The following is a 57,671-nucleotide window of genomic DNA, read 5'->3' on the forward strand; positions in this document are numbered from 1 at the left end:
TGGGATCAAGTGCTGACGCTTGCACCAATCACATTCGGCATCGTTATAGTCCTGCTGTTGTTTACAAAAACGCTGGACTCCTTGAAGCTCGGCGGACAAATCGCGATGGGCCTTGGCGTGTCCGTGGAAAAAATGAAGATGCTCCTGCTCGGATTGAGCACCCTGCTGACGGGTGTCAGCGTGTCAGCTGTTGGGATGATCGGCTTCGTCGGTCTCATCAGCCCCCATATTACGAGGCAGCTTGTCGGCCTGCAGCACCGCTATGTTCTGCCTGGAGCGGCCCTCGTCGGAAGTTTTCTTCTCCTGTTGGCGGATACGATCGGCCGCAGTGTGCTGCAGCCGCTGGAAATCCCAGCCGGCATCGTCATTTCCCTGATTGGAGCCCCATACTTTTTGTTTCTGCTTTATCAGGAATCTAGACAAGGGAAAAGAGGAGCCTGAAGGACTGGTCATACACAGTCCTTTTTTCTTGGGTTTTAATTCCTATTTTTCCAAATCCGCTGCCTTCTCGTTTGTGAAATTCATCCAAGAGGCGTAATGTGTCTCGATGATAGAATGTTCAGAAAGGGTGGATAGCGATGTGGAAAGAAGATTACGTCACCATCAATGACGTGGACCTGCACTATGTTACAGCCGGAGAGGGGGAGCTCATGCTGTTTCTGCACGGCTTTCCTTACTTCTGGTACAACTGGCACCATCAGATCGAAGAATTCTCCAAGGATTATAAAGTGGTAGCTGTCGATATGCGTGGCTACAACCTGTCGGACAAACCGGAGGATATGGCTTCCTATGACATGTCGATCCTCGTGGATGATGTGAAAAAGCTGATTGAAGCGTTTGGGGAAAAGGAATGCATTCTCGTCGGCCATGACTGGGGCGGAGCGGTCGCATGGACACTTGCCTACACAAGTCCGGGATACATCAGCAGACTGATCATGTTTGATGCGCCGCACCCGTACACATTCCGCCGTGAGCTGGCTGAAAACCCGGCGCAGCGAGAGGCCTCAAGCTATATGGGTTATTTCCAGCGCCCGGATTCCCACGAGCGTCTGTTAGCCAACGATGGAGAGAAACTGCGCAAGATGCTGTTTGATCCACTCGTGGCAAAAGGGGCGATGACCGAGGCGGAGGTCGAGAAGTACATAGAGGCTTGGAAGCAGCCCGGCGCTATGAAGGCGATGCTTCATTATTACCGCGCCATCTCGTTCTATCCGTTTGAAGATCATGTGAAGCAGCCGGTACAGCTGCCTTATGAACAGTTTGATCAACCGGTGCTCCAGTTCTGGGGTGATGCAGACGCCGCTTTTGAAAACAGCAACCTCGACGGGATGGAAAACTACCTGTCTGATCTCACCATCCACCGCTTCCCAGGTGTCGGCCATGCGCCGCATCTTGAAAAACCGGAGGAAGTGAACCGGTTGATGCGTGAATTTTTAGCGGAGAAATAACAGAAAGGCCGTTCCTGCATGGGACGGCCTTTTGGCTTTAGAGGTTTCTCTACAAGCTTTTTTCTTTCTTGCCGCCAGGAGCGTTCGGTGGTGATGCCTGCGGGAACAGCACGGGCCGAAGATCCACTTGGGCAGGCGGCCTTCCTGATCAAGTTAGCTGAGGGAGTGCCCGCGGCAAGCATCCACCGATAAGCGGAACGTGACCCTCCACACGACAAATGGCCAACTCTAACTGGTTAACACAGGCTTTTTCTACAGCCAAAGGAGCTGCCCACGATAGACAGCTCCTTACACTTATACACCACTATGCTGTGTAACTATCGATTTTCTTTGATGATCTGGTAGATGCCTAATGCGATCAACACCATTGCAATTCCAATTTCTACTTTGAAAATCAAGGAGAATCCAGGGAAAACTTCTGCTTCCAGCGGGCCTGCAGATCCTGCTATGTCTAATCTTTGTAACATGATCCATTGGGTATACATCATCACCAAGGTGTAATGAGCAAAAGCACCTATCAAAAGAAATAAGCCATACTTTATAAAAACCACGTTCAAACCACTCCTCTGCTAAATGATCCCCCCTGCTCATTATTTATGGTTGATCCCGCACATTCAACCTTACGTTTCAATCGATTAAAATCCAGCTCTTTCCATAACGGTTTTGCTTCGATCAATGGATTTCAATTTCGCCCGTTCACAGTCCATTTTATCGTCAACGATGAAAATAGATAGGCGGCCATAATCAGTATAGGAACCACCAGAAGGGCAATCAGGTTCGTTTTCCAAGTTAAAGGCACCACTCGTTCCCAGATCTCCCCTGTGATTTTCCATAAAACAGAGAAGTAGAAGAAAAAAACAATGATAGAAGCGATTGTCTTCATGGGAGCTTCCGCCTCCTTTATGTATCCGTGCTCTCTCTAGTAGAGCATACGTGTGTGGTTTTTTCCAAATAAGGGAAACCGTTAGTAACACGTGTGAGGGAGGGATGGAGTTTGAATAAAACGCAGCAGATCATTTTCGGACTTGCGATAGGAACAGCGCTGTTTATTGGGGTGCTCGCCGGGATGTCTTTCTCGGAAAACATTTTTGTCGTGATGGGTACCGGACTGGCAGCAGGATTCATCGTCCGGTTCGTTGTCCAGCGTGCGTTTACGGAGATGAATAAAAACAAGTCCTGAGGTCTTTCTTCCATGGTTGGCCGCCTGTTTTTCCTGAAATAGTGTTATCATGATGAAAGATTCTAACCATGGGAAAGAAGGATGTACGTTGAATAGAGTTTTTATTGTCATGTTGCAGGTTGCCGGTCTTTACGGGATCTATCTTGCCGGGTCATGGATCCAGCAGGCGCTCGGCTTGTTCATTCCGGGCAGTGTGATCGGCATGCTGCTGCTGTTTGTGCTTCTATCTTTAAAAATAATTCCGGAGTGGCTGCTTCAGCAGGGCGTCGCCTTTATGATCCGCCATCTGCCGTTCTTTTTCATACCAGCGACCGTCGGAATTATCAGCTATGCCCACGTCTTTAAAGGGAAAGGGATGCTGCTCATCGTCATAGGCCTCTTCAGTACAGCGCTTGTCATGGCCGTCTCCGGACGGGTGACACAGATGCTTGTCAAAAGGAGGGAGGAGGCATGAGTACCGCTCTTTTGATGATGGTGTTGACGATTGCCATTTACCTGGCGACCCTGTTCGTCTACCGCAGACACAGGCGGCTGTACACAACACCCGTCATCGTTTCCACTGCTTTGATTGTCATCATTCTATTAGTCTTTCATCTGCCGTATGAAACGTATATGACCGGCGGAAAATGGATTGACCGGCTGCTCGGGCCTGCGGTCGTTGCACTCGCCTACCCGCTTTATCAGTTCCGGGATATTTTGAAAAAGATGTTCGTTCCGATTATGACAGGAACGGTAATTGGTGCAGTTGTTGGAATCGTTTCCGGACTGCTGCTCAGCAAATGGGCAGGATTCAGTGACCTGATCATCCATTCGATTGTGCCAAAATCGGTAACGACGCCTGTTGCGATGTCGATTTCAGAATCGACGGGCGGGGTCATGCCGCTCACAGCCGTATTCGTTATGATTGCCGGCATTGGCGGCCTTTTGATTCACCCGTTCGTGTTGAAAGTGAGCGGTCTGACCCACCGGATCGGCCGTGGTGTGGGCATGGGCAGCGCCTCCCACGCCATCGGCACATCCGCTTCGATGGAGCGCGATACGCTGGAAGGATCGATCAGCACGGTGGCGATGGTGCTGAGTGCTGTGATCGTCTCCATCATCGCTCCCGGTCTTACGCTTCTATTTATGTAACAAAGAACCAGTTATAAAAGCCCTCCCATGTTAATGGGAGGGCTTTTTTTACAGGAAGATGGCTATAAGCTACATAGTGTCCTGAATCCATCTATAAAGCCTTAAACTTCCTCTACTTTTATGGTCATCAAAAAGGGGAGCTGCCCATTTTCAAATTTAACAAAGTCTGCAGCGACGTCTTGTAAAAAGAACGGACCACACAACTGATGCCCATGGTTATGAAGCATTGACATGGCTTTGACGGCATTTGAAAGAATATTATGATCTTGCGCAGTAAAATAAACTCCGGCATACGTCCCTTTCTCTTTTCGATCATTTCCTTTCGTACAATGATCCACTTTTTGATATTTCCTCATCTCAATTTCTTCACTTGAGCTTGATACATTCAGGATCATCCCGAAGTGATAACCATCCAATAAAAAGTTCGTCATTGATCCTTCCGTTGATGTGGTTTGATCAAGATAGAGGTACTCTTCATCATAGTCCTGCAAAAATACACGATGGTTCCCTGTAGTATCGTAATGTTCTAACTCCATAATTTTTTGATATAGGTGATTTTCTGTTCTTACTAATTCATTGATTTTTTCCCTGATCTTACCCTTTTGTTGGTGAAGCGTGGCGATCCCGCTCGAAATATCATGGGCAGAGAGCTGCTTTTTGATCTCTAACAATGTAAATCCTACGCTTTGCAGTGCTTTGATTTTACTCAATAGATCGATTTGGTCAGCTGTATAGTATCGGTATCCATTACTTTCTATGACGGCAGGCTTGAGTAAATCAATCTGATCGTAATAAAACAGTGTTTTTTTGTTTATCTGGCACAGCTTTGCGATTTCTCCAGTTGATAATCTTTGTTTATTCATTATTTTCTCCTTGAGTGTGCAGTAGGTGGATACTTTAATTTTATAGGAGCAGCTCAAAAAAGCAATTCAGAATGGAATCTGCTGAGCTTTCTTGTCGCTTTTTTGAGCTGCTGTCCATCTTCACTCACACTAAAGGAGAATGTTTATGAAAAAACAACGAAGCAGCACGGATTCCTCATCAACTAATAAAAAGATGGTGGTTTTGACTTGTACTCTCCTCGCTTTTGCTGTGATGAACGGTACCATGTTTAATGTTGCGCTGCCGGATATAGCCGCAGATTTTCACATTTCTACAGCGGAAGTGAGCTGGGTGGTGACGAGTTTTATCATCGTATTTGCTTTAGGTACTTTAGTTTATGGGAAATTGGCGGATCTTTATTCAATACGCTCCCTCTATACGGCGGGGATTACCTTTTTTTCTCTTGGAGCTTTGCTGGGTGTGTTTTCTACAAATATGGTGACACTTATTTTTGCACGAATTCTTCAAGCCATAGGCGCTTCATCAATCCCCTCCTTATCTTTTATTATTCCCGCTCGTTTTTTTCCTGAGGAGCGAGGGAGAATGTTTGGTTATCTTGCTTCCACTATAGCTTTTGCATCGGGAATCGGGCCTTTGGTAGGAGGCGTTATCGGGGGTGTCTTTCATTGGAGGTATATTTTTCTGGTCTCGGTCATTCCTATTCTTTTCATTCCTCTCTTTAGAAAATGGCTTCCTTATGAACTGAAAAAAGAAGGCAGAGTAGACATTGTGGGAGCTGTCCTTGTAGGGATAGTGGTGACGGGCCTTTTATTTTTCATCACAAATTCCAACTGGATATTACTGGTGACCGCATTTGCCTGTTTCCCTATACTGGTCAGCAGAATGAAGAGGATAGACCAACCCTTTATTGATCCTGCGATTTTAACGATCAGACCTTATGCATTAATCATGCTGGTCAGCTTCACTACGACAACCATTATTATGGGGATAACGTTCCTTATTCCACTCATGTTGAGGGATCTTTACGGGTTATCCACCTTATCTATTGGACTGGTCCTTTTCCCCGGTGCCTTTATCTCAGGCATTCTGGGAAAATGGACAGGGGAAATGATCAGTCATAGAGGTGGGGCGCCGGTGTTTAAGCTTGGCATTCTGATCATGGTCCTTGGTACCTTTTTACTGTGTATAACATCAGGGAACGGAATAGTCCTCTTATCATTTGGGTTGTTTACAGCTTATCTAAGTTTTCCTCTTCTTCAAAGTTCAACAGCAGACTTGATCAGCACTTATCTCTCCGAAGAGCAGAATGGAACAGGGTTTGGTTTGTTTCATTTATCAAATTTTTTAGCTGGAGCCTTCAGCAGTGCGTTATTCGGGAGGCTGCTTCAGGCTGAATATGTAAGTTTTCAACGCAATCCCTTCTCCGCAACAGGGGAAGGTTTAATTTATAGTCAATTGTTTTTGGGTTGTATGATTCTTGCGTTATGTTCTTATTATACTTTCAAAACAAAGCTGCAAAAAGAAAAGACCATACCTGGACGATCATCTCACAGTTTATGAATGGAAAAGGCATCCATTCGTTTTGGAATAAACCGGACAGGTTATAAGAAGAATAAGGAAGGAATGAAAAATTTTCCGGGTATGCTCGTCCGAATCGTCACGGATTGAGGCGGTTTTTCTTACATTATTCGTGTGGGGAATTTTTAGATTATCGTGACTTTTCCATCTATAAAGCGTTATCATAGAGATAACGAGTATATCTTAACAGAAAAGCGGCTGCATCCGGCGGTGGTTTTTCTGCAAAATCATAGTTATAAGGATGGTAAACATGAGCAACAGAGCAATCGAAACAGACGTGATCTTGATTGGCGCTGGAATCATGAGCGCGACACTTGGGTCGCTGCTCCACGAGCTTGCCCCGGACTGGAAGGTGACCGTGTTTGAAAAGCTCGGCCGCACAGGTGAGGAAAGCTCAAACGAATGGAATAACGCAGGCACTGGACACGCCGCCCTTTGTGAATTGAATTACACAAGCGAAAAGCCGGACGGCTCGATTGATATGACGAAAGCCGTAAAAATCAATGAACAGTTTCAAGTTTCCAAGCAGTTCTGGTCCTATCTCGTGAACAACCGCCGTATAGAAAAGCCGGAGGACTTCATCCGGCCGCTTCCGCACATGAGTCTCGTATACGGAATCGAGAACATCAAGTTTTTGAAAAAACGCCATGAAACGATGGAGCAGAACCCACTTTTCAAAGATATGAAGTTTTCTGATGATCCGGAAACCTTGAAAAAATGGATGCCGTTGATTATGCAGGAGCGCACGTCGGAAGAGCCTGCAGCCGCAACGAAAGTTGATGCCGGTACGGATGTGAATTTCGGCGCCCTCACACGCAAAATGTTCGACCACCTGGAGCATCAGAACGTAACGATGAACTACAACCACAGCGTCGAAAACCTCGAGCAGACGAGCGGGGGGACGTGGAGTGTGAAGGTAAAAAATGCCAACGGGGAGACAACCCGCTATTTAACGAAGTTCGTCTTCATCGGAGGAGGAGGAGGCAGTCTCCATCTGCTTCAGAAATCCGGCATTCCAGAAGGCAAAGGTATCGGAGGTTTTCCTGTCAGTGGACAGTTCCTCGTCTGCAACAAACCGGAGGTCGCAGAAAAGCACCACGCCAAAGTGTACGGCAAAGCACCGGTCGGGGCACCGCCGATGAGTGTGCCGCACCTTGATACCCGCTACATCGGTGATAAGAAGACCCTTCTTTTCGGACCGTTCGCCGGTTTTTCACCGAAATTCCTGAAAACGGGCTCCAATATGGACCTGCTGACATCGGTCAATGCCAATAACGTCATGACGATGCTGGCTGCCGGTATGAAGGAAATGGCCTTGACGAAGTATTTGATCCAGCAGGTGCTCCAGTCCAAGGAGCAGCGGATGGAAGCATTGAGGGAATTCGTTCCCGATGCGAAAAGTGAAGACTGGGAGCTTGTCGTTGCCGGTCAGCGCGTGCAGGTGATCAAGGATACCGAGGATGGCGGCAAAGGAACGCTTCAGTTCGGTACAGAAGTCGTCAGTTCCGCCGATGGAACCGTCGCCTGCCTGCTTGGTGCATCCCCGGGGGCATCCACCGCTGTCCATGTCATGATTGACGTGCTGCAGCGCTGCTTCCCGGACCAGTTCGCCCAGTGGGAGCCGAAGCTGAAGGAAATGATTCCGAGCTACGGCACATCCCTTCAAAACGACCCGTCTCTCGTTGAGAAAATCCATGCCGAGACAGGCGAAGCGCTCGGACTGACGGAAAAAAAGCTCGTACTGAATTGAGAAGAGGTGACCGCCTCAGCAGTTGAATAAAAACGAAAGCCCTTCATCTTTTTCGGATGAAGGGCTTTTTTGTATGTAGAAAAGTCACTTTTATTGTAAAAATATCAGAATACTTTTACAATTTTAGAAAAGGAGGAGATCATGTGGAAGCGAAACAGACGGTGTATGTGAATACCTTTACAGACGGAGTGCTGGATCCCGGTAAAGCTATGGAATATAAAGTGAAGGACGGCGGACATATTATCGCCAATACAACACCGGGGTGCTGGGGGCCGATGATTACGCCCGCCCTAAAGGGCGGGCATGAAGTGACGAAGCCTGTGTATGTCGAAGGGGCTGAGGTGGGGGACGCCGTTGTCATTCATATCCAATCGATAGAAGTGACGTCAATCGCCACAGCCTCCGGCAATGATCAGCCGGTGGAAGGAAGGTTCACAGGCGACCCCTTCGTCGATGGCCGATGCCCGAGCTGCGGAACGAAAAATCCGGATACGTATATCGAAGGAATCGGCCAGCAGGCGGTCCGCTGTCAAGTTTGTGGAGAAGACGTCACCCCCTTTGTATTTACGAATGCGTACACGATTGCTTTTGATGAACAGAAAGGACTCGGACTCACGCTCCACCGGGAAGCCGCTGAAAAAGTGGCCCGCGATGCCAAGGGTTACATGCGGACACCAGAGGAATCCATCCAAAACCCGGTCGTGACGTTCGCTCCCCATGATCTCATCGGGGCCGTGGCCCGTCTGCGTCCATTTTTAGGACAGCTTGGAACTACACCTTCCCGGCCGATTCCGGATTCTCACAATGCCGGTGACTTTGGACAATTTTTGATTGATGCCCCGCACGATTTCGGCTTAACGGCTGAAGAACTCGAGGAGAGGACAGACGGACATATGGACATCAATCGTGTCCGTGAAGGGGCTGTCATCATCTGCCCCGTAAAGGTCGAAGGTGGAGGTGTGTATGTGGGGGATATGCATGCGATGCAGGGCAACGGCGAAATTGCCGGCCACACGACAGATGTTTCCGGTATCGTCAGCTTGAAGGTCGATGTGTTGAAAGGTGTAAATCTGGAGGGTCCGGTGCTGCTTCCGGTGGAGGAAGACCTGCCTTACCTCGCGAAGCCTTTCACAGAAAAAGAAAAACAGCAGGCTATGAAGTTAGCTGAAAAATGGCAGGTGGAACAGCTGGAGGACTCCTACCCAGTTTCCTTCATCGGGACAGGGGCGGATTTGAATGAAGCGACGACGAATGGCATGGAGCGGGCAGCCAGGGCTTTTGGGATCGATGTTCCTGAAGTGATGAACCGCTCCACGATTACCGGCTCGGTCGATATCGGCCGGCACCCTGGTGTGGTCACGGTGACGTTTCTTGCACCGGCCCATTACCTGGAAAAAATAAAACTGGAGAGGCTTGTAAGGGATTATTACAAGCTTTAAAGCAGATCAACAGGTCATTTGTTACAAAATCTTCCGTTTAACTTTCCTGGAGCAGGGGAAGAGGTGTAATAATTTGTGGTATAGGGGAGGTGTATGTCCTATTTCCGGAAGTCACTGGCGCTCGAACCGATCTATGAAGAGAGGATGAGTCGATGACGAAACAGATCTTTCAAGTCGATTTGAACAAGCGTATGGATGAACAGGACGTTGTAGGACATAATCGCTGGCACCCGGATATTCCCGCTGTCTTTTCCGTCAATCCCGGAGAATCGTTCCGTATGGAATGCCTCGACTGGACGGACGGACAGATTAAGAACAATGATGACCCTTCAGATATCAGGGACGTCCATCTCGACCGGGTGCATGTACTTAGTGGGCCGGTCCACGTCAATAGCGTGGAGCCGGGAGATTTATTAGTCGTCGATATTCTCGATATCGGCACGTTTTCCTCCCATGAGTGGGGCTTTAACGGGATTTTTGCCAAGGAAAACGGCGGCAGCTTTTTGACGGATCACTATCCGGAAGCCGCTAAGTCAATCTGGGATTTTGAAGGGATTTACGCCACCTCCCGCCACGTACCGAACGTCAAATTTGCCGGCATCATCCACCCGGGGCTGATCGGTGTAGCCCCGTCTCAGGAGATGCTGGATGAATGGAACAGAAGAGAAGAGGAGCTTGTCAGCCAGGATCCGGACCGCGTTCCTCCGCTCGCCAACCTGCCGACTAAGGAGAATGCCGTTGCAGGCAGTCTGAAGGGAGCCGATTTTGACCGTGTGGCCAGGGAAGGGGCACGGACAGTTCCCCCGCGTGAAAACGGAGGAAACTGCGACATTAAAAACCTCTCTAAGGGTTCGAAAATCTATTTTCCTGTCTTTGTGGACGGGGCAAAGCTGTCTGTTGGTGATCTGCACTTCTCTCAGGGAGACGGAGAAATCACCTTCTGCGGCGGAATAGAGATGCCTGGATGGATCGATTTGAAGGTCGAAGTTATTAAGGACGGCATGAACAAATACCAGATTAAGAGAAATCCGGCGTTCCGCCCCGGTCCCGTGATGCCACACTATAACGAATTCCTCGTCTTTGAGGGCGTGTCCGTCAACGAGTTTTCCGGGAAGCAGACGTATTTGGACGCCAATACGGCTTATCGCAATGCCTGCTTGAACGCTATCGAGTTTTTGAAAACATTCGGATTCACGGGTGAACAGGCTTACATGCTGCTTGGAACGGCACCTGTGCAGGGGCATCTGGCCGGCGTCGTCGATATACCGAACTCCTGCTGTACACTTGCCCTGCCGAAGGAAATTTTCACAAAAGATATTCTGCCGAAGTAGAGGAGCGGATGCATGTTGGCCCATTTTTCTTTTTTATGTGAAGCGTGCGGAGAATTCACAATCTGGATGACCGGCATGAAGGAAAGCAGGAGGGAGGCCTCCTGTCCGGATTGTCAGGGCGTTTCGAAGCGGGTCTTCAAGCCGCCGATGACGTCCAGGATGGACAGCCGCGTCAAGCAGCGGATCGAAAACGGCATGGAGCCGCGGACCGTAAGGCGTGAGGATCTTCCAGCTTCGCGCCCGCAGCGCCAAACAACAGCCCGGCCGTGGCAGGCTGGTCATTAAGTCAAAAAAGCAGCTGGACGCTTTCCGTCGGCTGCTTTTTCAGGCTTTCCTTCTTCGGAATCCTTCCCATGGGGAGGGTTCTTTCCATGCCCTTGCTTAAGTCAGAAACGGAGTCAATAGAGAGAGGGAGATGAATCCCGCGGCGGCTCCGAATCCGTAAAACGATCCGGGCAGCCCGAATGTGATTTTCAAGATTACGAGGACGATAGGAAGAAAAATGAAGAGCAGAAAAACGGAATCGTCCAGTCTCACGTATTGTTCAAAAGCGCAGTGGGGACAGGCAGCCTTTCTCTCCTGCAGCAGGAGTGGCTGCTGTCTGAACGCTGCACGAAAGCTCCATCGCTGCTTACACTGGATGCAGGTCGTCACGGTGTTCTCCTCCATTTCACCATCCTTTTTTTATCTATACCTCTTCCGCCTCAAGTGGAAACCTTTGCTCTTGAAGGTTTGTTTGAAATAAGATAGGAACGGATATAGAAATATAGTCTTCTAAAGGAGGAATCTTCATTATGAAAACGTTGGAAAACGCATTAAAACATAGAGTAGGTCTTGGAACCGCGCCACTTGGGAACATGTTCCGCAATGTCCCGGAGGAAGAAGCACGGGAAACGATTCAGACTGCCTGGAATCAGGGTGTGCGCTATTTTGATACAGCACCTTTTTACGGCGCGGGTCTGGCGGAAAGCCGTCTTGGGGATGTCTTGTCCCAATATGACCGTGATGAGTACGTGATAAGTACGAAGGTCGGCCGCTACATGACGCAGGAGGAAGAAGACAAAGATGGGTTGTTTGCGCATGGGCGTAACAACAAAGTCATCACGGACTATTCCGCAGAGGCAACGAGAAAATCGATTGAACAGAGCCTGGAACGTCTGAAGACGGACCGCCTCGATATCGTCTATGTGCACGATTTATCACCGGACTTTCACGGGGACGAATGGATTTCCAAGTTCGAAGAAGCGCGCACAGGAGCTTTCCGTGTGCTGTCCGAGATGCGTGAAAAAGGTATCATTAAAGGCTGGGGCCTTGGCGTGAATACGACCGAGCCGATCGAGATTGCGATGGAGCTTGAGGAAAACCGTCCGGACATCAACCTGTCAGCCATCCAGTATACCCTTCTTCAGCACGATCGTGCGCTTGAGCGTATGATGAAGACGGCGGAGGAAAAAGGCATTGATATCGTCGTCGGCGGCCCTTACAACTCCGGTGCCTTGTTCGGCGGGGACCACTTTAACTATGAAAAAGCGGGCGCTGACATCATCGGTCGTGTGAATCAGTTGAAGGAAATCGGTGATAAGCATGGCGTTCATCTGAAAGCGGCGGCCCTGCAGTTTTCTACCGCCCATCCGGCTGTGAAATCCGTCATTCCCGGGTCCACACGTCCGGAACGTATTAAAGAGGATCTTGATATGATCCAGCGCGACATTCCAGAAGCATTCTGGCAGGAACTCGTGGAGCGCGGCTTCATTTCTCCACAGGCACCACTGCCTAATTAAACGAAAAGGGACCATGATGTTCTTTTCGGAACTAAAAAAAGCTGTCGCTATTTTTATCGACAGCCTTGGGAAACCGCATCGGCGGTTTCCTTTTTTTATTGGAAGAAAGAAAATAATTACATTTTTTCAACCTCAGTAATCTTCGACATAACAGTGTTCAAAAAGGCTTCGACGGCTGGAGACAGCCATTTCTTGTTTCGAATCAGCATATGGGAATACAGAGGTGAAAAGGATTCCTCATGGGCGACTTTTTTCACCCGGCCGTTTTTGATTTCCTGCTGAACCGTCCGACTGGGAAGAGCTGCAAAGCCGAGGCCGCTCATCACCATCTGTTTGATGGCTTCAATGCTCCATAATTCCATCGTGGGAAACTCCAGACCCTGTTTCATCAGATGCTTCTCATACATCATCCGGTAACTGCATCCCTTCTCATTGGTTAGATAAACAGGCTTCATCTGCTTTATTTCACTAAAGTGATCCGGGCCGTCGGGATGGGTGACAAGCACAATGTCCTCCAGCCCTAAAGAATAATGGAGGCATTTCTCCTGCTGGAAATCCGGGTAAATCATGAAAGCAATATCTACGCGGCCGCTGAGAACATCACTCTGGTTTTCGCCGCATGTGCCGTTGGTGACGACAAGCTTCACCTCCGGATACTGGAGCGAGTAGTCCTGAAGGATGGGACCGAGCATGGAAATGGTCAGCGATTCCGGGGCCGCTATGGTCAAGGTGCCGCTCATCTTTTTGCTGTGCTTCATATTCCGGATTTGATCACGGGTGGAGAGCAGGTCTTCGGCAAGTGGGATCAGCTCCCGGCCCAGCGGAGTCAGCTGAAGCTTTCGTTCAACGTACGTGAACAACGGACCACCGATTTCGCTTTCAAGTGCCTGGATGTGTGCGGTAAGAGTGGATTGTGTATAGCCGAGGTTCACGGCGGCTCCGGTATAACTGCCTGTTTCCAATATCGCTTGAAAAGTGACGAGATGCCTGATTTCCATGACAGACTCCTTCCTGTTATCGAAAAAAATGATCGTGGATTCTTTTATTTCAATTTTATTTATAACTATTCTCACTCTACAATAGAATCATCTGCACGTAAATCAAGGAGTGAGTTTATGAATATAGCTGCCTTTTTATCTTATATCATCATTACATCGGTGACGCCCGGACCGAGTAATTTATTGATGATGAATGAGGCACGTCGATACGGGTTTAAAGGAGCCTGGAAGTTTAATAGTGGGATCTTAACAGGTTTTGCGCTGCTTGGGATCGTCAGCGGGTTGTTTACCGCTGGTCTCTATCAGTGGATTCCAGTCATTGAGCCGTACTTCAAAGCGGCCGGCGCTCTCTATCTTTTCTATTTAGCCTGGAAGATCGGATTTCCTAAAGCCGGCAGCAGTCAAGCGTCAGAGCTGGAGTCCTCCTTCTATACAGGACTTCTTTTTCAATTGATTAATGTGAAAAGCATTCTGTTCTTCCTGACGGTGATGAGTGTATTCATTATGCCGGCTGCACAGTCTGTATCCATAATGATCTTCTATATTGCCGTCACGATTGTCCTGGGGTGGACAGCACTGCTGCTTTGGTCGATGTTTGGCTCCTTGTTAAAAAATGTCTGGCACCGCTATGACCGGATTTTCCGGGTCGTGATGGCGACTTTACTCATCTACGCGGCTTCAGCTATTCTTTTTTAGTGAATCGTGTAAAATTGATAATCACCTGTTTTGAAACGAATCATTAAAAAAATCCCGCATCCAATAAAGGATGCGGGATTTTTTATAGAAAGATCAGTTGCGGATCAGATAATCGAAGGCGCCAAGCGCTGCGTTGGCCCCGTCTCCCATGGAGATGATGATCTGGTTATGCGGGCTGTCGGTAACGTCACCGGCAGCAAACAAACCAGGAATGCTTGTAGATCCGTGTTTATCTGTAATGATTTCACCAATCTTATTCGTTTCAACATCTGTGCTGAGCCATTCGGTGTTCGGCACGAGACCGATCTGGACGAAGACGCCCTCAAGGTCCACGTGCTGCTCTTCGCCGGAAGCACGGTCGATGTACGTGATGCCGTTCACATTCTCATCGCCGGTAATTTCCGTCGTCTGGGCACCTGTCTTCACTTCGACGTTCGGCAGGCTGTGCAGACGTTCCTGCAGGACATCGTCCGCTTTCAATGTGTCTGCGAATTCAAGGACTGTGACGTTCTGGACGATACCAGCAAGATCGATCGCTGCTTCCACGCCGGAGTTTCCGCCGCCGATGACCGCTACGTCTTTGCCTTCAAATAGAGGACCGTCACAGTGCGGACAGAATGCGACACCTTTGTTTTTAAACTCGTCTTCTCCCGGAACACCGGTTTCGCGCCAGCGGGCACCCGTGGAAAGGATGACGGTTTTACTTTTCAGTACGCCGCCGTTATCGAGTTTAAGTTCAAACATGCCTTCTTCATTTTTGCGCAGGTCCTTGGCACGCTGCAGATTCATGATATCGATATCATAGTCTTTGACGTGTTCTTCAAGGCTTGCGGCAAACTTCGGTCCTTCCGTGCTTTTTACACTGATGAAGTTTTCAATCGTCATCGTATCCAGCACCTGGCCGCCGAATCGTTCGGCTACGATGCCGGTACGGATTCCCTTACGGGCGGAGTAGATGGCAGAACTCGCGCCAGCTGGTCCACCACCGACGACAAGAACGTCATAAGGCTCACGCTCTGTAAACTCTTCAGCAGATGGGCCTTCACTGATTTTGGCAACGATCTCTTCAAGGCTGATGCGACCGCCATTGAAGAATTCACCGTTCAGGAAGGCGGATGGAACAGCCATGATGTTGCGGCTCTCTGCTTCTTCTTTAAAGGCAGAACCGTCCACCATTGTATGGGTGATGCCCGGGTTCAGCACGCTCATGATATTCAAGGCCTGCACCACGTCCGGACAGTTGTGGCAGCTCAGGCTGACAAATGTTTCAAAATGAAACTCGCCCTTGATGTTCTGGATTTTCTCAATCATCGTGTCATCCACTTTCGGAGCACGGCCGCTCACTTGAAGGAGGGCGAGGACGAGAGAGGTGAATTCATGACCGAGAGGAATGCCGGCAAACGTGATGCCCGTTTCTTCCTGAGGGCGGTTTACGCTGAAGCTTGGTGTACGTTTAAGTGTTGTGTTCTGGACAGTAATCTTAGGTGACATGGCAGAAAGCTCATCGGTGAGAGCCAGCATGTCACGGGAGACCTTATCGTCTCCCGCGCTGACTTTCAGTTCGATGTCACCTTCTAAAAGCTGCAGGTACTGTTCCAGTTGTGCTTTTATTTGTGCATCGAGAACCATGGATTAAGACACTCCTTAGATTTTACCTACGAGATCAAGGCTTGGTGTAAGGGTTTCTTCGCCTTCTTCCCATTTTGCAGGGCATACCTCGCCTGGGTTGTTGCGAACGTATTGAGCGGCTTTGATTTTGCCGATCAGGTTATCTGCATCGCGGCCGATTCCGCCTGCGTTAACTTCTACCGTCTGGATAACGCCGTCTGGATCGATGATGAATGTTCCGCGGTCAGCAAGGCCGTCTTCTTCGTTAAGAACGTCGAACTGACGGGATAGCTGCTGGGAAGGATCCCCGATCATAGCGTATTCGATTTTACCGATTTTTTCAGAGCTGTCGTGCCAGCCTTTGTGTACGAAGTGTGTATCTGTAGAAACAGAGTATACTTCTGCACCTAGTTCTTTAAGAGCTGCATAGTTGTTCTGCAGGTCTTCAAGCTCTGTCGGGCATACGAAAGAGAAGTCTGCCGGGTAGAAACAAACAACGCTCCACTGACCTTTGAAGTTTTCGTTGGAAACGTCGATGAATTCACCTTGTTTGAATGCTTTCGCCTGGAATGATTGTACTTCTTTTCCGATTAGGGACATAGTAAAATTCCTCCTGATATAGGTAGAGATTTAACTGCAGAAAAATGGGCGCAGTTATTTATAATAATTATTATCCAGTAACTATTATTATATACATTGTTTTATTTGTCAACATTTATAAGGTTTTGTCGGAATTTCTTCTGAACAGCTGTGTAGAGCGGTTCACCAGAGGGTTTGCTTTGTGGGAATGGATCTTATAAAACCGGGGAACATGGAGATTTTGTGACAAACGATGAGAAACTTTGACTTTGAATGATTCTATCACATAAACTTAGCTTGGTTACGGAAGTCTGTCTTCATGGGATGGGTGATCCGTAAAGGGGTGATACCCGTTATCTCTATAGTAAAATACTCCGGCTTCAATAGCCAATCATAAGGCTTTCATTTACTTAGTCTTAATATGGAGAAAGGATGGAAAAATTATGCACAAAATTTCAACGGCCTTACTGGCACTGATCGTCGCTCTTGGCTTGTTCACTCCGGCGGTCCATGCTCATACATCATTGGAAAACTCGACGCCCGCTGAAGGGGAGACGGTGGAAGAACCACTGGATACGATCGAACTAAACTTCAATACAGTCATTGAAGAGGGAAGCACGCTTGAATTATCGAAAGCGGAAGGAGAGGCTCCTGCGCCGTCCCAGGTGACGATCTCTGATCAGACGATGACCGCCGTGTTTGATGACGCCCTTGAAAATGGAGCGTACACGGTCAATTGGGAAATCATCGGTGCGGATGGTCATGTAATAGAGAAACAATTCAGCTTTACTGTAGACGGACCAGCTTCTGAAGAAAACACGGAAACGACCGGAGAAGCGGCTCCTGAAGAGGAGAACGATACAGAAACAGACACCGATGCAGATCAAACGGAAACAGACGTGGACAGCGAACAGGAGCCGGAAGAGGAAAACAGCCTGCCTGTGTTCATGATTGTTGTTGCGCTCCTGCTTCTTGTCGTTGTTATCGTACTCGCTGTGAAGCTGTTCAGCAGCAAGAAGTGAGTCAGTACCAATGGGGATTCTGATTGGACTGACTGAACTGCTTTTGTACCTTTCGTTTTCCTTATTAATGGGATCTCTGATCCTGCTGCTTGTACCGGACCATCTGAAACCTCCGGTACGCATAGATCAAAGGCTGATTCAGGCATGTGCTTTGCTGGTGACATTCGGATCTTTCCTGCCGGTGCTTCCCATCGTCGATCTGCTTGCATCATCAAGAGGGTGGGGGAGCGCCTTCATTCAGGTCATTTTTGAGTTTGCCGTCGGACGTGCCTTTCTTTTGACAGCCCTTTTCTCTATGCTCCTTCTTCTTATCTGGACAACAAAGGGTGTAAAGGAAAAAACGGGTCTGCTCTATGTATCTTTAGGGCTTGTCGCTGCAATGACGGCTTCCTATTCAATGGCCGCACATGCAGCGTCCATCGGAGGAGCGTCGGGCCATGTGTTTCATACCCTGCATTTTCTCGGGGCATCCGTATGGATCGGCCTCCTCCTGATGGTCAGCTGGTTTGCTGTGTCTAAAAAGAACTGGGGATCCTTTCTACGGTGGTACACACCGACGGCTGTCTCCAGTCTGATTGTCGTGTTTGCCGCCGGGTACTTCACGATGTCCGTGGATTTGTACAGTTTTGGCTCTCCGGATATGAATGCGTTGGAAGGCTACGCTCAATCCCTGCCATCGAACTACGGTCAGGCCCTTCTCGTCAAGCACCTGTTTGTCATCGGCATCCTTTTGTTCGCCTTGGTCAACGGGGTGTTGTTCCGTAAAAAGGCCGGTGACCAGCGTTTTAATCCGCTTCCGTGGACGAAGGCGGAAAGCGGGTTTGCTCTCGGCGCTTTTGCTTTGACGTCTGCCATGGGCCGGGCTGGTACGCCAAATCAGGAGGGGACAAAAGGAGAAGAAGCTTCCTTTTTGTACCGGGCGTTTACAGGGGAAAGCGGCTCGGAACTCATCGAAGTGACGATGTCGTTCGGACCGGTGAGCTGGATGCTCGGTCTGATCGGCTCTTTGTTCCTCCTGCTCACTATCGCTTCCGCAGTGAAGAGGCCTTCGCTTAGTATAGTGACGGCTGCCGGGAGTTTAATGATTGTATCGTTTTATTTGGCTGTCATGACGGCTGTGTAAAATAAAAAACCCGTACGAGGATAGGACTTTCTATCTTCGTGCGGGTTTTGTTTTGATTAAACAAAAAGGCTGAACAGAAGGACGAATCCAAGACCGGCAACGGAAATGATCGTTTCCAGGAGCGTCCATGTGGCGAACGTTTCCTTCATCGTTAAGCCGAAGTATTCCTTGAACATCCAGAAACCGGCGTCGTTGACGTGGGAAGCAATCAAGCTTCCGGCACCTGTGGAAAGCACCATCAGTGCCAGGTTCACATCTGTCTGCCCGAGAAGCGGTGTGACAAGGCCGACCGTCGTCAAAGCAGCCACTGTAGCAGAACCGAGGGAGATTCTAAGGATCGCAGCAATAATCCAGGCAAGCAGCAGTGGAGACATGGAAGAGCCCTCGAACATCTGCGCCACATAATCACCGACACCGCCGTCAATCAGGACCTGCTTGAAGGCACCGCCGCCCCCGATAATCAACAGCATCATACCGATCTGGGCAATGGCTGTGGAGCAGGAGTCCATCACGTCTTTCATCGGAATGTTACGAGCGATCCCCATTGTGTAAACCGCCACAAGCAGGGAGATGATCATCGCTGTGGATGCGTTTCCAATTAAGTTTATAACAGAGAGGAAGCCGCCGGATTCTACACCCATGGTTTCCTGAATCAATGTAATAATTGTAGAAATAGCAATGAGAATGACGGGCAGCATAGCTGTGAAAACACTGATACCGAAGCCTGGTGTCTCTTCAAGCTTAAAGGACTTCTGTTCGCCTAAAGAAGCGATGTTCCCCTGCTTTTTGAAAGAGTCCGGGACAATTTTCTTCGCCATTTTTGTGAAAATCGGACCAGCAAGAATGACCGTCGGGACAGCAATGATAATTCCATACAGCAGCACTTCACCAAGGTCTGCCCCGTACTCACCAGCGATAACTGTCGGGCCCGGGTGAGGCGGCAGGAAGCCGTGAGTGACGGACAGGGCGGCTGCCATCGGGATTCCCAGATACAAAATCGATACGCGCAGCTCTCTTGAAATCGCAAAAACGATCGGGATTAACAGGACAAGTCCGACTTCAAAGAACAACGCGATCCCGATAATGAAGGATGCGGCAACAACGGCCCACTGAATGTTCTTTTCTCCGAACTTATTCACGAAGGTCATGGCAATGCGCTGGGCACCACCGGCGTCTGTAATCAGTTTACCGAGCATAGCTCCAAGACCGAAAATCAAGGCGAGGTGGCCGAGCGTTCCGCCGAGACCGGCCTCGATGGTTGGTACAATATCCGTAAGCGGCATGCCGAGTAGGACGGCAACACCGAAGGAGACGATAATCAGGGAAACAAATGTGTTCAGCTTGAGTCCCATAATCAAGATAAGTAAAGCGACGATTCCAATAGCGACCATTAATAATGGCATCGTAAACCCTCCGTTTGTTTAGTTGGTTAAGTTTCGTTGGTAATTGGCAATGCTGGCGTAGTTTTCTTCCAGAGATCTGGACAGCTGGATGAACATCGGAAGCAGCTGGCGGTATTCATGGACCGCTTCTTCCTCCGGTGTATGCTTGAAGGTGCTGCCGATCATCCCGGATACAATATCGAGTGAATCTGTCCGGCCTGTAGCGTAGAGTCCTAGAATACAGGCTCCAAGACAGGAACTTTCATAGCTTTCCGGCACGACAACCTCGGATTCGAAGATATCGGCCATCATCTGGCGCCACACTTCCGAACGGGCAAACCCTCCGGTCGCCTGAATTCTTGTCACCGGTCCGTCCATGCATTCCGTCAGCGCAAGGAAAACCGTGTACAGGTTGTAGATGACCCCTTCCAGAGCAGCTCGGATCATGTGCTCTTTTTTATGGGATAACGTCAGTCCGAAGAAGGAGCCGCGTACATCCGGGTTCCAAAGCGGGGCCCGCTCACCAGCCAGGTAAGGGTGGAAGAGCAGTCCGTCTGATCCCGGTCGGACGCCTTCTGCGATTTTCGTCAGCACTTCATAAGGATCGATGCCGAGGCGTTTCGCCGTTTCTGTTTCCGAGGAAGCAAATTCATCGCGGATCCAGCGGAGAATCATGCCGCCGTTGTTGACCGGTCCTCCGATGACCCATTGATCTTCGGTCAGCGCGTAGCAGAAGATCCGGCCTTTTTCGTCGGTCTGCGGCTTGTCGATCACTGTGCGGATTGCTCCACTTGTGCCGATCGTAACGGCGATTTCCCCTTTTTTGATGGCGTTGACTCCAAGGTTGGAAAGGACCCCATCACTGGCTCCGATTACAAAGGAAGTGTTGTGATCAAGACCGGTAACCTTGGCGTATTCTTCTTTCAGTCCGGTGAACAGAGAAGTCGTGGAAACGAGCTCAGACAGTTTTTCACGGCCGATGCCGGCGACCTCAAGGGCTTCTTCATCCCAGTCGAGCTTCTCCAAATTCATCATCCCTGTCGCTGAAGCGATGGAATGATCGATCACATAGGTACCGAACAGTTTATAAAATACATATTCTTTGATTCCGATATATTTATAGGTTTTGGAATCGATTTCAGGTTGTTCCTGGACGAGCCATGTTATTTTGCTGAGCGGACTCATCGGATGAATCGGTGTACCCGTTCTCCGGTAGATGCTGTGCCCGTTCCACTCGGTTTTGATTTTTTCCGACCATTTCTCACTGCGGTTGTCCGCCCATGTGATGCAGGGGGTGATCGGGCTGCCGTCCTTATCGACAGCAATCAGGCTGTGCATCGCACTGCTGAAGGATACGAAGGATACGGCTTTGTCCGCATGGGCCCCTTTAACAAGTGTGACCGCTTCCAAAACAGCCTGGAAAATTTCCTCCGGGTCCTGTTCCGCTGTTGAGATGTCCGGCGTATGTAGGGGATAGCCGACATTCGCTTTCTCCACGACTTCTCCTTGTTCGGTGAACAAGACAGCTTTTGTACTTGTGGTGCCGATATCGACACCCATCATATAGTTAGTCATCGCTTTCGACTCCTTTTGAATAGATCTGCTGTGACCTCCATAAATCCTCGACACTTCCTTGGACGTCATCGAAATTTTTGTGCAGCGATTCGACCATAAGATCGCGGTCTTTCTGACGGATGGCTTCGATATACAATTCATGGTTGTTGATGATCCGTTCGAAATCGTCGTACTTTTCCTTGAAGCGCATGCGCATGGAAATAAGGATCAGGCTTTCCAGTGTCGGCTTCAGGTTCTTCCAGATCATGAAAATGTGGGAATGATCAATAGAGCGGATGATCGTTTCGTGAAACAGGACATCTTCATATGAGAAATCGTCAGCATCTTTGTACTTGATGGCGATCTTCATCATTTCCATTGTCTTGCTCAGTTCCTTCACAAGTTGCGCTGTGTCCTTTTTGACGAGTCGTTCGAAAACGAATGTTTCGATCAAAAGACGGACATCATAGATTTCCTGGATTTCCTTTTCGGACAGTTCAAGAACGACCGCTCCCATCCGTTCCAGACGGATCAGGTTTTCCGATGCGAGCAGCTTGAGGGCTTCGCGGACCGGGGAGCGGCTGACGGAAAATTCGGTGGCCATCTGGTTTTCGGAAAGCTTTGAACCGCTTTCAATCAAACCGGCAATAATCCGGATCCGAAGCTCAGAGGCGACACGTTCGCCGGCCGATGCTTTATTCAGCCATTTTTCAGGATATAAATAAGGGATGGAATCTGTCATCGATTCACCTTCTTTAATGGTTTTCGTATACTTGTCTAACTTGTATACAAGTATTGTGGCATAGATTATGGAAATTGAAAACGCTTTTAACGGATTTTTTTAAAACGCTTTCTTCTGGCCCTGGGCTGACGGGGCCTGAGTGTGTCATAAGGGGAAGCATTCGTGGTAAACTGTTAGGAGATATTATGGACCGGAGGGGCTTTATGCGCATTTTTAAAATTTTGAACAACAACGCCGTGGTCGTTTATGACGGAGGACAGGAAAAAATCGTGATGGGAAAGGGACTGGCTTTTCAAAAGAAGCGGAACGATATCGTCCCCAAAAACAAAATCGAAAAGATCTTCCTGCTTCGGGAACAGTCATCAGAAAAGTTCCAGCAGCTGCTTGCGACACTCCCGGAAGCGCATATCGATCTGGCTGAACGGATTATCAGTTATGCGGAAGGCCACCTGGAAGCGCCTTTGAATGACCATATCCATATAGCGCTTACGGATCACCTTTCCTTTGCGCTCGAACGTCTCGAGCAGGGATTTCCGATTCACAATAAGCTGACGCATGAAATCAAATTCCTCTATAAGAAGGAATATGAAGCGGGGCTGTGGGCGAAGGAGGAAATCAAGAAGGTGCTGGGCGTGGATATTCCGACCGATGAGGTCGCGCATATCGCCCTGCACATCCATACAGCCAAGATGGACTCCCCGTCGATGCAGGAGTCGCTGCAGACAGCGACGGTTCTCCGGGACATCGTAGAAAAAGTGGAGGAGACCGCCGGGCTGACGATCGAAGAGACAAGCATCAATTATCAGCGTCTTGTGACCCACCTTCGTTATGCCTTGAGCCGTGTGGAGGAAGGCAGCCAGTTCGAACCGATTGACGAAGATATGCTCGAGCTGATAAAAATGAAGTACAGCGATGCATTCCAGGCGTCGGAAAAGGTCGCGGCTTTTTTGAAAGCAGAATACAGCATCGATTTTCCTGAGTCTGAAATCGCCTATATCGCCCTTCATATTCAACGATTGATGAAGTGATCGTTTTTGATTGAAAATGGTTGACGATAGCGTTTTCATCGTTTAGAATAGGAGTCAATCCAAAGTTGAATAATGTAGGATTGTTACTGCAGTAGCAGGCAAGACCTAAAATGTGTAAAGAAGCATAGGTGTATCCTTTTTCAGGGACCTATCCGCATTCTTTATGCGTTTTAGGTCTTTTTTATTGGAAAAATAAAGGAGGAATCATCATGAATCACAAAGAAGTTGCTGAACAGCTTGTCCCTCTGCTTGGTGGAAAAGAGAACATTGTCAGCGCCACTCACTGTGCCACTCGTCTCCGCCTCGTTATGGATGATGAGAGCAAAATAGATAAATCGGCTGTGGAAGAACTTGATGGCGTCAAAGGGGCGTTCTCAAGCTCCGGCCAGTATCAAGTCATCTTCGGAACGGGAACCGTGAACAAAGTATTCGCCCACTTCGGCCCGCTTGTCGGCGCGTCCATGGGGGAGGAAGAGGAAAAGAAAGACGCCTCCGTTTCCCATAAAGATGCAGCAAAAAGCAAAATGAACCCGTTCGCCCGTTTTGCGCGGACGCTTTCCAACATCTTCGTTCCGATTATCCCGGCTATCGTAGCTGCCGGTATGTTGATGGGGCTGCTCGGTTTGATGCGTACGTACGAATGGATGGACCCGGCCAGCGGACTATTTGTCATGCTGGATATGTTCTCCTCTGCGTCCTTTATCATTCTGCCGATTCTGATCGGTTTCAGTGCAGCAAGAGAATTCGGAGGGAATACGTATTTAGGCGCTGTTATCGGGGGGATTATGACCCACCCGGCCCTCTTGAATCCGTGGGGGCTTTCTGATGCCCAGCCGGAAACCCTTGACTTCTTCGGCTTCGGCGTTGAAATGCTTGGGTATCAGGGGACTGTTATCCCTGTTCTGTTGACGGTCTACGTCATGTCCTGGCTTGAAAAGAACTTCCGTAAGATCGTTCCGAACGCTGTCGATCTTCTGCTTACCCCGTTCCTTACCGTTATTTTCACCGGTTTCGTAGCGCTCCTTGTTGTAGGACCGCTCGGCCGTGCACTTGGGAATGGATTGACAACGGCTCTTGATGTGGTCTATGAAACGGCCGGTCCGATTGCCGGACTGATCTTCGGGGGCTTGTACTCTACGATCGTATTGACAGGGGTACACCACAGCTTCCACGCCATTGAGGCGGAGCTGTTGAATAACGTCGGCGGAAACTACCTGCTTCCAATCTGGGCGATGGCCAACATTGCTCAAGGGGGAGCGACACTTGCCGTCTTCTTTAAAACACGCAACAAGAAAACGAAAGAAATCGCTCTTCCAGCTGCCATTTCCGCATTCCTCGGAATTACAGAGCCGGCGATCTTCGGTGTGAACTTGAAGCACCGCCGCCCGTTCATCGGTGCAGCTATTGGTGGTGCGCTCGGCGGAGCTTACGTCGTCTTCACCAAAGTCATGGCGAACGGTATCGGTCTGACAGGTATTCCGATGTTTGCGATCGCGCAGGACCCGATCAACTACGGAATCGGCTGTCTGATCGCTGTCGGCGGTGCGGTCATTGCCACTCTTCTTCTTGGATGGAAGGAAGAAGCGAAGTAAATCCTTTTTTCAAGTCCTTACCAGCTTGTCTGGTAGGGATTTGTTTCGTATGATTCATACAAAGGTTCAAAGGAGGAATTAGTGATGAAAAATGGTGTCATCTCGCTCGGTGAAGCGTTAATCGATTTTATTCCCTTGGATAAAAACAATGTGAACTACCAGAAAAGTCCCGGCGGTGCTCCGGCTAACGTGTCGGTCGGTCTCGCAAGACTCGGGGTTCCATCCACGTTCTTAGGGAAGGTCGGCGATGATGTTCTCGGACGTTTTCTGAAGACAACCCTCGAAGATTTCGGTGTGCAGACCCATGCCATGCCGTTGACGGGTGATGTGCGTACGGGTGTTGTGTTCGTGACGAACGCGGAAGACGGAGAACGCAGCTTCGATTTTTATATCCATCCCAGTGCGGACCAGTTTTTAGAGCGCTCCGATCTTCAGGAATCTGACTTTGATACACACAAAGTGCTTCACTTCGGTTCCATCTCCATGATCGGAGATACGGTAAAAGATACGACGAAGCGGGCTGTGGAGCTGGCCAGGGAAAAAGGGATGCTGATTTCCTATGACCCCAACCTGCGCATGATGCTTTGGCCATCTGAAGAACAGGCCCGCGAAACGATCATTTCCATGCTCGGGGAAGCGGATATGCTTAAGCTTTCTGAAGAAGAGCTGGAATTCATCACAGGAGAAAAAGAAATCACGCCCGGCCTGAAAGCCCTCGAGAAGTATGAAATCCCTCTCGTTCTCATTACCATGGGCGGAGACGGAAGCTATGTTTCTACGAAAGAAGGCGTCGAGCACGTACCGGCGATGAAAGTAAAAGCGGTCGATACAACAGGGGCTGGAGATGCGTTTGTCTCCGGTATGCTTTATCAGCTGAACCGTTATGAGGGGAACATGGAGGAACTGACGCTTGCGGAAGCTGTGAAAATGGCAGAATTCGCAGCCGTTTCCGGAGCACTGGCTGCATCGACAAAGGGAGCGATGACGGCCCTTCCGACCATCGAAGAAGTTCAAACACGCCTTCAGTCAGGAGAGTAATCGATGTCTAAAGATCAAGAACTGCGAAAGAGCGCTTATGAAGAAATCGAAAAGCATCAGTCTCTAGTGGAGAGCGATCCGTATCGTCTCCATTACCACATCATGCCTCCTGTCGGTTTGTTGAACGATCCGAACGGCTTCATTCAGTTCCAGGGCACGTACCATCTGTTTTATCAGTGGATGCCGTATAAAACCGACCACGGTGCTAAACTGTGGGGGCATTACTCATCCGAGGACCTTGTCCACTGGACGCATGAAGAGATCGCTCTGACACCGTCCGAGTGGTTTGAAAAAAACGGCTGCTATTCCGGCAGTGCCATCGAGCATGACGGGAAGCTCTATGCCTTTTACACAGGAAACGTAAAAGATGAAAATGGAAACCGGGAATCGTACCAGTGTCTCGCTGTATCCGAAGACGGCATTCATTTTGATAAAAAAGGGCCCGTCGCCCATCTGCCTGACGGCTATACCGCCCACTTCCGCGATCCGAAAGTATGGAAGCAGAACGGCCGTTGGTTTATGGTCATCGGCGCACAGACGGAAGATAAGAAAGGGGCAGTCGCTCTATTCACCTCAGAGAATCTGATGGACTGGACCCATGCCGGTATTCTTGCCGGCGCCGGTCAGGAACCTCTCGGGGAGTTCGGGTATATGTTTGAGTGCCCGGATTTATTTGATCTGGATGGACGTGATGTGCTTGTCTTCTCTCCGCAGGGGCTGGAAGCGGACGGCATGAACTATCAAAACGTTTACCAGGCTGGCTATGTGACAGGTACCTTCGATTCGGAAGAAGGGACGTACGAGCATGGTGCATTTACAGAGCTTGATCACGGTTTTGACTTTTATGCGCCGCAGACGACCCTGGATGAAAAGGGACGCCGTCTTTTATTCGGCTGGATGAGTGTACCGGATCAGAATGAGCAGGATCACCCGACGATTGCCCATAAGTGGCTGCATAACATGACGCTGCCAAGAGAATTGACGTGGCAGGACGGGCAGATGCACCAACAGCCGGTTCAGGAATTGGAAGCACTCAGGCAGGGAGATGCCGTTGATCATCAGGTCAGCCTTAACAAAGAGAGCCGTACCCTGGATGGTGTTCATGGGAAAGCCGTTGAATTGATGATGAGTGATATCGACGTTGCAGAGGGCTGGATGAGTGTGGCCATCGGTGGAAATGCAAGGATTCTATATTCCAGGGGTCAACAGGTGCTCACCCTGGAACGCCAGAGCTATGTGGATGGAACCGTCGAAAAGCGGCAGGTGGAAGTACCGCAGCTTGATAGTCTGAGGATATATGTAGATACGTCCTCCATCGAAGTTTTCGCTAATGATGGTGCCTGCGTGATGACCGCCCGGTTCTATCCATCTGTTCAGGACACGAGCATTCGTTTCAGCAGTTCAGCAGCTGCAAGCTTCTATCTTCACAAATGGAACCTTGCAAAAGTTTTCTAGGTATATAGATGTGCAAAAGACAGACGGGACCCGTCTGTCTTTTTTATGTCTTATTTCCTATAAAGCGCTTCACATTGTAATGGTTATTAACGACTTAAAAATACTGATGTGAAAGGATTTAATCGTAATTTTACTATTCTCGGAAAAGAACAAACATTCGTTGGAGTATTGGTTCTTTCTATTCATTTAACGAACATTCAAAGGGGGGTATAAAGGACGTATGAAACTGGATTTTAGAATGGTTTAAATGGGAATTTATTACATTGAATATCCCTCTTCTCCCCTATTTTTACATTTTGTGCAATCCTTTGCATAGTAGTGGAGAAATCGCTGTCATCCTTGTGAAAGATGCCTTTTCATGACTTTTGGCATAAGCGTGAATGGCGGGATTTCCGGCGTTGACCCCCCCTGTTTTACCACGTAAAGTTAAGACGTGTTCCGGAGCACACTTCATATACTTAACAATTCTGGAGGGGAAAGAAAACATGAAACAAAATCATTCGCTCTTATCTAAACTGGCGCTTTCTGCTTTTATCCTGATCGGCACGTTTGCCCAGCTCCCAACAACTTCTCACGCAGCATCCACAGATGACACACCTGTGTGGTCCCGTGAAGACGCGCAAAACTTCACGTTAACAGATGAAAACACAGCCCCAAACATTGATTCCTTTACAGATGTTGCCCCGGACTACTGGATCTGGGACACATGGCCGCTTCGTAACCGTGATGGTTCCATCGCCAAGATCAACGGGTACTATGTACAGTTCGCGCTGACAGCGAGCAAAGAATACACATGGGGCGGCCGCCACGATCATGCGGAAATCCGCTACTTCTATTCTAAGAACGGTAAAGATTGGGAAATGGGTACGGTCCCTTATGACACGGACAAGGCGCTTGGTTACCGCCAGTGGGCCGGCTCAGCAATGATGGAGAAAGACGGCACGATCCACTTGTTCTACACGGCTGCAGGACGTAAGGATGAAGGTCCGACATTCGAGCAGCGTCTGGCTAAGACCACATTTGAAATGGATTACGATAACAAAGAAGGTTTCCAGGTAACGAACAATGGCGACCACCAGATTCTTGCTGAAGCAGATGGCGAGTATTACGAGACACAGGAACAAAAGACCGGAAGCATTATCTATTCTTTCCGTGATCCTTGGTTCTTCCAACACCCTGAAACCGGCGAAGAATACATCATCTTCGAAGGAAATACCGGTGGCGATGAAAAGACACTCGAAGAGAAACACATTGGTGATGTAGACGAAGACGTTCCTGCCGGCGCTGAAGACTATAACGGAAATGTCGGGATTGCTAAAGCAGAAAACGAAGACCTGACAGAATTTGAATTAATGCCGCCTCTTCTGGAAGCGAATGGTGTGAACCAGCAGCTGGAACGTCCACACGTTGTCCAGAAGGGTGATGACTATTACTTGTTCACCATCTCCCACCAATTTACGTTCGCTCCAGGACTTGAAGGTCCGGATGGTCTTTACGGCTTCCACGCCAACTCCCTTTTCGGTGATTACGAGCCGATGAACGATACGGGTCTTGTTATAGCCAACCCGGCTGAAGATCCATTCCAGGCATACTCCTGGGCCGTGCTTCCACACGGACAGGTGATCAGCTTTGTGAACGAATACCATGATGAAAATGGAAACTTCCAGCAGGGTGGATCCTTTGCCCCAACGCTTAAACTGAAGTTGAAAGGTGATACTTCTGAAATTAAGCGTGAGATGGGTGAAGGTGAAATTCACGGGTAAGTTTTGATGAACAAAGCCGGCACGACCTGCCGGCTCCCTGTTTATAAACAAGGAGGAGAACGATGAAAACAAATACATGGATGAAACGTTCCTTTTTAGTGACGACCGCTCTTGTTTCCACGCTGGCATTTGGCAGTTCTGTTTCTGCAGAAACCAGTCAGACTTCCAACTGGACGATTGAAGATGCCTCACAGATTGAGCGCACGAAAGATACAACCGCGCCTTATATCGAGCCGGATTTTGAAAAAATGGCTCCAGAACTTCATGTTTGGGATACATGGCCGCTTCGTAACAAAGACGGCTCGGTCGCCAAAGTGAACGGCTACTACGTGATTTTCTCCCTGACGGCTCCGTCCGACCTGCTTCCAGGTAAACGACATGATGTAGCGACAATCCGCTACTTCTATTCCAAAGACGGCAAGAGCTGGGAGCTTGGCGGAGAGGCGTTTGATCCAACGGGCGCATACGGTTCAAGGCAGTGGGCCGGCTCTGCGATGATTGAAGACGGGGAATTGAATCTGTTCTATACAGCTACAGGTCGTAAAGGGGAGGAAGACGTCACCTATGAACAGCGTCTTGCTCTTGCCAAAGGAGATGTCAACGCATCTTCTAAAGGCATTTCTTTCGAAAACTTTAACCACTCAATTATTCTTGAGCCTGAAGGTGAACACTACCAGACAGAAGAACAGGCGGAAGAGGGGGACATCGGCTATACGTTCCGTGATCCATGGTTCTTCGAAGATCCGAAAACAGGGAAAGACTATATCCTGTTCGAAGGCAACTCTGCCGGAACACCAGCGGAGCGTACGCTGGATACGAATTATATCGGAAGCAGCTCTTTCCAGAATGACTTCAGCTTCACAGACGAAGGGTTTGCAAAATTATTCAACGGGGCGATCGGAATTGCTGAAGCAACGAACGATTCCTACACCGAATATGAAGCCCTACCACCAATTCTGGAAGCGAATTACGTCAACCAGGAGCTTGAGCGTCCGCATATCGTAACCAAGGGTAATCAATACTACTTGTTCACGAATACGCATGAACATAAATTCGGACCGGACCTCGATGCGCCGGACGGCCTGTATGGTTTTTCGTCCGATGAACTGACGTCCGGCTATGAACCGCTGAACGACAGTGGGTTAGTCTTGGCGAACCCGGAAGAACATGCGTACCAATCCTACTCGTGGATGGTCCTTCCAAACGGAAAAGTGATCAGCTTCTATAACTTCCATGATCTTGATGGAAAGAACATCTCAGATCTTGGAGGAACGACTCCGGAGTATCAGATGTCCCACTTCGGTGGTACACTGGCGCCGACCATCAAGCTTGCGATCCAGAATGACAAAACCAAAGTCATCAAGGACGGCCATCCGGGGAAAATTAAATAACTTCGATTGAACCACCGGCTCTTCATAAGAGCCGGTGGTTTTTTGAATTTGTTATAAAAGTGCAATTGTGAAAGATCAGCTGGAAGATTTTCTCACAAGTATTCCAATTATTTTTATAAATGGTAGAGTTATAGATGATTAGGAAGAAACGGGGGATTGCATGAAAAAAGTGAGCGGACTGCTGCTGGCTTCGGTGTTGGTATTCGGAATGCTGCCGACCGTTACATCAGCGGCAGATGGAACGTATGCCTGCGAAAACTATGAGGAGATTTCCTGTTCAGACATTGCTGAAATGCTGACGGAAAAAGCATTGGAACGGAATATTCCACCGGAAGTAGCCAAAGCAGTCGCCTTTGCTGAATCCAACTGGTCGCAGTGGACGGATGACGGACAAACGAAAGCGAATGTGAATAAAGAGGATGACGGCAGTTTAGGCATTGGAATTATGCAGGTGACGGATGATGGATACGATACAGAGCGGTTAAGAAGCGACATCGGCTATAACATGGACGTTGGGCTGGATATTCTGCTCGATAAATGGAAGCTTGCGGAGCGTGGAGTGATTCCGACCGTTAATGACGCATCCAAGGATGTTATTGAACATTGGTATTTTCCTGTTATGGCCTACAACGGTGTCGTGGAAGTGAACAGCCCGGTCGTGAAGGCGGACGGTTCGGTCAATACCGATGCCTATCAGGAGAAGGTCTTCCGCTATATCGAAAACTATAACAACGGAATGGCGCTGACAGATCTTCCTTTTGAAAAGGATGACTTCATCTATGACCCTTCTGATAATGATGCAGAAGTGAAATTTGCCGTAGACCATTATGATGTCGACGGGCCGCTGACGAAATCGCGGCAGATGTTTGAGGAAGGTGATACGGTCATCACAGTCGACGGCACAAACGTGCGCCGGACAAAGGATGGAAACGGCGGCTTCCGTCTGAGTGATAGACAAGAAGCGGAAATCATCGATGCTTCCATTTATTATGATGAGTCGGATCAATCACCGGCCCGCCACTGGGTCCGTTACCGTATCCAGCTGGAGGACGGAAGAACCGGCTACGTGGCTTCGGGCGCATTGACGCCGGCAACGACACGGTTGAAGGGCGCGACCCGTATAGAAACAGCTGTGGAGATATCCAAGGAAGGATGGCAGGATGGAGCAGAAACGGTGGTTCTTGCGAAAGCGTTTGATTTCCCAGATGCTCTTTCCGGCGCCCCGCTGGCCTATCAAAACGATGCGCCTGTTCTATTAACGAGATCAGGAGAATTGACCCCGGCGGCTAAGGAAGAAATTGAACGCCTTGGAGCGGACAAGGTGATCATTTTAGGGAGCACCGGTGCGGTGAGTGAGAGGGTGGAGAATCAGTTGAATGACATGAACCTCTCATCTGTGGAGCGGATTGGAGGATCGGACCGTTATGAAACGGCTGCTCTTATCGCTGAAAGTCTGAACTCGGATTCCGGGGAAGCAGTGATCGCCACAGGCCGGAACTATCCGGATGCGCTGGCGGCTGCCCCATACGCAGCGAGGCAGGGAGTACCTATTCTATTAACAAGACCCGAGTCTGTCCCGGAGGTTACGTTAAAAGCGCTTACAAATACAGCGACTGCCCATGTTATTGGAGGAACCGGTGTCATCAGCGAAGAAGCAGCGTCCCAGCTGCCTGCAGAAGTGGAAAGGATTGCTGGAGATACGCGGTTTGATACAGCCGCAGAGATCATTGAAACGCTGGACGTCGGTCATCAGCAGGCCCTTGCCGCTACCGGCTATAATTATGCGGATGCTCTTACAGGAGCTGTGCTGGCTGCCAAAAAAGATGCCCCGCTTCTGCTTGTCAGAAAAGAGGAGGTCCCTGAATCTCTTGAGAACACGATCCAGAAGCGTTCCATCCGCGATTACATTCTGCTTGGCGGGGAGGATGTCGTCGATGTTGCAGCCCCTTTAACGAAACTTGCCAACCAGGTGAGTCAATAACTTATGGATATCCTTTTGTAAAAACTCTGCAAATCTAGTAAAAATATCTCTTGAAAGGTTCACAGTCTTGGAGGGGTCCGATATGCTGAGAGGATACATAGGAGGAGGAGAGAAATGGAGATGGTGATGAGTGAATGATTTAAGGACCTCTGAGAAAAGATTCCGTCCGGAAATCGAAGGCGTGCGTGCGGTTGCCGCCTTCCTTGTGGCGGTATACCATATATGGCTTGGATCGGTTTCCGGCGGTGTGGATGTATTCTTTATCGTTTCCGGTTACCTGATAACGACATCCCTGCTTTCCAAAATGCTCAAGCAGGGAAATATCCATTTAGGAGAATACCTGCTGGGGCTTGGACGCCGGCTGTTTCCGGTTGCGTTTATCGTCGTGCTGTTCACCCTTGTCGGCTCCATCTGGATTCTTCCGCAGGCCCAGTGGAAGCAGATCATCGCTGAAGGATTCGCTTCGGTGTTTTATTTCCAGAACTGGCAGCTGGCCTTCAGTTCCGTTGATTACCTGGCGCAGAACAACCAGGCGAGCCCTTTTCAGCATTTCTGGGCATTATCCGTACAGGGGCAGTTTTACATAACCTGGCCGATTGTCATCACGGCCGCCTATTTTCTTGCACGTAAAGTTTTGAAGACACCGGTCCGGAAAACACTGCTCGGCGTGTTGATCACATTGTTCGTGTTATCTATTTCGTACTCTGTTTACAAAACGGCCGTAAACCAGCCGTGGGCCTACTTTGATACGTTTGCGCGTGCGTGGGAGTTCAGTCTCGGAGGAATCGTCGCTTTGCTTCTGCCGTATGTGAAGCTGAACAGACGTGTGTCTGTGATTTTTGGGTGGACCGGCCTGGCCGTCATTTCTCTTACGGGTATCCTGCTTCCGGTATCCACTGTTTTTCCCGGATGGGTCGCTCTTCTACCGGCCTCCGGCGTGATTTTTGTTATTATATCGGCTGAAAACAGCGGCGGATTCGGTGTGGACCGTCTGTTAGGCTCCAAGCCTTTCCTCAAATTCGGAAGCATTTCCTACGGGTTTTATTTGTGGCACTGGCCGCTTTTGATTTTCTATTTTGCCTGGTTTGATACCAGTCAGGCATCAATTTTCGCCGGGGCGGTCATTATAGCAGCTGCCCTTGTGCTTGCTTATGTAACGGTAACCTATATTGAAGCCCCCGTCCGTAACTTGAGCGTTAAAACGTCGAAGGTGAAAATCGGAAAAGCGCTCACCGCCTTGATTGTCCCTGTTCTTCTCGTTAATGGCGGATGGAATTTTTACGTGAGTCAGATGCAGGGGAAGGCTTATGAGGCAGGGGACTATCCAGGTGCTCAGGCCGTCTTCTATAATGTAGATGCGGAAGAGCTGGATCCTTATCCATCGACCATTGAAGTGCAGGAGGAGCTGCCTGCCTTTTATGAGGACAGAGAATGCTTCATGTATACGAGTGAAGAAGGGATGAAAACTTGTTCTATGGGAGAGACGGAGAATCCGGACTATACGGTTGCCCTCGTCGGTGGCTCCCACTCCGGACACTGGTTCCCGGCCCTCAGTGAACTGTCTGATGATCTGAATTTGAAAATCGACCTTTACAATAAGGATGCCTGCCGGTTCTCCAACGATGATTTTGACGGGCTGTTGAACGAAACGTGTATGGAATGGAATGAAAAAGTGCTGCAGGATCTCCAGGAGGACCCGCCGAATCTCGTCTTTACAACATCCACAGTCAATAGTGGAGCGACGGTGCCGGACGGCTATCTTGAACAGTGGAAGAAGCTCGAAGGGACGACTCATATTATGGCTGTGCGTGATAATCCGCGGATGAAAGAGGATACGCCGCTTTGTATTGAGGAAAAGGGGTCGATTGAGGATTGTGCGGTTTCCAGAGATGAAGCCTTATCTGATGTCGTGCCATGGGAAAATACGGATGGTATCCCGGAGAATGTTACATTCGTGGATTTGTCGGATTACTTCTGCGGGGAAGAAGTGTGTGAGCCTGTCATCGGCAATGTTATTGTATACCGTGACAAACACCATTTGAGTACAGCTTACTCCAAAACCCTTGCGCCTGCATTGAAGGAGCCTTTAGAGGAAGCGCTGCAGAAACAATCCTAATAAAACGGCAGGAGAACGTCACACGTTCTCCTGCCGTTTTTATCTGTCCAGCTGTTTTAAAAGTCCTCGCTGTACACCCTGCCGTTCTGGTCGATGTAGACCGAGGAAATCATCGTCCGGGCGAACTTTTCTTTTTGATAGGTTCCTTCTACTTCGATGGTCAGGCTGTACACACCTTCTCCAAGCTTCGGAAGCTGGTACGACCCGCCTGATTGCTGCTTTGCTTTCAGTTTCGTTTCTTTCTGACGACCGTTTTTATAGTGGATGACGGTCATGTCGCTTTTGAATTTCAGACGGGCGTCTTTGTTTTTCACTTTCAGCTCATCCAGGTTGATCGAGGCGCTGATTTTTTCATTCAGTTCACTGTCAAAGGAGGTGTTGAGCAGATAGGATTCCCCGCCTGGACTCCGGGCTTCCAGCTTCCATCTGCCTGCTGCGGGGTCATCGATTTTCAGTGTGTGATGATAGGATCCTTCAAGCACCTCTGTTTCATCCTTCGCAGCTTTAAAGCCGCTGTAGGTTTTTTTATCAGGGGAGACAAGCTTCAAGTCAACATCTGGACTGGAACTGATCCAGTCGAAGGTGACGGCGTCTGCTCCGGATTCTACAATAACGGTCTCCCGTGTGCGTCCTGTGTATTCGCCACCCGACACATACTGACCGGCCGCCGGCTCGGTTTCTTCTGTCACAGCGGCTGTTTCGATTCCGAATGCCGCGAGCGGAGCGGTCTCATTCAAGTAAGGACGGAAAAGGGGAAACGTGGAGGAGCCTTCTTTGATGCTCGTGTGATCCCATTTTCCAACTTTCAATTCCTGGGCGTAAGGGAGGCGGGAGCTTTTCACTGTAACGGCTCCATCATTACTGCCGTATGAGCTTAAGTACAAGCCTCCCCAGTACAGGGAACTGCCGAAGCTGCCCCATTCCGTACCGCCGAACGTGTAAAACGGGACGGCATCGATATCCGGGCTGCTGTCGGTGGTGGAGCGGAAATAGCTCATGTACCCAGTTTGCAGGGAATAGGTGGCTTCATTTTTACTGCCGATGATGCCGGCAAGCCATCCTGCCCAGCTGCTGTAGGCAAGATCGGCAAGCTGCGAGCCGTGGTGGGGGGAGGACAGGGTAATGACACGATCCACATAGGGAGAGGCGCCGTGATGAACAAGAGCCGCCTGTGTATCAATGCCGCCCTTGCTGTGAGCGACGATGACGACTTTTTCGCCGAAATGATGATACATGTCTTCGATTTTACCGGCCAGCAGCTCCCCGTTGTCCCACATATCCTTGGTTGGGTACAAATCGATAAAGGCTGTTTCGTAGCCGTTATCGAGAGCGGTGGTATACATATCATTACTCTCGTACCACGTTTCTGATGAACTGTTGAGGCCGTGGATGAAAAGAATGGGGCGTTTCTCTTCCGTTACAGAAGCGGGTGTGTCTCCCACGTACCACTCCCCGGGGTTCCCGGAGGCTCCATCTTTTATGGAGCCGGCGTAGCTGGTGATTGGAAAAAAGAAAAGCAGGATGGCGCAGGTAAAGAGACCTTTAGTCAGCAGATCCATGTACATTCTCCTTCACAATTGAATTGCGGAGGTCATGAGGTTTGATCCAGGGGTGTCCACCATTTCTATCGTACGCAACCTGGAAAATCTGACAAGGTGCATTGGAAACAGGCAGAAAGTCCGGGAAGGGAAAGAGCGTCTGCGTCAGGAGCGGAAGAAAACGAAAAGGTGTGATTTCTACTCCCTAAATCCCCCATGGTTTCATAGGATAGAGAAGGGGAGGAGTGGTTGAGGTGGCTGAGGCTGTTTCACGCGGGAATAATTTAATTTTCATGACGGAGCCGGGAGGTCAGACGGTTGAATCAGGGGCTACCGTGGATGTGACGAAGGATCTGCCCGGCGGCATTGATGTCCGCCCGTTCTACTCCATCCGGGTGGCCGGCGGCAACCGGGTGGTATCGGAAGGGCCTGTCACGTTCAAATTGATTGTGAAAGTGGAAGGTGTGAATTTCCTCCTGCTGGATTCCTTCCGGGTCATTCCGGGACAGCAGTTTACAAGGGTTTTTAATGTGCCTGGAACGGGACTGACGATAAAAACAGAGGCTGATGGAGGAACGGGTCTGAATGCTGTGGATGTTGTGGTGTTCGGATATAAATTTTGACGGCAGGGATTTTCCCTGTTTTTATTTTTGTAAAAAGGCCCCGATGCCGAGGCCGTTATTTTTTCTGAATGATGTAGGTTGCCCGGTCCGTCGTGACAATAAAGCCCTCCGGACTGTATAGATACTGCGTCGTATCCTGCAGAGGGATTTCGTAATAGGGTGCTGGGAGCGGCTCCATCTGCTGAGGGCCGATTTCTGCTTCGCCATCTCCATATAAAAACAGGGAATGCATAGGCAGGTATTCATCCAGACGTGCAGCATCCGTCCCGTAAGCGATGTGATCCAGATGCATCTCTGTTGTATCCTTATCGTTCAGCTCCAGTTTTGTAATGACAATATCGGCACCGCTCCATCGTTGGAAGCGTTCGTTGAAATGTTCAATCGTTAATGGTCGTCCATCCATGATGAGATCCCTCCTGTCTTTATCGTCCCCAAAGGAAACCCGCTCTACGCTGTTAAATAGTGGTCGCGGCGGGAATGGAAGGGGGAGGAGGGAAATCGATGACTGATGATTTAAAAGAAGCCCGCCAGCTGCTCAGCAGGGCGGTTGATATTCAAAGCAGGCTGGGACGTTCAGACGTCCGTAACGAGCTCATCCACCGGTCGGTTCCTGTCTTATGGCTTGGGGAGAAGCGGGAGCATCCCATCGTTACCATTGGGACAAACCCGACGTCCCGGTATTTTTTGAACGACCAGGCCGATTGGCAGACAACGGCGCAGTCATTTGACCAGGAAAGTGCAGATCTACTCGCATCTTTTCAAGAAGATGATGACCGGCAGACAGCCGTCATCAAGAAATACGAGGACTATTTCAGGGGGGAAGACGCGTATACCCGATGGTTTGGCAGAAAGGGGGGAGCGAAGCTTGAGGGCTTTATGAACGGGATGGAAGCATCTTTTTATCAAAACGAGCCCCCTCTTGTTCATGTCGATGCTTTTCCTTTTCCGACGCTCCAGTTTATGGGTAAAATAAAAAGCAAAGAGAAGCTGCTGCGTCTTCCTGAAGTAACGGCAGTGCTTGAAGAGACGCTGCATTATTTACAACCTTCCCTTATCCTGCTGCTTGGCAGAGAACACAGGAGAAGGTTTGGAGATGTCTATGATGTGTCCTACGATTCATCCATGAACGTAGAAGGATTCCCTTCTGCCCGGTTTCATTTTGGTACATACCCCACTCTTGATGTACCTGTCATCGGCCTCGATTTCAAGCCGTCCGAGCCGTTTCTGGGCCTGGGCAGCCGTGTGGATGATCGTGGGGCACATCACGGGCGGTATGGAAAACGGGAAAGTCTGAGGGATATCGGTGCGTATATTCGAGAGTGTTTTTTGAAAAGGGGAGAAGGAGTATGAGAATGAGACTGGGAGTGCTGTTTCTGTTCAGTCTGGTTGTAATAAGCGGCTGTGTGCAGGGCGATGTGAAGCTGACTGTCAACAAAGATAAAAGCGGTGAGGCACAGGTGCAGATTGGTGTGAACAAGGAAGAGGCGGGTCTGTTCATGGAGCGGATGCAGGGCGTGATTGATGAAGCGGAACAGGACCTCGAATCCCGCGGCTACCAGGTTGACCCGTACGAAGAGGATGGCTACACCGGTTTTACCGCCGGAAAGGCTTTTGAAAACATCGAGGAAATCCAGGTTCCGGATCAGCTGGAACAGCCGGCAGCCGCCGGGATCGGAAACGTCATGGAAGGACTCCCTGTGGAATGGTCGGAGGAGCCCGGGTGGTTTACGACTACATATCAGGTGGAAGGTGAAATAAATCTTGAAAACAGCGGAATGATGGGCGGGATGCAGCAGATGGTTTCGGATCAGCTGGACCTCACCTTCACGCTTGATCTTCCGATTGCACCCAAAGACCACAACGCCGACCGGACGGACGGAAATGAACTGCAGTGGGATATCCAGACCGCCGGTACAACGAATATGATGGTGGAACTCGCCGTCCCTAACATTCGCAACATCATCATTACCGCTGTCGCAGGTCTCGTGACCATTGCAACCCTCCTCTTTTATCTACGGAAAAAACGGAAAACGAAGCAGGCATGAAAATAAGCCGTCGGGAAGGTAATTGTTCCCGCGGCTTTTTCTTATTTCGAAGCTTCCTCGAAGGCTTTTTTCATTTCCCGCATCGATTCGTATAAGTCGACGATGGGAAACGGATAATCCTCCCCGAGCTGGACCCCGTACTGCTCCTGCTCAATCATACCCATTTCCCCAGGCTTGAAAATCCAAGGTACAGGCAGTTCACGAAGCTCCGGCAGCCAATAGCGCAGGTAATCCCCATCAGGATCATAATCCTGCGCCTGTTTTTCCACGTTAAAGGCCCGGAAGGAAACGGCATCATTTCCGACTCCTGCGATATACAACCAGTTGCCGTAATTGCTGCTTACGTCATAATCGACGAGCTGTGATTCAAACCAGGCGGCACCGATCCGCCAGTCCAGACCGAGGTTCTTTGTGAAAAAGCTGGCCACATTCTGGCGGGCCCGGTTGGACATGAAACCGGTCTGTTTTAATTCCCGCATGGCTGCATCTACGAGCGGATAGCCCGTGCGGCCGTCCATCCACGCCTGCAGATGCTCTTGGTTTGTTTTCCAGGGGATCTCCAAACCATTCAGCCCTGTCCTGTAGAAGAGACGACCGCCGTATTTCCGATGCACGAGGTGGAAGTAGTCCCGCCAGAGCAGTTCGAAGTAAAGCATATAGGTCGACTTGTTTTTCGTATAGTTTTTTTCATAGTGCTGAATCTGCTCATACACGACCCGCGGAGACAGGTTTCCGTTGGCCAGATAAGGAGAAAATTTAGAGGAATCGTCTTCAAGAAGCATCCCGTTTCTTGTTTCCTTATAAACCCGGAGTCGGTCCTTAGTAAAGATGTAATCCCGGAGCCGCTGTTTAGCCGCTGTCGATCCGCCATGGTAACGCGGCTTTTTCCGCTCGATCTCCATGCCTAAGGCAGCGGCGTCCGGAATCTTCCCTTCCTCTATCTTATTTGGAAGCTCCGCTTTTACAGCTGCTTGAGGTGGAGCGATCGCTTTCGGGGGCGTCCCCCCATTTTTTTCGATTCTTTTTCTAAACTGGGAAAACGTATCTGGCACATCCCAGGTGGAAAACGGCAGGTCTTCCGGTGGAAACAGGTTATGTCCATGATCGACATAAAAAGGAACTCCCGGCAGGGCTTTTCTTACTCGTCCTTCGGTCTGTTGCTCTTCGCTGGCGATTTCTTCATGAAGGTACACTCCGTCAATCGTGAAATCACAGCTCATCTCCAGGAAAGCATCCTTTGGGTCTTTGTACCTAATCAAAAGCGGCACGCCCAGTTCAGCCAGGTTCCTCCTCAAGTCTTCAAGACTTTCCTGTATAAATTGTGCCCGGTGAGGCCCGGTTTTTATAAAACCATAGGAAAGATCGCTGTAATCATATGGATCGAAAATATAAAGTGCGATGACCGGATGCCCTGCTGTGACAGCTCTGGTCAAGGGTTTATGGTCGTGGACACGCAGGTCATTCCGGAACCAGACAATCGAATAGGTGCTCATCGTCATTCTCTCCCTTTTTCTCCTAGTGTACCCTGTGCAGGAGGCTTCCTCACACTTTTAATCGGCTGGATGTGTCTTTATTCGACAACATCGGGTATAGTTAAAATAGACCATTCAACGGAAGAGTACATCATCTATATTTTTTGTTGTGTACGGCCTGGAAAGGTGGCGGACACACGATAGGGGAGAGGGAGAAATGGAGCGTTTTCGTAAAAAATGGATGCAGAAGTCCGCAGTAATATTGACGGCGTTCACTTTGTTCACAGCAGGAGCATCGGCTGCAATTCCTCATCAGGTTGAGGCGAAGAGCTGGAAACAGGATCTCAAAGCAGAAGAATGGAAGTGTAATGATCCGGTCATTTCTACCGTTTACAAGGATATGAGGAAGGAAACGAAAAAGCCGCACTCGTTTAGTGAAGCTGAATCTTCCATGGAAACCATGAACAAGGCAGACATTATGGATCATTATTTGGATCGAAATCACCGCAGAGTGACGCCTTATACATTGATCAGGGTTGTAGACGCTGTATTCAGCATTGATCTTCAAGCCATTTCTGATCTTGGAGTTGGAAAGCAGACAAGCAGTTATTCTGATGATGTCCTTGAACGCGTCCGTGAGGCATCTCCGAAACCGTTGAGTGATGAAGATATCAGTCAACTTTCCAAAGTCCGCGTCATGGAACTATACTGGTTGTCTTACCAAAAACGCCTGACGGCTGATGAGCGGTATACGATGATCAATGAAATCTTTGGCGTGAATTTAGTAGGCATTGCAGGATTGGAAGGAACGGGGGTTGCCCTTTTCTCAAAAAATCAGTGGATTTCGCAGTATGATACGGACTTATTCATTGTAGAAACCGGCAGTGATGACGTTGACGTCTGGGTATATCCGACAGAGTACTTCAAGCAGCAGACGGGACTTGAAGAAAATCCAGAGGAATTGAACAATCGTTTGACCAAGCTGGGCTTCTCCTATAGTGAAGAAAAAGGCGCCTTTTATTACGCTGATCCGAACGGGGAATCTGTTCCAGATGCATTCAAGGGACAGACGCTTGGAACCATCATTGGATTCATCCAGGAACAATATAAAGATCTTTTAGAAATAGAAAACGCTGCGTGAGACCGCAGCGTTTTTTTGTATATTCTAATCCAGGTTCCACAATTTTTGCTGCACAGGATCGTCAGGGTCAAGGATAATGGTGCCTTCCTCATCAGGCTCCAGGCGTGTTTCGTAGAGGCCTTTTCCGGTCCGTGCTTTCAGTATCTCACTCTGCTTTTTTTCGATAAGCCGCAGGCGTTTGATTACCTTCCACATCTCTTCTTCTGTCATATCACCGCCTCCTGTTCCTTTATGGTAACATCAACTTCCAATATATGTTTATCTAATGCTGATATGGTAAAAATAGAAATTCAAATGTTATCCTGATTATGGAAAAGGAGGGAGAGCGATTGAAAAACTTGATTCGATGGCTGGCAGCACCGGTAGTTGTTCTCATAATCTTTGGTATTCAGCTCACGCTTGAATACAGTTCTTATCACGTTCCCTTTGGTGTAGGGATGGAGGAGGAAACCGTTGAAAAATATAATTGGAGGGGGGAGGTTGTTGAAACAGCCCCGCTTCCATCTGAGAATGTTTCCCACAACGGCACTCTTATTGTAGAAATGGAATTGAAAGAGATGTTCGGACTTCTCATTTCAATCATCGCAGCTTTTCCTTTCATCCTGCTTATGGATGTTGTTCTTAAACGTCTTGGTATACAGAGTACAGGGTTATTGCCAAAGAGGTGGGAGAATGTAATCAAATGGGGATCGATCGCCTTTCTGTTCGTTCTGTTGATGTTTACGTTCTTTATGTTCCAGGAGGCCGTTGAAGAAGGGCGGTCCTTTTTTGATGCTTTACCGTAATACATAAGATCTGTGCAGCCAGCTTTTCATCCGAAGAATTTGTTGACGTATATACATATAAAGCCTGTCCTGTGATAGTTTGAGCACAGGACAGGCTTTTCCTTTTGAATTTACTGTTTCTTTTTCAATACATCTACAAAGTGGGCGAGGATTCTTGCGGTCATTCCCCAGATCACCTTGTCTCCATATTGATAAAAATATTCTTCCATCTGACGCGTACGCCAATTGTAATTTTCACCGCCCGGAATGAGCTCATAGGGGAAGTTTTCCGCCGGCTGGGCCTCGAAATGGACGTAGTGGATTTCCGGCTCCTGGTCCATAAAGAAGGTAAGCGGAACGGTAAAGAGCTCCTTCACTTCATCCGGATTTTTTTCGAACGCACTTTCGTCGGTATTCAAGTACCCCGCAAAAGCGTAGACAATCATCCCGAACGGGGAGACGAGATAGTCGAGCGGGTGGACGTCGGACAGCTGCCCCCGCCCGATGCCGAGCTCCTCCTCCGTTTCACGGATGGCGGCGAGCCGTGCGGACGGGTCATCCGGATCGATTTTCCCACCTGGGAAACAGATTTCTCCGGGCTGCCGTCTTAGTGTACTGGCCCGTACCTCGAACAGGACGTGAATCTCCCCATCCTTTTCCATAAGCGGCAGGAGGACAGAGAACTTCCGGAACTGCTCGTGACCGAGAACGGAAGGCTGATGTTGTTTGATTTGATGGAGTATACGTTTCGAATTCATCGTTTCACCTCATACCTTTACTATACCAGACCGCACCGTTTGGGAGGAAAAGAGCCGCTCGACAATTACAGCGCTTCTTTGATCACCTTTTTGTAATATAAGACTGAAAGGAGACCGAAGATGGAATATAAAGCTGTGTAGACGCCCATCACCATCAGCATCGGCGTCCAGATTTCATTACCGAAAAAGAACCAGCCGGACTTCACGGCGAAGTAGCTGTGCAGCAGACCGATCAAGAGCGGTACCCCGAAATTGAAGAGCTGTTTGCCCTGGATGCCGCGCAGAAGATCCCCCCTTGTAAACCCAAGCTTTCTAAGAATCGTATAGCTGTCTTTTTCGTCTTCTCCTTCATCCATCTGTTTGAAGTAGAGGATGCATCCGGAGGTGATAAGAAAGGTGAGTCCTAAAAAGGCGACGATAAACATCACGGCTCCCATGTTCTGTTTCTGCGAGGTTTCCACATACCACTGGGACCGGTGTTCGATGCCGTCGGCCAAACCAGCTTCCTCAAACAATTGGAAAGCCGCTTCGTTCCTGCTGTCATCCTCTAAATTGATCCCGGTGTAGATCGAAGGTTCGAGCTTCTCTTTCATATCCATAAACTGTTCCTCGGACACGACGCCGATCGGCAGACCGCCGACGGTATAATGGGAGGAAATGACATAGTCTTCCCGCAGTCCCTGATAGGATAGTTTCACCGAGTCATTCTCGGACAACCATTCCACCTCTCCGTTGTCTTTTAAGGAAATGTAGGACTGCATAATATCGTTGTATCCGGTCATCATCATGTTTTCCGCTTCCAGATCGAGTTCCGGAACGGCAGTTTCACTGATGACAGGAATGGTTGTATTTTCCACATTAAAATTCATGTCCTCAAGGTCCACATCAAGAATGTCCTCCACGTTGAACCTCGCCTGCAGCACTTCCACTTGGCGGTACGAATGGTCGAAACCCTCATCCTCCAGCGTTTCCGAAAAGGCCAGTGCTTTTTCTTCATTGGTGATGGAAAAATCATCAGGGGATCTGTTTTCTGCCAGGCTCTCCGCTGAATACAAAGAGATATAACTGAGGGCTAACAGACCTATAGCAAGGGCGGACACGGTCGTAATCACCGTGAGTAACAAGGCGTTGGACTTCATCCGGAACATCATCGAAGACAGCGAAAGCACTTCGTTGATATTCATATAGCCGGCTTTCCGTTTTCTAAGCAGGTTGCTGACAAAGCGCACAGAACCCTTGTAGAAAAAGTACGTCCCGATGATCGTGGACGCCAGTATGAACGTCATCGCGATAAACAGACCGTTGATTGTGGTAATATCCCCTTCAAACAGCTGCGTGGACACATAATATCCTGAAGCAATCATGACAATACCAAGAATCCCCATGATGTGTTCCCAGATCGAGAGTTTTTTCACTTTTCCCTGCGTGCTCGAGGTGACACGGAAAAGGGAGAGGATGGACTGCTTCCGAATAAAGATGTACATCGTCGCCATGATGAGCAGAAAGATGCCCGCAAATACGATCAGCGTCTGGGCAAGAGCCGCCATGGAGAAGTGCAGGTCGGCCACTTCATCAACGTTGACAATCTTAAAAAAGCCCATGAGAATCAGCTTGGAAACGGCAAACCCGATAAAAATACCGACAGCCATCGATCCGAAATAGATGATCAGGTTTTCAATGGTCAACAGCCGGAAAATCCGGTTTTTCGTCATGCCGATCAGCTGGAACAGGCCGATTTCCTGACTGCGGCGTTTCACGAATAAAGCGTTGGCATAAAGAAGGAAAACGGCCACGATGACAATCAATAGAACCGAAGCGACCATCAATCCTGCGCTTCCCTTGACCGACCCATCCTGACTCATCGCCGGGTCGTACTGAAGCGTCACGAAGGAAAAGTAGAGCGCCACAGAGAAGACGAGGGCGAAAACATATAAGTAATAGTTTTTCAGATTCTTTTTCAAATTTCGGAGGATCAGCTGATTAATGCTCATAGCTCACACCACCCAATACACCCTGGGTTTTCATGATGTCCTTCAAGAATGCCTCCCGCGTCTGTCCGCCTTTATGTAACTGGGTGTAAATCTGCCCGTCGCGGATGAAGATGACGCGGCTGCTGTAGCTCGCCGCCACAGGGTCGTGGGTGACCATCGCGATGGTCGCTTCCCGTGTTTCATTCAGTCCGCTCAGTTTGCCGAGCAGATCGGATGCGGACTTGGAATCCAGTGCACCTGTCGGCTCATCGGCAAAAATGATGCTCGGCTCGTGGATGAAGGCCCGTGCCGCTGATGTCCGCTGCTTCTGTCCTCCTGAAATTTCGTTCGGATATTTATTTTGGACGTCCTGAATGCCGAGTTCTTCAGCCAGCACCTTGAATTTCTGCTGCGCCTCTTTACGGTCCGTTTTCGAAATAGAGAGTGGAAGCAGAATGTTTTCCTTCACCGTCAGTGTGTCCAACAGGTTATATTCCTGAAAGATGAACCCGAGATGATGCTTTCTGAACTCTGCGAGCTGTTTATCCTTTTGTCCGGTAATTTCCTGCCCGTTGATCACGATCGATCCGTGGCTGACCCGGTCAATGGAGGAGAGGACGTTCAACAAGGTCGTTTTTCCGGAACCGGAGGCTCCCATGATGGTGACAAACTCCCCTTTATCAATCGTGACATCGATGCCCTCCAGAACGTGCTGCTTCATAAATTTGTTTCCATAGCTCTTATGAATCTTCCGTGCTTCTAATAAACTCATTCGTTCAACCTCCTTTTTCATCTGACTTCATTGTACGTTTACCGGGGACGTGTTTCCTTCGATTCAGCTAACAAAAGCGGGGGTGGAAGTGACACTTTTGTCACATGGCTTTCATTTTAAAAGGGCTGAACATATAGTTTTGAAAAAGGCATGTCTCCTCCAGCAGATGGCTGCCGCGGGCACGATCTCAGCTGACTTGTGCAGGAAGTCCACCTGCCCAAGTGAAGCTTCGCCTCATGCTGTTCTCGCACCCCACGATAGTTGGTCCTTTTGTTTCGTTCAGGAGGTGCCCTGAGGATTCTTAATAATACCTGTAAGATCAATGATACCTGTTGTAAGGAGTTAAAGAGCCAAAGCGGTGAAAATTAGACGAATGATTTTGTACGACCATTTTTTAGATTTGAAATTTCTCATCCCTTGAAAGGGAAAAACTATAAACAGAAGCAGAACAAGAGTGTGAAAACAAATATTATAAAATGATCCGGTCCCTATTCATGTGGCTGCTCTTCCATACGGTGAAGTCTTTCCGTGCGTTTCACTATGGGAGGGGAGACATAAAAAAACAACCGGCTTCCTTCCACCAGCAGGCAGAAGGAGACCGGTTAGTTTTTTGTCCGCCACAGCTGTTCCATGGCAATGACAAGGGCGGTGCCGACGAGCAGACCGTTACTCATTAAGTTCTGCACAAGCGCCGGCATGGCGGAAAACACTTCCGCCGGAAGAAACATTGTCCCCATCCCGAAGAGGTAGGCAATACCGACGATGGTAATCTTTCTGGAATCCAGAGGCTCCAGCGTGAAGTTGTTAATCGCGATTCCCACAAGCTGGACGAATGTCGCCATAAGCGCAGCGTTGGCAACCGAGGAGGGGATGCTTGAAATCACCCGTGTCACCGGTGGGAAAAAGGCTGTGAAAAGCAGCAGAACCGCAGCGTAGATGAAAGGATTCTTTCGTTTCTGCCCGGTAATGGCAATGAACCCTGCTGACGTAGCCCCGGGCACGTTGGCGACGGTGGCCATGCCGCCGGCAATCATCGTGTTGATTCCAGAAAACATCGTTCCTCTGTCGACCTGGACGCCGTTATTTTCTTTACCTTCTCCCAGTGTTTGTTTCACAGCTGTAATGGAGGCGACGATATTCGAAATGGAAATGACCGCCGTGATGAACGCCATCGGCAGCAGGCTCCATTCGAGTGTCGGAGCTCCGAAAGCGAACAGTTCGGGCAGCGAAAACAGGGGCATCTCCGCTTCCGCCGTCTGCCCGCCGAGAATCAGGCGGTGAATGACCCAGCCGATCACAATGCCGATGAAAACGGCATAGCTGCTCAGCCATCCTCTGGCAAACGTGGATAATCCGAGCACAATAAAGAATGTCAGAAATGCAATGCCTGCGGTCGTCCCTTGTATGGTTCCGCTGTCTCCCTGTAGCCCGAGCATCCCTTTCAGGAGCGTTCCACTCAGCTGTACGGTCAAGAACAGGAAGAATGATCCTGTGACAAGAGGAGTGAAGATGGGCAGGATTTTCTGCGACACTTTAAACGCTCCGAACAGGAACAAAAAGCCTCCCGTCATGATCATCGTCATCTCCAGCGCCTGGAGCGTTCCTGTATAACTACCGCCTGCTTCTGCACCGGTCATGGCCATGACGGTAAAGACACTGACCCAGATGCCTGCGGGAATTTCCATAACGGGTAATCGGTGGCCGAACAGCCCTTGAAGCATGGAAGCGATCCCAACGGTAAAGAAGGTCCGCTGGATCAATCCGGCGGTTTCTATGTAATCTAAATGATAAATCGATCCGATCACAATCGGCAGCGCAACCGCATTAGCAAGCATGAAGACGAACCATTGGATGGTTTCAAGCAGGCTGGCTCCCGGACTGGTTTGATTCAATGTAAACACTCCTTCAAATGAACACGGCTGTATTGAACTTCCCCGCGTATGAGTGTATCACGTTCCACTCATACGCGGGGAAGTTCCGGACTGTTCCTGATCTTAGTGAACGTATTCGGTTCCGGAAACCAAAGCGTGAACGTGGATCCCAATCCGGGTTGGGATTGAACATCCAGTTCAATGTTCAATGGGCGTCGGATGCGATCAACGAGGTACAGCCCCATTCCTGACGCCGCTTCATTGTAATGGTCGGTCGTCGATGTGAACCCTTTTTCAAAAATGCGCGGAATGTCCTGTGCTGCTATGCCCCTGCCTTGATCAATGATCGTAACAAAAGATCGTCCACTCTTCCTGCCGCTTGTTACCGTAATGTCTGAGGAAGTGCTGTATTTAATGGCGTTCGATAACAATTGGCGGATAATAAAGGAGAGCCATTTCGCATCCGTCAGAACAGATTTTTGATCAAGCTCAAGGTCAAAGCCGATGCCTTTCTGCATGCACCACGATCTCAAGGTTTTAATTTCACTGAACAATAAAGGCTCGAGCTCGGTTTCTTCTATGTATAAGTCATTTTCAATAAAAGGGATCCGCTTCCGGTGCAGCTGCTGGTCGAGCAGAAGATGGATGCGCATCCATTCATATGTCAGCCGCGAGCGCAGCGGGTAGTCTTCAATCCCTTCAATCATCAGCTTCATCGCGGTCATCGGCGTTTTCACTTCATGGATCCAGCCGAGCAGGTCATCTTTTTCCTCCTGCAGAAGATCATGGTGATGGGCAGCTTCCTTTTTCAAACGTTCCAGCTGCTCCCGGATGCTCGTTTCAATGACAGACTCCAAGGGACTCTCTGCTTCAGGAATCGTAGTCAGATCAAGGTCATTGTCCCGCTCCTCCAACCGTTTGTAAAACCGGGTCTCCTTCTGGAAACGGAGGACAAGGAACACGCTGAAAATGATCAGCGATAAAAACACGTAATACGTAACGGCACGGAACGGAAGGGACGAGTCGAGATAGCCAATAAGGAGAGCAAGCAATTGAAGGGACACGAACAGCAGAATCCAGCTCAGTCGTTCCCGCATATAGGTGAGAATCATGAGCCTGCCCCGTCTCTGGCTGTATACCCTTGCCCGACTTTTGTTTCGATGACGTGTTCCAGACCAATTTCATTCAGCCGCCTGCGCAGCCGGTTCACGTTGACAGTGAGTGTATTGTCACTCACGAACCTTTCATCCTCCCACAGCTTCTGAATGATTTCTTCACGGGAGACTACTTTGTTCTTTTTTTCGAGCAGCTGCTTTAGAATGAAGCTTTCGTTCTTCGTTAAATCAATGGACGTATCGTTTGCCGTCACCCGGCCCCGCTCAAAATCGACCGTTGCGCCAAACCACGTCTGCAGTTCAGAGGCGTGGGTATTGTAATTGTAGACACGTCGGAGAATGGCCTGGATTTTAGCGATCAATACTTCGAAGTGAAACGGTTTCTGAACGAAATCATCGGCTCCAAGATTCATCGACATGACCATATCCGTCGGGTGATCCCTCGAGGACAGGAAGATGATGGGGACGTTGGAATGCTCCCGTATCATCCGGCACCAGTGAAAGCCGTCAAACTTCGGCAGCTGGATATCGATGATCACAAGCTGTGGTTCAACCGACGTGAATACTTCCATCACCCGGCTGAAATCCTGCACCCCGTGGACCGTATACGACCACTGGGACAGCCTTTCCTGCATTTCCTGAAACAATGTCCGGTCATCTTCAATCAACAGTACATCAAACACATCGACCCCTCCGATTTTCCGTTATTTCCCTTTTGTAATTATAGCAGACAAACGAGGGATTCCCTATTGTACTTTTGTAACGCGTGACCGCGGTGAATTTTTTGAACATTTCAGCATCTTCCCCTTTCATTTGTTTGAAGGAGGGCGTACAATGAGTACTAATATTTCCGCCTGTGATGTCAGGTGATACCAATGGAAAAGGAGTCTTATCTATGTCCCTACCAATCGTTGAAGCCGCCTATAAAAAGGAGAAACCCGAAACGGAGCAGATTCCTTTTGGAAGAACGTTCACGGATCATATGTTTGTAATGGATTATGAAGAAGGGAAGGGCTGGCACAAGCCGCGCATCGTTCCTTACGAGCCGCTGACGCTTGATCCGGCCGCAATGATCTTCCATTACGGGCAGACCGTATTTGAAGGATTGAAAGCCTACCGCACAGACGACGGACGTGTCCTGCTGTTCCGTCCGGAAAAGAATTTTGAGCGCCTGAACCTATCCGGTGACCGTCTCAGCATCCCACCAGTCGATGAAGACGAGGTGCTAGGCTACTTGAAGGAACTTGTAGCTCTTGAAAAGGACTGGGTGCCGGAATTTGAGGGGACTTCCCTATACATCCGCCCGTTCATCATCGCTACGGAACCGAGCCTCGCTGTTGCTCCGTCCAAGTCGTATAAGCTGATGATCATCATGTCACCGGTCGGTCCGTACTTCTCCGGAGGGATCAAGCCGGTTACCATTAATGTAGAAGACCAGTTCACAAGAGCTGTCAAAGGCGGAACCGGAATGGCTAAAACCGCCGGTAACTATTCCTCCGGCTATCAGGCACAGGCGAAGGCAGCGAAAGAAGGTAATGCTGACGTCCTTTGGCTGGATGGTGTGGAGAAGCGCTACATTGAAGAAGTCGGCAGCATGAACATCTTCTTTAAAATCGATGGGGAAATTGTGACTCCTGCCCTGAGCGGAAGTATTCTTCAGGGGATTACACGAACATCAATCATTGAAGTACTGAAAAAATGGGAGATCCCAGTGACCGAACGCCGCATCTCTATTGAAGAGTTGTATGAAGCGTATGAACAGGGAAAACTGGAAGAAGCGTTCGGAACTGGAACAGCGGCCGTCATTTCTCCCGTCGGTGAGTTGAACTGGCTGGGGAAGAAAATGGTGATCAACGACCACGAAATTGGTGCTCTCTCCCAGGAGCTGTATGATACGATCACAGGCATACAGCGGGGAAGAAAAGAAGACAGCTTCGGCTGGACCATCGAAGTATAAGAAAGCAGAAAAAAGGCTGCCGAGAACTTTCTCGACAGCCTTTTTTCATTTAACCGACCATATGGGCTTTCGGCTTTTCACTGGGTTGAAGCTCGTTGTAAGTCTCCATGACGCGGGCGGTCTCTTCTTCCGTTAATGGAAGAAGAGGGAGACGGACGCCTCCGGTGTGAACACCCATTTCATTCAACATCGCTTTTACCGGGGATGGGCTCGGGGCTGAGAACACGGCATCCATGACAGGGAGAAGCTTTTGATGAAGACGCGCGGCAAACGGGGCGTCTCCTTCTCGGAAACTCTGAATCATCTGCTGCATCTCATTACCGATCACATGGGAAGATACGGATACGATGCCGGTGCCTCCGATAGCGACGAACGGAAGTGTATTGGAATCTTCACCGCTGTATACGGAAAAGTCACGGCCTGTTTCACGGATGATTTCCGCCGCGGCTTCCAGGTCGCCGCTCGCTTCTTTTACGGAAACAATGTTTTCAATCTCAGAAAGGCGGATAATCGTTTCCGGCTCCATGTTGACGACACTGCGTCCTGGAATATTGTACAGCATGACCGGAAGGGAAGTGGCTGCGGCAATTTTTGAAAAGTGCTGGTACAGTCCTTCCTGTGTCGGCTTGTTGTAATAAGGGGCTACAAGCATGATAGCATCCACGCCTGTCTGTTCCGCTTTTTTCGTCAATTCAATGGAAGCGCGGGTGTTATTGGATCCTGTACCGGCAATGACCGGGACACGGCCGTTCACAACTTCTACCACGTGTTCAAACAGCTGGAGTTTTTCCTCCGTTGTCAGTGTCGGAGATTCACCGGTCGTCCCGCCGACAACCAGGCCGTCACTGCCGTTCTCGATCAAGTGGTTGACTAAAGCTCCCGTTGCTTCCAGGTCCATATTCTCATCGTTGTCAAAAGGGGTCACCATCGCTGTCAGTACTTGCCCGAAGTTCATTAACCTCACACCTTTTCTTGTATTTTGTACGTTCGAGGTCGTGAGGGCCATACGGCAGTAAAATCAAAAACGGCAGCATCAAGGGCTTCGATGCTGCCGTAGAAACTTTATACCGTTCCTGCGTAAGATAGCCCTCCATATAGTTTCCTATATGACAGTTCTGTGCCTGTTCAGCATCAGACCCAGCTTCAGGACCATGAGAGTCCGTACACTTCGGCAATTCCCCCTTTCCGCATGTATCCATGGATCTCATTCTCCTCCACATGCGTACTCATGTCATTGCACCTCTATCCTTACTCCAAATAAAATTTGAAATAAGAAACTATTTAGTTAGTAAAAATAGTACCAAAATTCACGCCTGCTTACAACAGGGAAGTGCTAAAATCATGCTATTCGACAAAAATGGTCGCCAGGCACCAATGTCCGACTCTTCTTTTTTATAAATCTCTGTTAAAGTCTGTTGTTGATATTTCAAACGATTACTAAATCGTCTCCGTCTGGAATTAAGGGTCCGGTCCGTTGTTTACTCAGAGCATCGGATGGCAGGGAAAACCGTCCGCTTTCCGCGGGGAACGATGAGCCTCACGGTACCCCGCGGAAAGGGAGTCATTCCCAAGGACGCCTCATACAAACATGACAGAGAGGGGGGATCTTAGCTCACATGTTAAATAACAACACCAAGCAATAACAGAGCCTTTTATAAAATCCGTCTGCAGGCGTAGGAAGAATCCATCCCGAGCACATCGAGAAGGACATGGATATTCCTTACAATTGAAGGAACTTACAAAAAAGGTGGGGATAGTCATGTCCGGTTCATCCATTACAGTTTCCGAAGCTTCACCGTTGGCAGAACAGCCTTCCATTTTTCGAAATAGAAATTTTCTCCTGTTGTGGGGAGCGGCCCTGTTGTCCAGCTTCGGTATTTCGTTCTTTTTATTTACTCAAAGCTGGTATGTCGTCCATGAGCTCCGTCTTGAAGCTTCTCTTGGAGTGCTGTACGTGGCAGCAAGTATTCCGCGGCTGGTCTTTATGATTGTCAGTGGAACGGTCGCCGACCGGTTCAGCCGGACGAAGCTGATGTTCCTGTCCGATTTCACGAGGGGTGTGCTGTTAACAGGACTCGTCTGCTGGTTTTTCTTCGGGGACATCAGTCTTTGGACATTCGTCGGGTTTGCGTTTGCCTTTGGTATTTTAGATGCGTTCTTCTGGGCAGCAGAAGGGGCGGTTCTGCCGTCAATCATATCCAGGGATCAGTTGACCCGTGGAAATTCAGTGATACAAATGACGAATCAGACGTCGTTCATTCTAGCTCCTATGGTGGCAGGGATTTTCGTTTCCTTTGGCAGCTATGTGCTCGTATTCACAGTGACCGCTCTGATGCTGTTTACCGGAAGTCTGCTGATTTTTCTTATGAAGGTGGATGAAGAGAAGAGAGCAGGAGGGGAGGAGGAAGCGTTCTGGGCCTCCTTCAAAGCAGGTGTGCGCTACGTCAAAAACTCCCGTGTGCTTTCCTTGATTATCGGAATGAGCATTTTATTGAATCTGTTCATGGTGGGGCCGATGACGATGGGGCTGCCTCTCTTTGTGAAGCAGCGCCTGAATGGCACCGCCCTGGACTTCAGCTTCCTTGAGGCAGGTCTGGCGGTGGGAATGCTGCTCGGATCTGTAGTCATCGGTATCCTTAATTTGAAAAGAAGACGAGGAAAAACGAGCCTTAGAGCCTTAATGGCTGCCGGAGCCGCTTTTTTCGCTTTGAGCTTCACAGAAGGGGTATGGTTCAGCCTTGTGTGCCTCGTCGTCTTCGGATGTTCTCTCTCTATCTGCAACATCCCGGTCATCTCTGTGCTCCAGAGCTTCATTGAAGAAAAAATGATGGGCAGGGTGATGGGGCTTGTCTCGCTTGCATCGATGGGGCTCGTTCCAGTCAGCTACGGCGTGACCTCTCTGATACTGGCGGCAGGAGTGCCGATTCATCAAATCATGGCCGGGGGATCTGTACTCGTTACGCTGTATGTCCTCTTTGTCTATGTGCGCTTCAAGGAGCTTCGCGAACTGGACTGAATGTATCTCCATTAAAAAAGGGAAATCCCCTGGTAGGCAGAAGATCACCCTTTTATTCTCAAACACATCTGTGTACAGACACTGGTGAACCCTGTTTCCATCGTCAGCGCTGTCCCTTATACCAGCCTTTCTCCTTGAACCTGGAAATCGCTTCAATCCGATTGGAGACCTCCAGCTTCTCCAGGATGACAGATACATAGTTCCGGACGGTACCAGGGGTAATGAACAAAGCTTTGGATATGTCCTTCGTATTTCTGCCGTCCGCCATCAGCTGCATCACTTCGCGCTCCCGTTCTGTGAGCGGGTTTTGATCGGCGAAGGCAAGGTCGACGAGCTCAGGATCAAAGATGCGCTGTCCGGCTGTAATTTTACGAATGGCCGTTGCCAGGTCTTCACTTGGACTGTCTTTCAACAGATAGCCGCTGACGCCTGCTCTTCTGGCACGGTCAAAATAACCGGGACGGGCAAAAGTCGTAAGGATGATCACTTTGCAAGGCTCCTGATACAACTCTTCAGCGGCATCCAGCCCATCCTTGACCGGCATCTCAATATCCATGATGCAGATATCCGGTTTCAGACGGCGGACAAGGCTGCAGGCTTCTTCGCCGTTGGAAGCCTGGCCGACGACTTCCATGTCCTCTTCTAAATCAAGCAGCGCCCCGAGTGCACCGAGCAGCATGCGCTGATCCTCGGCAATGACAATTTGAATCATAAGAGTTCCTCCTTTTTCCCTTGCTGAATGACTGTGGGAATGTGCAGGGTCAGTTTCGTTCCCTGTTCACTTTCCAAATCAAGCCGTCCATTTACAAACTCCAGTCGTTCCCTCATCCCCTGCAGACCGTGACCCTGGAACGGGTCCATCGTTTCCGGAAGGCCGATGCCGTCATCTTCGATGGTGACCGTCAATTCCATGGAAGAGGCTTCAATCTGGACGTGACAACGAGTGGCCCGGCTGTGTTTGACGATATTGGTGGCGGCTTCCTTCAGGCACATGCTGAGAACATTTTCCGTTAAAGCCGGAATGGAAGTCTTCCCAAGGTTTCCTTCATAGGTGAACTCCATTTCCGCAGCTTCGATGATCTGCTGCACCCGGATCAGTTCATCTTTTAGTTTCATTCCTCTCATGTTGGAAACCATCTCCCGAACCTCCTTGAGAGCATTTCGGGCCGTATGCTGGATATCCTCCACTTCTTTCTGCGCTTTGTCCGGCTTGGCCTTCATCAGCTTGGCGGCGAGATCACTCTTTAAGCCGATCATGGACAGTTTCTGCCCCAGTGTGTCGTGCAGGTCACGGGCAATCCGTTCCCGCTCTTCAATCACCATAAGCTGGGAAATCCGCTGGTTGGCGTCCTCCAGCTTATTTTCAAGGTCCTGCTGCTGGTTGCGGTAACGAACGGTGAATGGCAGCAGGATCACCCCGATGACGGTAATGATGATAAATGGAAGGTTCGGAAAAATCGAATCCAGCTGCTGCACGAAGGTATAGGCAATCGTTGCAAGTGTGAGAGTCAGGTGAACAATATATAATGAAAGAAACCCTCCGAAATGACGGATGTTCCCGATGAAAAAAGCCAGGAACAATGAAAAGTAAATGTAGCCGAACAACAAGGTCATTCCGAGACTGATCGCCATTTCAATACTGACCCACAGATAGACAAGACGGCTGTCCGATACGAATGAAAACCGATAGGCCAGGAAGAAAATAAAGACAAGAAGAAGTCCGGTCAAAATTTCGTAAATGGAAGATGCCCGGAAGATAAAGAAAAACGGCAGGATACAAAAGATGATCCAGACGTATATGCTGAGTCCGGTGTTTTTTGGAATAATATGATACCACTTCTGCATGAACGCTACCTCCTGTGTCTAGCATATGGGAAAATCGGGCGGCTGTCATGAAGGAAAAAGCCCATTCTCAACGAATGGGCTTCGAATCAACTTTCATTCTGCACGCGGCGGGAGACCGCAGCACTTGCTTTCTTCTTCAGGAGCGGCTGGACTTCCCGGAACGTCCGGAACGTTTTGTTCTCGGTGTCATAGAGACGGAATTTGATGGACTCAAGGCTCGTTTTCAGCGTAATTGTTGTTGCATACTGGAGCGGCGGTGTTGCATCATGAGCTTTTTCCAGTGCATAGTTGGGAACCCTCGGGCTCAAGTGGTGCACATGGTGAAAGCCGATGTTGCCGGAAATCCACTGCAGGACTTTCGGAAGCTTATAATAAGAGCTTCCATCCACAGCTGCTTTTACAAAATTCCACTCGGATTCCTCTTCAAAGTAGGAATCTTCAAACTGGTGCTGGACGTAAAACAACCAGATGCCCAGAGCACCGGATATATAGAGAATCGGGAGCTGGACAATCAGGAAGGCTTCCCACCCGGCCATCCAGATGATCATTCCGTATATCAATGCAGCCGCAGCCGTTGTCACGTGGGTGTTCACACGCTCTTTTCGCTTTGCGCCCTTACGGTTGAAGCGGTTGGAAACGAGGAACAAATAAATCGGTCCCAGGCCAAACATGATGACAGGGTTTCGGTACAGACGGTAGATGAGGCGTTCTTTGAAGGACGCTTGTACATATTCATCGACGGTCATGACCCAGATATCACCTGTTCCGCGCTTATCGAGATTGCCGCTTGTCGCGTGGTGGATGGAGTGGCTCCGCTTCCACTTATCGAAAGGGAACAGCGTCAGGATACCTGTAATCGTCCCGATCACGCGGTTGGCTTTTTTATTTTTGAAAAAGGATTGGTGGGTACAATCGTGAAAAATGATAAACAGACGGACGACAAAACCTCCAGCAAGCACACCGAGTCCGGCGGCGAGCCAAGGGGAGACAGCCATGCTTAGATAGGCTGCGGCCCATATGATTAGAAATGGAACGAGTGTATTGATCAGCTGGCGGATGCCGGCGTTTCGATCTGGTTCTGCAAAGCGGGCGACGCTTTTCTTCAGCTCTTTTTCTTTCTCCTTATCCATCGTAACGACTCCTTCGTAGTAATTCGTAATTCTAACAATAGGGGAAAAGGAGGCCCACTAGAAGACATAAACGTCAGCACTTTTATATGACACTTGTCATGGGTGTTTACCGGTTTCTGGATGTGTTTCACGTGGAACAGGTCGTCAGGCATCCACGCCGGGGGTTCTCAACTCGCGGAGGCCTTTCAAATCAAGCAGCGTAAACCCAAGCTTGGAGAGGATTGGCAGCACGATGAATGCTGTAATCTCCATGACCTCTTCAAATGCCCCTACACCTGAAGGGCCGAGAACCCACGCCGTCGGATAGAGCACCCAGAAAGACGTCAGGTAGGCGGCCATCCGCCTGTAATGACGTTTCAGCCCGTCCCCGCTCTTGTCAGCCATCTTCCGCAGGGGATACCAGATGATATACAAAACAATGAGAAGGGCGGCTATACCAAGCCCGTACCAGACGTATTTCAGCGTATCATTCGAAAAATCAGCGATCAGTCCGGTTAAGATCATAAACACATCAGCTGTAATTAGACCGCCGATCAGGGCCTTATCTTTTTTCGGCTCGTAAAACATCGCTGTCAATGCAAGCGCCAGCAGCAGGAGGGGGGTCGTGACCACCCAGTCCAGGTAGCGGGCAAAGTAAATGGTTTGATCCGGCTCCTGCAAGACCCCCTGACCGAGGGCGATGGATAAGTAGGCGGTTCCTGACCAAAGTGGAATGATCATCGCAATGATGTATTCTCCCTTGGAAACTCCGCGTGGCTTTTGGCTCCATATAAAAAAGGTGACAGCTCCAATAAACATGATGGCTGAATAGGAATAGTGCATAACAATATCAAAGCGGCTCATTAATTTCAGCTCCTTGTTACGTTTCTTCCATCATTTTGGTCATAACGGATAGAAAATAGACCTATCCTCTTAAGCGAGCGCTTACAACGTGGTATGATAGAAGTGTGAATACCATCTTGATCGGGAGGGTTTTTCTATGACTACGAAACGCATTCTTGTTGCCTATGATGGAAGTGAAATGAGTAAAAGAGCTGTGGCCGAGGCGAATCTGCAGGCGGTGGAAGCTCCGCAGCGCGAGATTCATCTGATGGCTGTTGTAACA

General features: G+C 49.3%; 55 protein-coding genes and 1 riboswitch (2 of these 56 running past the window's edge). Of the genes, 30 read left to right on the forward strand and 25 right to left on the reverse strand.

Annotated features, from left to right (window positions below):
• Positions 1–441, forward strand: the end of a protein-coding gene (locus H615_RS0115425; RefSeq protein ID WP_027955989.1) for a FecCD family ABC transporter permease. The gene continues 561 nt to the left of window position 1, outside the view; only the last 441 of its 1,002 coding nucleotides appear in the window; the start codon falls outside the window, past its left edge; it ends in the stop codon at positions 439–441.
• Between the two features lie 137 nt (positions 442–578).
• The gene (locus H615_RS0115430; RefSeq protein ID WP_035532403.1) at positions 579–1,448 is read left to right on the forward strand and encodes an alpha/beta fold hydrolase; all 870 of its coding nucleotides are present in this window, start codon (positions 579–581) and stop codon (positions 1,446–1,448) included.
• Positions 1,449–1,765: 317 nt separating this feature from the next.
• Here H615_RS0115430 and H615_RS0115440 read toward each other — a convergent pair whose 3' ends face one another.
• Both H615_RS0115440 and H615_RS0115445 read right to left on the reverse strand, forming a co-directional pair.
• A complete protein-coding gene (locus tag H615_RS0115440) occupies positions 1,766–1,999 on the reverse strand; it encodes a hypothetical protein (protein WP_027955991.1) in 234 nt (77 codons plus the stop codon).
• A gap of 131 nt (positions 2,000–2,130) precedes the next feature.
• Positions 2,131–2,331: a hypothetical protein gene (locus tag H615_RS0115445; RefSeq protein WP_027955992.1), complete on the reverse strand. Its 201-nt coding sequence runs from the start codon at positions 2,329–2,331 to the stop codon at positions 2,131–2,133.
• A gap of 111 nt (positions 2,332–2,442) precedes the next feature.
• On the opposite strand from H615_RS0115445, the gene H615_RS0115450 reads away from it, so the two are divergent.
• From H615_RS0115450 to H615_RS0115460, 3 genes are all read left to right on the forward strand, one after another.
• A complete protein-coding gene (locus H615_RS0115450; RefSeq protein WP_027955993.1) occupies positions 2,443–2,628 on the forward strand; it encodes a hypothetical protein in 186 nt (61 codons plus the stop codon).
• Between the two features lie 88 nt (positions 2,629–2,716).
• Positions 2,717–3,082: a CidA/LrgA family protein gene (locus tag H615_RS0115455; RefSeq protein ID WP_027955994.1), complete on the forward strand. Its 366-nt coding sequence runs from the start codon at positions 2,717–2,719 to the stop codon at positions 3,080–3,082.
• Positions 3,079–3,759, forward strand: coding sequence for an LrgB family protein (locus H615_RS0115460; RefSeq protein WP_027955995.1), 681 nt, complete (start codon positions 3,079–3,081; stop codon positions 3,757–3,759). The genes H615_RS0115455 and H615_RS0115460 overlap by 4 nt, the downstream gene beginning before the upstream one ends.
• Positions 3,760–3,860: 101 nt before the next feature.
• On the opposite strand, the gene H615_RS21865 is transcribed toward H615_RS0115460, so the two are convergent.
• The gene (locus H615_RS21865; RefSeq protein WP_051254734.1) at positions 3,861–4,622 is read right to left on the reverse strand and encodes a MerR family transcriptional regulator; all 762 of its coding nucleotides are present in this window, start codon (positions 4,620–4,622) and stop codon (positions 3,861–3,863) included.
• Positions 4,623–4,767: 145 nt separating this feature from the next.
• On the opposite strand from H615_RS21865, the gene H615_RS21480 reads away from it, so the two are divergent.
• From H615_RS21480 to H615_RS0115495, 5 genes are all read left to right on the forward strand, one after another.
• Positions 4,768–6,162, forward strand: coding sequence for an MFS transporter (locus tag H615_RS21480; protein ID WP_051254735.1), 1,395 nt, complete (start codon positions 4,768–4,770; stop codon positions 6,160–6,162).
• 244 nt (positions 6,163–6,406) lie between these two features.
• On the forward strand, positions 6,407–7,930 hold the full coding sequence (locus tag H615_RS0115480; RefSeq protein WP_342341477.1) for a malate:quinone oxidoreductase: 1,524 nt from the start codon (positions 6,407–6,409) through the stop codon (positions 7,928–7,930).
• A gap of 143 nt (positions 7,931–8,073) precedes the next feature.
• Complete coding sequence (locus H615_RS0115485; RefSeq protein ID WP_027955997.1) at positions 8,074–9,369, forward strand: acetamidase/formamidase family protein; 1,296 nt, start codon at positions 8,074–8,076, stop codon at positions 9,367–9,369.
• A gap of 152 nt (positions 9,370–9,521) precedes the next feature.
• A complete protein-coding gene (gene fmdA, locus H615_RS0115490) occupies positions 9,522–10,700 on the forward strand; it encodes a formamidase (RefSeq protein ID WP_027955998.1) in 1,179 nt (392 codons plus the stop codon).
• Between the two features lie 12 nt (positions 10,701–10,712).
• Positions 10,713–10,985 carry a hypothetical protein gene (locus H615_RS0115495; protein ID WP_051254736.1) on the forward strand — a complete coding sequence of 91 codons (273 nt, stop codon included), beginning with the start codon at positions 10,713–10,715 and terminating at the stop codon, positions 10,983–10,985.
• A 96-nt stretch (positions 10,986–11,081) separates the two neighbouring features.
• Here H615_RS0115495 and H615_RS0115505 read toward each other — a convergent pair whose 3' ends face one another.
• Positions 11,082–11,369, reverse strand: a complete 288-nt coding sequence (locus tag H615_RS0115505; RefSeq protein WP_027956000.1) for a hypothetical protein — start codon at positions 11,367–11,369, stop codon at positions 11,082–11,084.
• Between the two features lie 125 nt (positions 11,370–11,494).
• Here H615_RS0115505 and H615_RS0115510 point away from each other — a divergent pair, with 125 nt between their 5' ends.
• Positions 11,495–12,481: an aldo/keto reductase gene (locus H615_RS0115510; protein WP_027956001.1), complete on the forward strand. Its 987-nt coding sequence runs from the start codon at positions 11,495–11,497 to the stop codon at positions 12,479–12,481.
• A gap of 116 nt (positions 12,482–12,597) precedes the next feature.
• On the opposite strand, the gene H615_RS0115515 is transcribed toward H615_RS0115510, so the two are convergent.
• On the reverse strand, positions 12,598–13,479 hold the full coding sequence (locus tag H615_RS0115515) for a LysR family transcriptional regulator (RefSeq protein ID WP_027956002.1): 882 nt from the start codon (positions 13,477–13,479) through the stop codon (positions 12,598–12,600).
• Positions 13,480–13,596: 117 nt separating this feature from the next.
• Between H615_RS0115515 and H615_RS0115520 the strand changes: the two genes are divergently transcribed.
• Entirely contained in the window at positions 13,597–14,175 is a 579-nt protein-coding gene (locus H615_RS0115520) for a LysE family translocator (protein WP_027956003.1), read from the forward strand.
• Between the two features lie 93 nt (positions 14,176–14,268).
• Here the strand turns inward: H615_RS0115520 and ahpF are convergent, their stop codons facing one another.
• Both ahpF and ahpC read right to left on the reverse strand, forming a co-directional pair.
• The gene (gene ahpF / locus H615_RS0115525) at positions 14,269–15,804 is read right to left on the reverse strand and encodes an alkyl hydroperoxide reductase subunit F (protein ID WP_027956004.1); all 1,536 of its coding nucleotides are present in this window, start codon (positions 15,802–15,804) and stop codon (positions 14,269–14,271) included.
• 15 nt (positions 15,805–15,819) lie between these two features.
• A complete protein-coding gene (ahpC, locus tag H615_RS0115530) occupies positions 15,820–16,383 on the reverse strand; it encodes an alkyl hydroperoxide reductase subunit C (RefSeq protein WP_027956005.1) in 564 nt (187 codons plus the stop codon).
• A 422-nt stretch (positions 16,384–16,805) separates the two neighbouring features.
• Here ahpC and H615_RS21870 point away from each other — a divergent pair, with 422 nt between their 5' ends.
• Together H615_RS21870 and H615_RS0115540 are read left to right on the forward strand one after the other, a co-directional pair.
• Complete coding sequence (locus H615_RS21870) at positions 16,806–17,384, forward strand: copper resistance CopC family protein (protein ID WP_051254737.1); 579 nt, start codon at positions 16,806–16,808, stop codon at positions 17,382–17,384.
• Between the two features lie 10 nt (positions 17,385–17,394).
• Entirely contained in the window at positions 17,395–18,507 is a 1,113-nt protein-coding gene (locus H615_RS0115540) for a copper resistance D family protein (RefSeq protein ID WP_027956006.1), read from the forward strand.
• Between the two features lie 56 nt (positions 18,508–18,563).
• Here the strand turns inward: H615_RS0115540 and H615_RS0115545 are convergent, their stop codons facing one another.
• Genes H615_RS0115545 through H615_RS0115555 form a run of 3 tightly spaced genes read right to left on the reverse strand, consistent with a single transcriptional unit; the run spans position 18,564 to position 22,185 of the window.
• The gene (locus H615_RS0115545) at positions 18,564–19,910 is read right to left on the reverse strand and encodes a GntP family permease (RefSeq protein WP_027956007.1); all 1,347 of its coding nucleotides are present in this window, start codon (positions 19,908–19,910) and stop codon (positions 18,564–18,566) included.
• An 18-nt stretch (positions 19,911–19,928) separates the two neighbouring features.
• Complete coding sequence (gene gntK, locus H615_RS0115550; protein ID WP_027956008.1) at positions 19,929–21,464, reverse strand: gluconokinase; 1,536 nt, start codon at positions 21,462–21,464, stop codon at positions 19,929–19,931.
• Complete coding sequence (locus tag H615_RS0115555) at positions 21,457–22,185, reverse strand: GntR family transcriptional regulator (RefSeq protein WP_027956009.1); 729 nt, start codon at positions 22,183–22,185, stop codon at positions 21,457–21,459. Before H615_RS0115555 ends, gntK begins: the two co-directional genes overlap by 8 nt.
• A gap of 203 nt (positions 22,186–22,388) precedes the next feature.
• Between H615_RS0115555 and H615_RS0115560 the strand changes: the two genes are divergently transcribed.
• The 8 genes from H615_RS0115560 (at position 22,389) to H615_RS0115595 (ending at position 34,549) form a co-directional block, all read left to right on the forward strand.
• The gene (locus H615_RS0115560) at positions 22,389–23,213 is read left to right on the forward strand and encodes a PRD domain-containing protein (RefSeq protein WP_027956010.1); all 825 of its coding nucleotides are present in this window, start codon (positions 22,389–22,391) and stop codon (positions 23,211–23,213) included.
• Positions 23,214–23,422: 209 nt separating this feature from the next.
• Positions 23,423–24,805: a sucrose-specific PTS transporter subunit IIBC gene (locus tag H615_RS0115565; protein ID WP_027956011.1), complete on the forward strand. Its 1,383-nt coding sequence runs from the start codon at positions 23,423–23,425 to the stop codon at positions 24,803–24,805.
• Positions 24,806–24,889: 84 nt separating this feature from the next.
• Positions 24,890–25,843, forward strand: coding sequence for an aminoimidazole riboside kinase (locus H615_RS0115570; RefSeq protein WP_027956012.1), 954 nt, complete (start codon positions 24,890–24,892; stop codon positions 25,841–25,843).
• A gap of 3 nt (positions 25,844–25,846) precedes the next feature.
• Complete coding sequence (locus H615_RS0115575; protein ID WP_027956013.1) at positions 25,847–27,298, forward strand: glycoside hydrolase family 32 protein; 1,452 nt, start codon at positions 25,847–25,849, stop codon at positions 27,296–27,298.
• A gap of 485 nt (positions 27,299–27,783) precedes the next feature.
• Complete coding sequence (locus H615_RS0115580; RefSeq protein ID WP_027956014.1) at positions 27,784–29,061, forward strand: glycoside hydrolase family 68 protein; 1,278 nt, start codon at positions 27,784–27,786, stop codon at positions 29,059–29,061.
• Between the two features lie 62 nt (positions 29,062–29,123).
• Complete coding sequence (locus tag H615_RS0115585) at positions 29,124–30,452, forward strand: glycoside hydrolase family 68 protein (RefSeq protein ID WP_156896507.1); 1,329 nt, start codon at positions 29,124–29,126, stop codon at positions 30,450–30,452.
• Positions 30,453–30,612: 160 nt separating this feature from the next.
• Positions 30,613–32,433 carry a cell wall-binding repeat-containing protein gene (locus tag H615_RS21875; protein WP_051254738.1) on the forward strand — a complete coding sequence of 607 codons (1,821 nt, stop codon included), beginning with the start codon at positions 30,613–30,615 and terminating at the stop codon, positions 32,431–32,433.
• Between the two features lie 130 nt (positions 32,434–32,563).
• Complete coding sequence (locus H615_RS0115595) at positions 32,564–34,549, forward strand: acyltransferase family protein (RefSeq protein WP_027956016.1); 1,986 nt, start codon at positions 32,564–32,566, stop codon at positions 34,547–34,549.
• A gap of 56 nt (positions 34,550–34,605) precedes the next feature.
• Here the strand turns inward: H615_RS0115595 and H615_RS0115600 are convergent, their stop codons facing one another.
• Complete coding sequence (locus H615_RS0115600; protein WP_035532408.1) at positions 34,606–36,108, reverse strand: esterase/lipase family protein; 1,503 nt, start codon at positions 36,106–36,108, stop codon at positions 34,606–34,608.
• Positions 36,109–36,341: 233 nt separating this feature from the next.
• Between H615_RS0115600 and H615_RS0115605 the strand changes: the two genes are divergently transcribed.
• Positions 36,342–36,710, forward strand: coding sequence for a hypothetical protein (locus H615_RS0115605; protein WP_027956018.1), 369 nt, complete (start codon positions 36,342–36,344; stop codon positions 36,708–36,710).
• A gap of 55 nt (positions 36,711–36,765) precedes the next feature.
• Here the strand turns inward: H615_RS0115605 and ymzB are convergent, their stop codons facing one another.
• On the reverse strand, positions 36,766–37,113 hold the full coding sequence (gene ymzB, locus H615_RS0115610) for a protein YmzB (protein ID WP_027956019.1): 348 nt from the start codon (positions 37,111–37,113) through the stop codon (positions 36,766–36,768).
• A gap of 98 nt (positions 37,114–37,211) precedes the next feature.
• On the opposite strand from ymzB, the gene H615_RS0115615 reads away from it, so the two are divergent.
• Complete coding sequence (locus tag H615_RS0115615; protein ID WP_027956020.1) at positions 37,212–38,060, forward strand: hypothetical protein; 849 nt, start codon at positions 37,212–37,214, stop codon at positions 38,058–38,060.
• Positions 38,057–38,755 (forward strand): LppM family (lipo)protein, encoded by a 699-nt coding sequence (locus H615_RS21880; RefSeq protein WP_027956021.1) that lies wholly within the window; start codon positions 38,057–38,059, stop codon positions 38,753–38,755. Before H615_RS0115615 ends, H615_RS21880 begins: the two co-directional genes overlap by 4 nt.
• Before the next feature lie 41 nt (positions 38,756–38,796).
• Here H615_RS21880 and H615_RS0115625 read toward each other — a convergent pair whose 3' ends face one another.
• Positions 38,797–40,248 carry a DASH family cryptochrome gene (locus tag H615_RS0115625; protein WP_027956022.1) on the reverse strand — a complete coding sequence of 484 codons (1,452 nt, stop codon included), beginning with the start codon at positions 40,246–40,248 and terminating at the stop codon, positions 38,797–38,799.
• A 196-nt stretch (positions 40,249–40,444) separates the two neighbouring features.
• Between H615_RS0115625 and H615_RS21885 the strand changes: the two genes are divergently transcribed.
• Complete coding sequence (locus H615_RS21885; protein WP_051254740.1) at positions 40,445–41,368, forward strand: hypothetical protein; 924 nt, start codon at positions 40,445–40,447, stop codon at positions 41,366–41,368.
• 24 nt (positions 41,369–41,392) lie between these two features.
• Here the strand turns inward: H615_RS21885 and H615_RS0115635 are convergent, their stop codons facing one another.
• On the reverse strand, positions 41,393–41,578 hold the full coding sequence (locus H615_RS0115635; protein ID WP_027956023.1) for a hypothetical protein: 186 nt from the start codon (positions 41,576–41,578) through the stop codon (positions 41,393–41,395).
• Positions 41,579–41,697: 119 nt separating this feature from the next.
• On the opposite strand from H615_RS0115635, the gene H615_RS0115640 reads away from it, so the two are divergent.
• Positions 41,698–42,153 (forward strand): hypothetical protein, encoded by a 456-nt coding sequence (locus tag H615_RS0115640; RefSeq protein WP_027956024.1) that lies wholly within the window; start codon positions 41,698–41,700, stop codon positions 42,151–42,153.
• A 110-nt stretch (positions 42,154–42,263) separates the two neighbouring features.
• Here the strand turns inward: H615_RS0115640 and H615_RS0115645 are convergent, their stop codons facing one another.
• From H615_RS0115645 to H615_RS0115670, 6 genes are all read right to left on the reverse strand, one after another.
• Positions 42,264–42,890, reverse strand: a complete 627-nt coding sequence (locus H615_RS0115645; RefSeq protein ID WP_027956025.1) for an NUDIX hydrolase — start codon at positions 42,888–42,890, stop codon at positions 42,264–42,266.
• 65 nt (positions 42,891–42,955) lie between these two features.
• A complete protein-coding gene (locus H615_RS0115650) occupies positions 42,956–44,881 on the reverse strand; it encodes an ABC transporter permease (protein WP_027956026.1) in 1,926 nt (641 codons plus the stop codon).
• Positions 44,871–45,632, reverse strand: coding sequence for an ABC transporter ATP-binding protein (locus H615_RS0115655; protein ID WP_027956027.1), 762 nt, complete (start codon positions 45,630–45,632; stop codon positions 44,871–44,873). Before H615_RS0115655 ends, H615_RS0115650 begins: the two co-directional genes overlap by 11 nt.
• Positions 45,633–46,234: 602 nt before the next feature.
• Positions 46,235–47,524 carry a purine/pyrimidine permease gene (locus H615_RS0115660; RefSeq protein WP_051254741.1) on the reverse strand — a complete coding sequence of 430 codons (1,290 nt, stop codon included), beginning with the start codon at positions 47,522–47,524 and terminating at the stop codon, positions 46,235–46,237.
• Positions 47,525–47,592: 68 nt separating this feature from the next.
• Entirely contained in the window at positions 47,593–48,615 is a 1,023-nt protein-coding gene (locus tag H615_RS0115665) for a sensor histidine kinase (RefSeq protein ID WP_027956029.1), read from the reverse strand.
• The gene (locus H615_RS0115670) at positions 48,612–49,301 is read right to left on the reverse strand and encodes a response regulator transcription factor (protein ID WP_027956030.1); all 690 of its coding nucleotides are present in this window, start codon (positions 49,299–49,301) and stop codon (positions 48,612–48,614) included. Before H615_RS0115670 ends, H615_RS0115665 begins: the two co-directional genes overlap by 4 nt.
• Positions 49,302–49,513: 212 nt before the next feature.
• On the opposite strand from H615_RS0115670, the gene H615_RS0115675 reads away from it, so the two are divergent.
• Complete coding sequence (locus H615_RS0115675) at positions 49,514–50,575, forward strand: branched-chain amino acid aminotransferase (RefSeq protein WP_027956031.1); 1,062 nt, start codon at positions 49,514–49,516, stop codon at positions 50,573–50,575.
• A 49-nt stretch (positions 50,576–50,624) separates the two neighbouring features.
• Here the strand turns inward: H615_RS0115675 and dapA are convergent, their stop codons facing one another.
• Positions 50,625–51,530, reverse strand: coding sequence for a 4-hydroxy-tetrahydrodipicolinate synthase (dapA, locus tag H615_RS0115680; protein ID WP_027956032.1), 906 nt, complete (start codon positions 51,528–51,530; stop codon positions 50,625–50,627).
• A gap of 120 nt (positions 51,531–51,650) precedes the next feature.
• A riboswitch (Lysine riboswitch) is annotated at positions 51,651–51,828 on the reverse strand.
• 506 nt (positions 51,829–52,334) lie between these two features.
• On the opposite strand from dapA, the gene H615_RS0115690 reads away from it, so the two are divergent.
• Positions 52,335–53,591 (forward strand): MFS transporter, encoded by a 1,257-nt coding sequence (locus tag H615_RS0115690; protein ID WP_035532412.1) that lies wholly within the window; start codon positions 52,335–52,337, stop codon positions 53,589–53,591.
• Positions 53,592–53,694: 103 nt separating this feature from the next.
• Here the strand turns inward: H615_RS0115690 and H615_RS0115695 are convergent, their stop codons facing one another.
• The 4 genes from H615_RS0115695 to H615_RS21505 form a co-directional block, all read right to left on the reverse strand.
• Complete coding sequence (locus tag H615_RS0115695; protein ID WP_027956035.1) at positions 53,695–54,303, reverse strand: response regulator transcription factor; 609 nt, start codon at positions 54,301–54,303, stop codon at positions 53,695–53,697.
• Positions 54,300–55,436, reverse strand: a complete 1,137-nt coding sequence (locus tag H615_RS0115700) for an ATP-binding protein (RefSeq protein ID WP_027956036.1) — start codon at positions 55,434–55,436, stop codon at positions 54,300–54,302. Before H615_RS0115700 ends, H615_RS0115695 begins: the two co-directional genes overlap by 4 nt.
• A gap of 86 nt (positions 55,437–55,522) precedes the next feature.
• Positions 55,523–56,566, reverse strand: a complete 1,044-nt coding sequence (desA, locus tag H615_RS0115705) for a Delta(5) desaturase DesA (RefSeq protein WP_027956037.1) — start codon at positions 56,564–56,566, stop codon at positions 55,523–55,525.
• Positions 56,567–56,710: 144 nt separating this feature from the next.
• The gene (locus H615_RS21505; RefSeq protein WP_051254743.1) at positions 56,711–57,409 is read right to left on the reverse strand and encodes a bacteriorhodopsin; all 699 of its coding nucleotides are present in this window, start codon (positions 57,407–57,409) and stop codon (positions 56,711–56,713) included.
• 136 nt (positions 57,410–57,545) lie between these two features.
• On the opposite strand from H615_RS21505, the gene H615_RS0115715 reads away from it, so the two are divergent.
• Positions 57,546–57,671, forward strand: the start of a protein-coding gene (locus H615_RS0115715; RefSeq protein ID WP_027956038.1) for a universal stress protein. 312 nt of this gene lie beyond the right edge of the window; 126 of the gene's 438 nt are visible here — the first part of the coding sequence; its start codon is at positions 57,546–57,548; its stop codon lies beyond the right edge, outside the window.

Origin of the sequence: Halobacillus kuroshimensis DSM 18393, assembly GCF_000425705.1 — a bacterium.
Lineage (GTDB): Bacteria > Bacillota > Bacilli > Bacillales > Halobacillaceae > Halobacillus > Halobacillus kuroshimensis.

Bases quoted from the DNA above. Each gene is read 5' to 3' on its own strand.
- H615_RS0115430 (WP_035532403.1), top strand. From the start codon at position 579: ATGTGGAAAGAAGATTACGTCACCATCAATGACGTGGACCTGCACTAT.
- H615_RS0115445 (WP_027955992.1), bottom strand. From the start codon at position 2,331: ATGAAGACAATCGCTTCTATCATTGTTTTTTTCTTCTACTTCTCTGTT.
- H615_RS0115460 (WP_027955995.1), top strand. From the start codon at position 3,079: ATGAGTACCGCTCTTTTGATGATGGTGTTGACGATTGCCATTTACCTG.
- H615_RS21865 (WP_051254734.1), bottom strand. From the start codon at position 4,622: ATGAATAAACAAAGATTATCAACTGGAGAAATCGCAAAGCTGTGCCAG.
- H615_RS21480 (WP_051254735.1), top strand. From the start codon at position 4,768: ATGAAAAAACAACGAAGCAGCACGGATTCCTCATCAACTAATAAAAAG.
- fmdA (WP_027955998.1), top strand. From the start codon at position 9,522: ATGACGAAACAGATCTTTCAAGTCGATTTGAACAAGCGTATGGATGAA.
- H615_RS0115495 (WP_051254736.1), top strand. From the start codon at position 10,713: ATGTTGGCCCATTTTTCTTTTTTATGTGAAGCGTGCGGAGAATTCACA.
- H615_RS0115505 (WP_027956000.1), bottom strand. From the start codon at position 11,369: ATGGAGGAGAACACCGTGACGACCTGCATCCAGTGTAAGCAGCGATGG.
- H615_RS0115510 (WP_027956001.1), top strand. From the start codon at position 11,495: ATGAAAACGTTGGAAAACGCATTAAAACATAGAGTAGGTCTTGGAACC.
- H615_RS0115515 (WP_027956002.1), bottom strand. From the start codon at position 13,479: ATGGAAATCAGGCATCTCGTCACTTTTCAAGCGATATTGGAAACAGGC.
- H615_RS0115520 (WP_027956003.1), top strand. From the start codon at position 13,597: ATGAATATAGCTGCCTTTTTATCTTATATCATCATTACATCGGTGACG.
- ahpF (WP_027956004.1), bottom strand. From the start codon at position 15,804: ATGGTTCTCGATGCACAAATAAAAGCACAACTGGAACAGTACCTGCAG.
- ahpC (WP_027956005.1), bottom strand. From the start codon at position 16,383: ATGTCCCTAATCGGAAAAGAAGTACAATCATTCCAGGCGAAAGCATTC.
- H615_RS21870 (WP_051254737.1), top strand. From the start codon at position 16,806: ATGCACAAAATTTCAACGGCCTTACTGGCACTGATCGTCGCTCTTGGC.
- H615_RS0115540 (WP_027956006.1), top strand. From the start codon at position 17,395: ATGGGGATTCTGATTGGACTGACTGAACTGCTTTTGTACCTTTCGTTT.
- H615_RS0115545 (WP_027956007.1), bottom strand. From the start codon at position 19,910: ATGCCATTATTAATGGTCGCTATTGGAATCGTCGCTTTACTTATCTTG.
- gntK (WP_027956008.1), bottom strand. From the start codon at position 21,464: ATGACTAACTATATGATGGGTGTCGATATCGGCACCACAAGTACAAAA.
- H615_RS0115555 (WP_027956009.1), bottom strand. From the start codon at position 22,185: ATGACAGATTCCATCCCTTATTTATATCCTGAAAAATGGCTGAATAAA.
- H615_RS0115560 (WP_027956010.1), top strand. From the start codon at position 22,389: ATGCGCATTTTTAAAATTTTGAACAACAACGCCGTGGTCGTTTATGAC.
- H615_RS0115565 (WP_027956011.1), top strand. From the start codon at position 23,423: ATGAATCACAAAGAAGTTGCTGAACAGCTTGTCCCTCTGCTTGGTGGA.
- H615_RS0115570 (WP_027956012.1), top strand. From the start codon at position 24,890: ATGAAAAATGGTGTCATCTCGCTCGGTGAAGCGTTAATCGATTTTATT.
- H615_RS0115575 (WP_027956013.1), top strand. From the start codon at position 25,847: ATGTCTAAAGATCAAGAACTGCGAAAGAGCGCTTATGAAGAAATCGAA.
- H615_RS0115580 (WP_027956014.1), top strand. From the start codon at position 27,784: ATGAAACAAAATCATTCGCTCTTATCTAAACTGGCGCTTTCTGCTTTT.
- H615_RS0115585 (WP_156896507.1), top strand. From the start codon at position 29,124: ATGAAAACAAATACATGGATGAAACGTTCCTTTTTAGTGACGACCGCT.
- H615_RS21875 (WP_051254738.1), top strand. From the start codon at position 30,613: ATGAAAAAAGTGAGCGGACTGCTGCTGGCTTCGGTGTTGGTATTCGGA.
- H615_RS0115600 (WP_035532408.1), bottom strand. From the start codon at position 36,108: ATGGATCTGCTGACTAAAGGTCTCTTTACCTGCGCCATCCTGCTTTTC.
- ymzB (WP_027956019.1), bottom strand. From the start codon at position 37,113: ATGGATGGACGACCATTAACGATTGAACATTTCAACGAACGCTTCCAA.
- H615_RS0115615 (WP_027956020.1), top strand. From the start codon at position 37,212: ATGACTGATGATTTAAAAGAAGCCCGCCAGCTGCTCAGCAGGGCGGTT.
- H615_RS21880 (WP_027956021.1), top strand. From the start codon at position 38,057: ATGAGAATGAGACTGGGAGTGCTGTTTCTGTTCAGTCTGGTTGTAATA.
- H615_RS0115625 (WP_027956022.1), bottom strand. From the start codon at position 40,248: ATGAGCACCTATTCGATTGTCTGGTTCCGGAATGACCTGCGTGTCCAC.
- H615_RS21885 (WP_051254740.1), top strand. From the start codon at position 40,445: ATGGAGCGTTTTCGTAAAAAATGGATGCAGAAGTCCGCAGTAATATTG.
- H615_RS0115635 (WP_027956023.1), bottom strand. From the start codon at position 41,578: ATGACAGAAGAAGAGATGTGGAAGGTAATCAAACGCCTGCGGCTTATC.
- H615_RS0115645 (WP_027956025.1), bottom strand. From the start codon at position 42,890: ATGAATTCGAAACGTATACTCCATCAAATCAAACAACATCAGCCTTCC.
- H615_RS0115650 (WP_027956026.1), bottom strand. From the start codon at position 44,881: ATGAGCATTAATCAGCTGATCCTCCGAAATTTGAAAAAGAATCTGAAA.
- H615_RS0115655 (WP_027956027.1), bottom strand. From the start codon at position 45,632: ATGAGTTTATTAGAAGCACGGAAGATTCATAAGAGCTATGGAAACAAA.
- H615_RS0115665 (WP_027956029.1), bottom strand. From the start codon at position 48,615: ATGATTCTCACCTATATGCGGGAACGACTGAGCTGGATTCTGCTGTTC.
- H615_RS0115675 (WP_027956031.1), top strand. From the start codon at position 49,514: ATGTCCCTACCAATCGTTGAAGCCGCCTATAAAAAGGAGAAACCCGAA.
- dapA (WP_027956032.1), bottom strand. From the start codon at position 51,530: ATGAACTTCGGGCAAGTACTGACAGCGATGGTGACCCCTTTTGACAAC.
- H615_RS0115690 (WP_035532412.1), top strand. From the start codon at position 52,335: ATGTCCGGTTCATCCATTACAGTTTCCGAAGCTTCACCGTTGGCAGAA.
- H615_RS0115695 (WP_027956035.1), bottom strand. From the start codon at position 54,303: ATGATTCAAATTGTCATTGCCGAGGATCAGCGCATGCTGCTCGGTGCA.
- H615_RS0115700 (WP_027956036.1), bottom strand. From the start codon at position 55,436: ATGCAGAAGTGGTATCATATTATTCCAAAAAACACCGGACTCAGCATA.
- desA (WP_027956037.1), bottom strand. From the start codon at position 56,566: ATGGATAAGGAGAAAGAAAAAGAGCTGAAGAAAAGCGTCGCCCGCTTT.
- H615_RS21505 (WP_051254743.1), bottom strand. From the start codon at position 57,409: ATGAGCCGCTTTGATATTGTTATGCACTATTCCTATTCAGCCATCATG.